Origin of the sequence: Eggerthella sp. 1_3_56FAA (assembly GCF_000185625.1) — a bacterium.
Classification (GTDB): Bacteria; Actinomycetota; Coriobacteriia; order Coriobacteriales; family Eggerthellaceae; genus Eggerthella; species Eggerthella lenta.
The window spans coordinates 81,876-139,546 of sequence record NZ_GL622579.1; the positions used below are offsets into that span (position 1 = coordinate 81,876).

Consider the following 57,671-nt stretch of genomic DNA (forward strand, 5'->3'; position numbering starts at 1 on the left):
GCGGCCGGCGGCACGCCCACGGTGCCCGCCGGGGAAGCCGACTGGGAGACCGAGTACCTTGCGGCCGACCTGGCCGTGCGCGTGGTCGGCGGCGTCGACGAGGCCATCGGCCACGTGAACCGCTACGGCACCAAGCATTCCGAGGCGATCGTCGCCGAGGACGAGGCCGCTGTCGAGGCGTTCCTCGCGCGCGTCGACGCGGCCGCCGTGTACGCGAACGCGTCGACGGCGTTCACCGACGGAGCCGAGTTCGGTCTGGGCGCCGAGATCGGCATCTCGACGCAGAAGCTGCATGCGCGCGGCCCGTTCGCGCTCGATGCGCTCACCTCGTACAAGTACGTGCTGCGCGGATCCGGGCAGGTGCGCGCGTAGTGGGACGCATCTGCGATCATTTCGACGACCTGGGACGGGACGGCGGACGCGCGCGCCTCGGCATCATGGGCGGCACGTTCGACCCCATCCATATCGGGCACCTCGCGTGCGCCGAGCAAGCGCGCGAGGCCTACGACCTCGACGGCGTGGTGTTCGTGCCCGCCGGCAACCCCGTGTTCAAGAAGGACCGCCCCGTCACGCCGGCTGCCGAGCGTCTGGAGATGTGCCGCATCGCCACGCGCAGCAACCCGGCGTTCGACGTGAGCGCCATCGAGATCGAGCGCGGCGGCGACACCTACACCGTGGACACGCTACGCCAGCTGCGCGCGCATTACCCCGATAACGTGGAGCTGCGCTTCATTACGGGCGCCGATGCCGTGTACCATATCGTGCAGTGGCGCGAGAGCGCGGCCATCGCCGACCTCGCCCGCCTCATCGCGGTCACGCGCCCCGGCTACGCGCTGTCGGAGGAGCGGCGGGCGTTCATCGCCGAGCACGGCAACTTCGCCATCGACTACCTCGAGGTGACGGCGCTGGCCATCTCGTCCAGCGACCTGCGCCGACGCGTAGCGGCGGGGAAGTCGATCCGTTATTTGACGATGCAGGGCGTGCTCGACTATATTCAAGAGCGAGGCCTGTACCGAGCCGATCCCCATCACGAAGGAGGCGTGCGATGAGCGAGGACGTGCTTTCGGATGCGTTCTTCGATGCGCGCGAGCGCGATCTGAAGAAACGGTTGAAGCCCAAGCGGTTCGAGCATGCGCGAGGCGTGTCGAAGACGGCCGCGTCGTTGGCCGAGACGTACGGCGTCGACGTGCGCAAGGCGCGCTTGGCCGGCCTGCTGCACGATTGGGACAAGGAGTACGGCGACGACGAGATCCGCGAGCGCGCTCGCGCGCTGGGCGTGGACGTGGACCCGTACGTGCTGGACACGATGCCGCGTCTGCTGCACGGCCCCACGGCCGCGGCCGAGCTCGTGCGCGCGTACCCCGACCTGTCCGCCGACGTGGTCCAGGCCATCGCTCGGCACACGGCCGCGGCGGTGGGCATGAGCGATCTGGACATGATCATATACATCGCCGACGCCATCGAGCCCAGCCGCGACTTCGACGGCCTCGACGAGCTGCGCGCCGCCATCGGCGCGGTGCCGCTCGAAGAGCTCTTCATGATGACGTTCAACCATATCCTGCTGACGCTCGTGGAGCGCCGGCGACGCCTGCACCCGGCAACCGTCGAGGTGTGGAACCATTACGTGGCCCGATCGCGCGACGCGAAGGCCGAGAAAGGAACAGCGTGAGCACAACGACGACCGAGAAGACTTCGAGGGAATGCGCCCTCATCGCGGCCTGCGCGGCCGACGAGAAGAAGGCCACCGACATCATGGTGCAGGAGGTGCGCGACCTCATCGGCGTGACGGACTACTTCGTCATCGCCACGGCCTCCAACAACCGTCAGGTGGAGGCCATCATCGACGAGATCGAGGATGCGGTGCGCACGAAGGCGCAGATGAAGCCCCTGCATCGCGAGGGCACGCAGGACGGCACGTGGTCGCTTCTGGACTACGGCAGCTTCGTCGTGCACGTGTTCCAGCCCGAGACGCGCGAGTACTATCGCCTCGAGGCGCTGTGGAACGACGCGCCCGTCATCGACCTCGCCGCCGAAGCGGGCCTTACCGACATCGAGTACTCCGACCGCATCGCCAAGATGCTGGGCAAGGAGTAGCTTTCGCGCATCGCCGCTTTGATGCGTCCTGCGCCGCCGCCTTCCGCGGCGGCGTTTTTTTGTTTCGTCAACCTTCCGCTTGCTCGGCGCGCAAGGCTTTCGGCAGCGGGACGGCGGCGCCGAGGGCCGCGGCGGCCAGCATGACGACGATGCCCTTCACGGGGAAGCAGAGGAACAGCAGCAGCACGGTCATGAGCGGCTGGCGCATGACGCCTCCCACGAGCGCGGCCGTGCTTGCGCACAGGCAGAACACGGGGTCGGCGCCGGTGAGCATGGCCATGCCGTAGCCGATGGAGATGCCGGCGAAGATGACGGGGAAGAAGTGGCCGCCGCGCCAGCCGAAGCGGATGCACAAAGGCGTGACGAGCACCTTGCCGAAGCCCGTGGCCAAAAGCGCGAACGCCGTCATGGTGCCCCAGACCTCTCCCAGCTGCTCGGCCTGCGTCTCGCCGGCGAACATCGTGAACGGCAAGGCGATGCCCATGAGCGCCAGCACGAGCCCGGCGATGAGCGCCTTTGCCACGGGACGCTCTCCCATGCGTTCGGACAGGCGCTCGAACAGGCCGTCGAACGCACAGAACAGCCAACCGCCTGCCGCGCCCACCAGCGCGAGCGGCACGAGCCACAGAAGCTCGGTCGCTCCCACGTGGATGTCGGTGAAACGAGGCAGCGACAGCCCGCCGCCGAACAGCGCGCCCAGTCCGAGGAAAGCCGCCAGCGCACCAGCGATGGCGCACAGGTACACGACGATCTTCGACGACTTCGGCAGCGTGATGGCTGCCTGCGCGCCCTTCGCCTCGTCGCCGTCGTCGTACAGCGGCGCGGCGAACCCGAAGAGGGGCGCGGTGAAGATGGCCGACAGCGCCGCCATGGTGCCGACCGACGTGAGCTGCTGGAAGTCCGAGCCGAAGCGCTTCATGCGATCGCCCACCCACGTGCAGATGCCCGCGACCGCCCCGGTGAGGCCCGCCTCGGGGCCTACCGACCCGCCGAAGAACAGGGGCAGCAGCGCGGAAACGGACATGACGCCCAGCTTGTCGTAGTCGTAGCGGCCGTCGCGCTTCACCTTCGCCATCACCTGGTTCAAGTCTTCGGGATACGATCCGAACTTCTTGGCGAACAGCCCGATGACCAGGCCGCCCACCAGGCAGGCGGCCAAGGGGAAGTACGGGCCGAAATGCGCGGGCAGCCGGTCCCAGATGAACGTGATGCCCAGGTTCATGGCGAACAAGAGCAGCCACACGAACGCGCCGGCGATGGCGCCGGTCACGATCACCGAAGCGACGAACAGCGTTCGGTTGGCAAGCTGAGCCCCTTTCATGTCGCCCTCTTCCTAACAGGAGACGAGGTCGCGGGCGGCGGGCAACCCGTAGGCGCCCTCGGCCTGCTCGACCGCACGCACGACGGCTCCCTGCATGGCCTCGGTGGCAAGGATGGCGAACGTATCGTAGTCGGCTTCCACCTCGCCGGATGCGAACGTGAACACGGTGTCGCCGTCGCCGGAAGTGTGCACGGGCTTGATGGCGCGCGCGTAGGCGTCGTGGACGGTCGAAGAAGCCTTCGTCGCCTGCGCCTTCGTCAGACGCGCGTTCGTCAGCACGACGCCGATGGTGGTGTTGGCGCACGGACCTGCGGCGGGGTCGGCTTCCTGCTCCGCATGCGCGGCCGCCTGCTGCGCGAGGACGCCGAACGCCTCGAGGGGATCCATGACGCGCCCTTCTCCGTCGCGGCAGCCGGCGATCCAGGCACCGTCCGCGCTGCGCACGTTGCCGAGCGCGTTCACCGCCACGACGGCGCACGCCGTGAGCTCGCCCAGGCGCAATCCGCAGATTCCGAGCCCGGCTTTCATGGCGCGCTCGCCGCCGAGGAGCTTGCCCACCGATGCGCCGCATCCGGCGCCCACGTTGCCTTCGGCCAGCGGTTCCGCCGCCTCGCGCTCGAACGCCGCCCTCGCAGCAGCGCGCCCCATGGCGGCATCGGGATGGGCGTTCTGCCCGACCAGCAGATCGAACAGGCAGGCTCCCACGACGATGGGCACGCGGGCGCTCTCCACGGGAAAGCCGATGCCGCGTGCGGCCAGCTCGTCCATGACGCCGGTCGCGGCGGCCAGCCCGAAGGCGCTGCCGCCCGACAGGACCACGCCGTGCACGGCCTGGATCATGTTCTCGGGCTTGAGCAGATCGGTCTCTCGCGTGGCAGGACCGCCGCCGCGCACGTCGACGCCGCAGGTGGCCCCGTCAGGAGCTATGAAGACGGTGCAGCCGGTGCCCGCGCGGGCGTCCTCGGCGTGCGCGCAGAGGAATGCGGGCAAATCGGCGAGCGTTGCGGGTTGCAGCATGGCGTTCTCCCTAGCGACGGGGCGGATCGATTCGCTTATTGTACACCGCGGATCGCAGCGGAGTCGAACCGATGTCGGCTTGCGCGAAGCTGGTTTCGGTAGTAAGGTCGATTCCTCTCTCGCTACGCACTCCCCTCGAAGAAGGGAGTGGATCATATGCCGGAATTCCTCAAGAAGGCGTCGTGCCGAGGCCGTCGTCCGCTGCATCTCGTCCCGCGGCGCCAGATACCTCGCCCCAACCTCATCGCTAAGCTTTTGCGCGAGCGGCACGTCGCGCGGTTCATCGTCGCGCCCGACGGCTTCGGCAAGACGGGTCTTGCGATGGAATACGCCGATACGGTGTTCTCGTTCGAGCATGTGGTCTGGCTCGACGGCCGCAGCCCGTGCTTCTTGCGCGATCTCGATCGCGGCGTCATAGCGCGCACGCTTTTGGAGGGCGACCCGCAGCCGTTCCTCGTCGTCATAGACGATGTGCCGCTGCTCGATCCTGAGCGCGCCGAGCTGTTATCCGACGAGCTCGATCTGCTGCTCGACCGCGATTGCGAGGTGATGGTGGCCTGCATGCCATCGCGCGACGCCTTCGCGCGTCATCGCGACCGCATCAAGCTCACGGCCGTCGATCTGCTGCTCACCGATGAGGAAGTGGACCTGCTCCGCACACCGGGGGAGCGCTCGAGCGATCCCGCATCGACGATTGCGCCCGCGTGCCGCGTCGCCACGTTCGTATGGGGGTCGGACGAGGAGCGCGCGGGGTTCTTGTCCGCCGTGCTTGGCGAGGAGCTTCCGGCCGACCTGCTGCTGCCGCTGTTCGTGATGGCGTCGCTGGGGAAGGGGACGTTCGAGGACGTGGCGGCGTTCGGCCCGTTCGGCCCCGATCAGGACGCGCTGCTCGCCGAGCAGTACCCCTATCTCGGCATCGACTCCCGCAGCGGCCGGTTCGAGGCCGCGCCGTTCGAGGTCGAAGCCCTCGCCGGCGCGTTTGCGCGTAAGCTGGGCGCGTTGGCCGATCGGTCGTTGTTCTCCGATGCGAGCACGCTCGTCGTGCGCTTGGGCGATGCGCTCGCGATGCGCGGCGAGCACGAACGGGCCTGCGATTTCGTACGTTTGCTGGCGTCGCGCGCCCCGCGAGCGTCCTGGCTCGCGAAACACGGGGCGGCGTTGCTCGAAGCCGCTTGCCTCGTGCCGGCCTGCGAGGTGCACCGCTCCTTATCGGGCGAGACGGCGGGGAAGGGCGCTCTGCTCAGCGCCCACGAGGCGGTTCGCCGCGCGCTTCTGGGGGATCGACAAGCGGCCTGCGTTGCCGCGCGCAAGGCGGTGCGCGACAGGAACGCGCCGTCCTCCGTGCGGATGACGGGCGCGTTGGTGCTCGCGCAATGCGCGGAAGCGGACGAGCGGCGGCGCGCCGACAAGCTCGTCGTGTCGCTGCTCGCGGCCGCGGGCATCGCGGATGCGGCCGAAGCGCCCCGTGAGGCCGTCTGCGCGAAGGCGCCGGAAGATCGGGGATGGCTCGCTGCGGGATGCGTGCATGCGCAGCTGCGGAAAGCGGGCTGCCCCGAGGCTGCTCGGGTATGGCTCGATTGGCACGACGACGGCGCGCGCGGGAGCTTCCTCAAGCAGTCGGCCGCCGAAGTGCTGCGTCAAGCTGCGGCGTCGGGAGCCGGCGAGGCCCGATCGATCGAGCTCGACCGTTTGGGCGCCTTCGTGCGCAAGGAGGTGTCCCAGGCGAGCCGCGGCACGCTCGGGCTCGGCGACGCTTTGGCCGGCATCGCCTACGAGCGGGCCTGCGAGCGCGGGGCGATCGCCGTTCCCGCGCTCGACGCGCAGGCGGCCCTCGCCGTCAGGCGCATAGAGATGCGCCTGTTCTCCCAGCGCAACGCGTGCGAGCGGCTGGAGCTGGAGCGATTGGAACGCGAGCGCGTATTCGTCGCCACCCATCCCGACGCATACCGTGAAGAGGGTCGCGCGACTCGCCTGCCGAAGCTGCCGTCCTCCGTGCCCGCGCTCACCGTCAACCTGTTCGGGGGCCTCGACGTGCTGATGGGGGATGAGCGGGTGGATCCGTCGCTGTTCAGCCGCCAGAAGGTCAAGACGCTGCTCGCCCTGCTCGTGCTGCACAACGGCCGCGAGTTCTCGCGCGACAAGCTGGTGGGTCTTCTGTGGCCCGACAGCGAGATCATGCACGGGCGCAAGAACTTCTACGGCATTTGGGCGATGCTGCGCCGCGCGCTGACGCTGCCGTCGGGCGAGTGCCCCTATCTCATTCGCCAGCAGCAGGGGTTGAGACTTGACGCGAGCCTGCTGACGAGCGATGTGGCGCAGCTCGAGGACGTGTGCCGCACGCTGCTGTTCGAGCGGCCCGGATACGGCGGCTGGGCGCAGGTGTACTCGCAGGTCAACGATCGCTTCTCGGACGATCTTCTGCCCAGCGAGAACGGCAACGACGCCCTCGCGTCGCTGCGCGTGGACTACCGCAACCGCCTCGTGGACGCGCTGGTGGCCGCCTCGACGCGCCTCGTCGCTGCAGGCGAGGCCCAGGAGGGACTCTGGTTCGCCCGTGCGGCGCTCCAGCGCGACCGCTCGCGCGAAGACGCCTACATCTGCCTCATGCAGGCCCAGCTGGCCGCGGGGCAGCGTACGGCCGCTCTCGAGACCTACTTTGCCTGCCGCCGCTTCCTCACCGACGAGCTGGGTATCGACCCCTCCCTCGAAACGATGCGCCTCTATCGCAGCATCATCGAAACCGAAACCGATTTCGAGTGACGGACGGGGAACGGAATAACGAGCATAGATTGCGAAAAAGGTATATTATGGATATAATTACTATATCTTTAGGTTCAATACTGACGTTCGAATGCGATCCGAAGAAGAGCGTGGCGAACCTTCAGAAGCACGGTATCGACTTCGATGAGGCGCAGCAGCTTTGGGAGGGCATCTACATCAAGGCTCCTGCGCGGAAAAGAGGAGAGCGACGATATGCGGTGGTCGGCGTCCTGCGCGGAGTCCATTGGACGGCGATCGCGACCGATAGGGGCGACCGCATTCGAATCATCTCGGTAAGGCGAGCGACGGAACAAGAGAGGATTCGCTATGAGCAACGAAAAGATAACCTCTGAGAATCTCGAAGAGCTGTTCGACGAAGGCTGCGACGTGACCGGGTTCTTCGATTTCGATTCCGCGGTGGTGGTCGAGGGGAGAACCGAGACGAAGCGCGTCAACGTCGACATGCCCATCTGGATGGTGGAGGCGCTCGACAAGGAAGCGAAGCGCGTGGGCATCGGGCGGCAGGCCGTGATCAAGATGTGGCTCGCCGAACGTCTCGACGAGGAGGCGCGCCGCAGCGCTTGAGCCGGCGGGCTGCGGCATGCGCGGCGGATCGGCGGCGCTTGCGTTCCCGATCCGCCGCTGCGCCTCGCGCCGCGCCTTGCGTGCCCTGTGAATTTCCTTTGAGGTCAGGCGCGATATGCTAGAGTAGCAAGTGCTGTATTCAAGTGAACAGGCGCGCATCGCCGCGCTGCAAGCCACGAAAAGGATGGCGCATACATGGCAGGATTTCTTTCCAAGCTCCTGACGCTTGGCGAGGGCAAGCAGCTCAAGCACTACGAAGCCACCGCGGCCAAGATCAACGGCCTCGAATCCGAGATGCAGGCGCGCTCTGACCAGGAGCTTCGCGCGCTCACCGCCGCGTTCCGCGAACGCGCCCAGAACGGAGAGGATCTCAAGAGCCTTCTGCCCGAAGCGTTCGCCGCCGTGCGCGAGGCCTCGGTGCGCACGCTGGGGCTGCGTCACTTCGACGTGCAGCTCATCGGCGGCATGGCTTTGAACGACGGCCAGATCGCCGAGATGAAGACCGGCGAGGGCAAGACGCTCGTCTCCACGCTGGCCGGCTACCTGAACGCCCTGCCCGGCAACAACGTGCACGTGGTCACCGTCAACGACTACCTGGCCCGTCGCGACAGCGAGTGGATGGGGCAGGTGTACCGCTTCCTCGGCATGGAGGTGGGCCTCATCCAGAACGGCATGCGCCCCGACAAGAAGATACCCGCCTACAAGGCGGATGTCACTTACGGCACGAACAGCGAGTTCGGCTTCGACTACCTGCGCGACAACATGGTGACGCGCGCAGAGGCCCGCGTGCAGCGCGGCCACCACTTCGCCATCGTCGACGAGGTGGACTCCATCCTCATCGACGAAGCCCGCACGCCGCTCATCATCTCGGGAGCGGGCACGCAGGCGGCCGAGACGTACAATAAGTTCGCGCGCGTCATGGTCGGCCTCGTGCCCGAGGCCGACTTCGACATGGACGAGGCGAAGAAGACCATCAACGCCACCGAGAGCGGCCTGGAGAAGATCGAGGCCATGCTCGGCATCGACGACATCTACGCCGACCCGTCCGGCCAGCTGCCGAACCACTTGCAGCAGGCGCTCAAGGCCCAGTTCCTGTTCCACCGCGACGTGGACTACGTCGTGGTGAACGGCGAGGTGAAGATCGTCGACGAGTTCACCGGCCGCATCATGGAAGGCCGCCGCTACTCCGAGGGCCTGCACCAGGCGCTCGAGGCGAAAGAGCGCGTGCTCGTGCGCGAGGAGAACCAGACGCTGGCCACCATCACGCTGCAGAACTACTTCCGCCTGTACGAGAAGCTCTCCGGCATGACCGGCACGGCCATGACCGAGGACGCCGAGTTCCGCGAGATCTACAAGCTGCCGGTCGTGGCCATCCCGCCGAACCGCCCAGTCGCCCGAAAGGACGAGGACGACCTCATCTACCGCACGGTGGAGGCGAAGTTCAACGCCGTGGCCGACGACGTGGCCGAGCGCAACAAGGCGGGCCAGCCCTGCCTCATCGGCACCGTGTCCATCGAGAGCTCCGAGAAGTTGTCGCGCCTGCTGGACAAGCGCGGCATCAAGCACGAGACCTTGAACGCGAAGAACCACGAGCGCGAGGCACACATCATCGCGCAGGCGGGCCGCGTGGGCGCCGTGACCATCGCCACGAACATGGCCGGCCGAGGCACCGACATCCTGTTGGGCGGCAACCCCGACGTGCTGGCCGACGACGTGCTGCGCGAGCGCGGGCTCGATCCGGACGCCGAACCTTTGACCGAGGACGGCGAGCCGAACCCGGCCCTTCCCACCGACGAGCAGCGCGCGGACGCGCTGGCCGAGGCGAAGCGCGTGTGCGCCGAGGAGCACGACCAGGTCATCGCGGCCGGCGGCCTCACCGTCATCGGCACCGAGCGCCACGAGTCGCGCCGTATCGACAATCAGCTGCGCGGCCGTGCCGGCCGTCAGGGCGACCCCGGCGTGACGCAGTTCTACCTGTCGCTCGAAGACGACCTCATGCGCCTGTTCGGCGGCAACCGCATGGACTCCATCGCCCGCATGATGGAGAAGACCGACATGCCCGAGGACATGCCCATCCAGGCCGGCATGGTGTCGAAGGCCATCGAAGGCGCCCAGCGCCAGGTGGAGAGCATGCACTTCGCCGCCCGTAAGAACGTCCTCGAGTACGACGACGTCATGAACCTGCAGCGCGTGGCCATCTACAGTGAGCGCAACGCCATCCTCGACGGCAAAGACATGGACGAGCGCATCCCCGAGATCATCGGCGACGCGGTGGAAGCCGTCGTCGCGGAGAACTGCCCGGCCAAGGTGCCCAGCGACGACTGGGATGCCAAGGCCGTGGAGCTGTGGGCCGCCAACATGACGGGTCGCGACGACTTCAGCGTGGCCGAGGTCGACCACGACGACGACCCCGCCGTGCTGTCCGAAGCGTTGGAAGCGTACTTGGAGGACGTGTTCGCGAGCAAGTCCGAGCAGCTGGGCGAGCCGGTGATGAAGATGCTGGAGGGCCAGGTCATGCTGCGCATGATCGACACGCGCTGGATGGCGCACCTCCAGGAGATGGACTATCTCAAGGCCGGTATCGGCCTGCGCGCGTTCGGCCAGCGCGACCCGCTGGTGGAGTACAAGAACGAGGCGTACAACGCGTTCCAGAACCTGACTGCGGGCATGTACGAGGATTATCTGCGCACGCTGTTGCGGCTCCAGGTGGCTGTGAAGCAGGAGCAGCCGGCGTTGGCGGAGGACAAGAGCCCGCTCGACGGAAAGGTGAGCTACTCGTCTCCCGAGCAGGCTCTCGAGCAGACGGGCGTGGGCGCCGCGCGCAAGCAGGCGGCCGCGGCTCCGCCCAAGTCCGCGGCGGCGAAGCCCCAGACGTACACGAAGGACAAGGACGATCCCTTCGCCAACGTCGGGCGCAACGAGCCGTGCCCCTGCGGCTCGGGCCTCAAGTACAAGAAGTGTCACGGACGAGATCAATAAGGAATCATGGCTGATAGAGACGAAAAAGACTTGGAGAAGGTAGCCCAGCGCGTCGAGGCGGCGCACGGCTACCTGCACATCGACGAGCGCGCGGCGGAGCTGGCGAAGCTCGACGAGGAGATCGCGCAGCCCGGCTTCTGGGACGACGCCTCGCATGCCCAGAGCGTGTCGAAGCAGGCCAGCGTGCTGCGCGACACCATCGCAGAGTACGACGAGGCCGCAGCGTTGTTGGACGATGCGCGCGCCGCGTTCGACTTGGCATCGGAGGACGAGCTGTTCGCCGAGGAGGCCTCCGCGGCTCTCGACAAGCTCGACGAGCTGCTGGACGCGCTCGAGATCAGCTCGTGGTTCTCGGAGCGCTTCGACGGCGGCGACGCCATCCTGACGGTGAACCCCGGCTCCGGCGGCCTCGAGGCCCAGGACTGGACCGACATGCTCTACCGCATGTACGTGCGCTACGCCGAGAAGAAGGACTGGAAGGTCACCGTGCTCGACGTGGTCCCGGGCGAGGGCATCGGGCTGGACAAGGCCACCATCCAGATCGAAGGACGCAACGCCTTCGGCATGCTGAAAAGCGAGAGCGGCGTGCACCGCCTCGTGCGCATCAGCCCCACCGACGACAAGAAGCGCCGTCACACCACGTTCGCGGGCGTGGAGGTGCTGCCGGTGCTGCCCGACGACATCGAGGTGGATCTCAACCCCGCCGACGTGCGCGTGGACGTGTACCGCTCCAGCGGCCCCGGCGGCCAGTGCGTCAACACCACCGACTCGGCCGTGCGCCTTACGCACATCCCCACGAACATCGTGGTGACGTGCCAGAACGAGAAGTCCCAGCTGCAGAACAAGGAAGCGGCGTTCCGCGTGCTCAAGGCGAAGCTCTACGAGCGCGAGGAGCAGAAGCGCCAAGAGGAGCTGGCCGAGCTGCGCGGCGACCGCATGGACAACACCTTCGGCAGCCAGATCCGCAACTACGTGCTGTACCCCTACCAGATGGTGAAGGACGTGCGCAGCGGCATCGAGACCGGCAACGTCGACGCCGTGCTGGATGGGGAGTTGGATGAGTTCGTAATAGGCTACCACCGTTGGCGAGTATCTCAATGACGGTTGCTGGATGACGGCCGGCTGTGGCGGCGCATCTTGCCTTTCAGAACCCGCGCGGCTTCGCACACGGCCCATCAGGCCGCTTAGCTCAGCCGCGCGGAACCTTCAAGGCAACCTGCACCACCACAGCCAACCTGTTGTTTACATTGTTGAGTTCTAGAAAGGAACAGGCATGACCGAACTTGAACGGCGGGCGAACGAGATGCGCTCCGACATCGTGCGCATGATCGCGGAGGCGGGCAGCGGGCATCCCGGCGGGTCGCTGTCGTGCGCCGACATCCTTGCGGCGCTGTACTTCGGCGGAGTGCTCGATCATGATCCCGAGCGACCCGATTGGGAAGAGCGCGACCGCTTCATCCTGGCGAAGGGCCATGCGGCTCCGGCTTTGTACGCCGTGCTCGCCCAGGCGGGCTACTTCCCCCGCGAGGAGCTGCTCACGCTGCGCAAGCTGGGCACGCGACTGCAGGGCCATCCCGACTCGAACCTCGTGCCGGGCGTCGAGGTGTCCACGGGCTCGCTCGGCCAGGGCCTGTCCGTCGCGGCGGGCGCCGCGGCCGGTCTCAAGCTGGACGGCAAGCCGCAGAGCGTGTTCGCCTTGCTCGGCGACGGCGAATGCCAGGAAGGGCAGGTATGGGAGGCTGCCATGTTCGCGGCGCATCGCAACCTCGACAACCTGGTGGCCGTCGTGGACCGCAACTGCCTGCAGATCGACGGCGACACGGCCGATGTGTGCGATCCGGGCGATCTCGCAGCGAAGTTCCAGGCCTTCGGCTGGGATGCGCGCGAAGTGGACGGCCACGACATGGCCGCGCTCGTGGAGGCGCTCGCTGCGGCGAAGGCCGATCGCGCGGGCAAGCCCCATGCGCTGATCGCGCGCACGGTGAAGGGCAAGGGCGTGTCGTTCATGGAGAACCAGGCGGGTTGGCACGGCAAGGCGCCGAACGCCGAGCAGATGGAGACCGCGCTGGCCGAGCTGGCGGCGCCGAGCGGAGAGGAGTCCAGCCGTGGTTAAGCTGGCGAACGAAGAGCAGTCCCAGGTCAAACGTGCCACGCGCGCCGCATACGGCGCCACGTTGGCCGAGCTGGCGAACGAGGGTTTGCCTGTGGTGGCCGTGGACGCCGATCTGACGGGCTCCACCACCACGAAGAAGCTGGCCGACGCGGGCTTCGCCGACCGTCTGTTCAACTGCGGCATCGCCGAGCAGAACATGGTGGATGTGGCCGCCGGCCTCGCGGCCACCGGCCATATCGCCTACACCGGCTCGTTCGCCGTGTTCGGAACGGGTCGCGCCTACGACCAGATCCGCAACACCGTGTGCTACAGCAACCTCGACGTGAAGATCGCCCCCACGCACGCCGGCATCTCCGTCGGCCCCGACGGCGGCAGCCATCAGATGCTCGAGGACGTTTCGCTCATGCGCGGGCTTCCGAACATGCGCGTGCTCGTGCCGGCGGACTACGCCGCGGCTCGCGCGGCCATCCGACTGGCTGCTGAAACGCCAGGCCCTGTGTACGTGCGCATGGGCCGCGCATCGGTGCCGGCCGTCTATGCCGACGGGGTGGAGCTGGAGCTCGGGCGCGCCTACGTGCTGCGCGAAGGCTCGGACGCCACCATCGTCGCCTGCGGCGTCGAGGTGGAGCAGGCGCTGAAGGCTGCCCAGATGCTGGCCGCCGAGGGCGTCGAGGTCGAGGTCATCGACGCGTTCAGCGTGAAGCCCCTCGACGAGGACACCGTTCTCGCGTCGGTGGGGAAGACGGGGCGCGCCGTGGTCGCCGAGGAGCACAGCGTGTACGGCGGCCTCGGGTCGGCCGTGGCCGAGACGCTCGCGCGCTCGAATCCGGCTCCGGTCGAGTTCGTGGGCATGCGCGACCAGTTCGGCAAATCGGGCGAATTCGAGGAGCTGCTCGACTACTTCGACCTGGGTTCCAGGGCGATTGTCGAAGCTGTGAAGAAGGTCATGGCCCGATAGTGCTTCTGCTAGAATCAACCCGTCTCAGTACCCTACTATTCGAACGGAGCACTCTGTGACGAACGACATAAGCCAAGGGGTTCCCGCGCGTCCCGCACGACGCGGCGGCGCCCACGCGGCGCCCGCGCGGCAGACCACGTCGCAGCTTTCTGCGTCGCTGCCGGTGCTGGAAGTCGATGACATTCCCCAGCAAACAGGCACGCCGGTCATCACGTTCGACCATGTGACGAAGGTGTACCCGGCTCAGCCGAACAAGCCGGCGCTTAACGATATATCCCTGCAGATCTACGCGGGCGAGTTCATCTTCCTCGTGGGCCATTCCGGCTCCGGCAAGTCCACGTTCATCCGCATGCTCATCCGAGAGGTGAAGCCCTCGCAGGGCCACATCTACGTCGCGGACGAGGACCTGACCACCATGCGCAACTGGCGCGTGCCCTACCTGCGCCGCAACATCGGCTGCGTGTTCCAGGACTTCAAGCTGCTGCCGAACAAGACCGTGTTCGAGAACGTCGCGTTCGCGCTCGAGGTAATCGGCAAGAGCCGCCACGTCATCAAGACGCAGGTACCCGAGGTGCTGCGCCTCGTCGGTCTGCAGGACAAGCTCAACAAGCGCCCCGACCAGCTGTCCGGCGGCGAACAGCAGCGCGTGTCCATCGCGCGCGCCATCGTGAACCGCCCGCCGCTTCTGGTGTGCGACGAGCCTACCGGCAACCTCGACCCGCAGACGTCGCGCGGCATCATGGATCTGCTCGAGCGCATCAACCGCACGGGCACCACGGTGCTCGTGGCGACGCACGACCGCGAGATGGTGGACAACATGCGCCGACGCGTCATCGCGCTCGACCGCGGACACCTCACCCGCGACCAGGATCGGGGGGTGTACGGTTTCGATGTCTAGTTTCTTCTACTTTATCAAGGAGTCCCTCAAGGGCTTCACGCGCAACCTGTCGACGGCGCTGGGATCCATCGTGACCATCTTCCTGTCGCTGCTGATCATCGGCGTGTTCCTCGTCGGCGGCTTCGTCGTCGAGAAGCTCGTCTCGTCGGTGGAGAGCGAGGTGTCCATCACGGCCTACGTGTCCGACGATGCCTCCGATGCCGATATCCAGTCGGTCGAGAACTTCATCGAGGGGCTCGACGGCGTGGCATCGGTGGGCTTCACGAACAAGGAGCAGGCGCTCGAGAAGTTCCGCTCCTCCACGACGTCCGACATCATCGACACGCTGGACGGGCAGAACCCGCTGCCGCGCTCGATCGACGTCGAGCTGTCCGACCCGCAGCTGGTCGAGCAGGTGGCCGATGCGATCCGCGGCAACTCCACCTACCAGCAGATCATCGGGTACGACACGCCCGAGCAGTCGCTCAAGTACGGCCAGCAGACGGTCGACCGCCTGTTCACGCTCACGAACTACGTGCGCTACATCGGCATCGCGCTGGTGGCTCTGCTCATCTTCATCGCCATGGTGTTCATCAACAACACCATCCGCCTGGCCATTCTGGCGCGCCGCAAGGAAATCGCCATCATGCGCCTCGTGGGCGCGTCGAACGGCTTCATCCGCGGGCCCTTCCTCATGGAAGGCGCGCTGCACGCCATCATCGGCTCGCTTTTGGCGGTGGGCTGCCTTGAGCTTCTGCGCACGCTCGCGCTGCCGAAGCTGCAGAGCGCGCTCATGTTCCTCAACTTCGACCTGAGCCTGAACACCTTCCTGTTCATCTACGCCGTGCTGGTGGGCGCGGGCCTGCTCATCGGCCTGCTGGGTTCGGCGTTCGCCATGCGCCGCTACCTCAAGGTGTAACCGGTTGAACGGCCATGGCCAAGCATACTGACACTTCGCATGTTGCGGCGTCCGCCCGTCGAGCGCGGGCGCGCAACATGCGCCTTATCAAGGCCTGCATCGTCGTCATCGTCGTGAGCGTCGCTTTCGTCGCGGGCTTTACTGCGCGAGGCGACGCTTCTCTTCTCGAGTCGCTCGGCTTCACGTCGCTTGTGGTGGACGTCGACCGCAATCCGGGATCCACCACGTCGGGCGACACCTATGACTCCCTCGGGGCGCGCGTGGAGGAGGTCGAGGGCATCATCGACAACGACAGCTTGGACTCCTACGATTTGAACATGGCCACGACCAACGTGCTGAACGCGCTTTCGGACACGACGGAAGACGCGTATCTGCGCTATTACGATCCTGCGCGCTACGCCGCGCTCATGCAGGACAGCGCCGAGCAGTCGGCGGGCATCGGCGTGCTGTTCTCCGAATACAAAGGGCGCGCTTACGCGGCCGACGTGTTCGAGGGTTCGGCCGCCCAGATGGCCGACGTGCGCAGCGGCGATTTCGTGGTGGCCATCGACGGCGACCGCGGACACGAGTGGACCACGAACGAGGTGACCTCCGCGCTCAAGCGCGAGGAGGGCGAGAACGTCGTCATCACGTGGCGGCGCGCCAGCTCGCTCGACGACGAGGGCGGCGAGGAGTTCACTACGACGCTCGTGTGCTCGAACTACGCGGTGAAGAACGTGGAGACCGAGCTTTCCGACACGGTGGGCTACATCAAGCTCAAGCAGATCACGCAGAACGCGGCAGACCTCGTGAAGAACGCGGTCGCCGACCTCGAGTCGCAAGGCGCCACATCGTTCGTGCTCGATATCCGCGACAACCCCGGCGGTTTCCTCACGCAGTCGGTGGATATCGCCAGCCTGTTCGTGAAGAGCGGCACCATTGTGAAGATCCAGACGAAGGCCGAGGAGACGTCCAAGACCACCTCGCGCCCCTACGTGACGGAGAAGCCGCTGGTCTTGCTCGTGAACGGCAAGACCTCCGCTTCCGCCGAGGTGCTGGCCGCGTCGCTCAAGGACAACCAGCGCGCCACGCTCGTGGGATCCACGACGTTGGGCAAGGGCTCGGTGCAGGTGACGCGCGATTTGAGTTTCGGCGGAGCGCTGCGCTACACCGCCGCGTTCTACAAGAGCCCGCTCGGACACGACATCGAAGGCGTGGGCGTCACCCCCGACGTGATGGTGGGTTTGGCGGAGGGCGAGGATAACCAGAAGGCTCTCGCGCTCGAAACCGCCCAGTCCCTCGTGAAGGGCTAGCCGTGGGGCGGACGCGTTCCCATACGCGCCGGCATCCCCGTAGCAACCCGCGGGGCGTGCTGAGCGTGCGCGGAGGCGGCTTCGGCTTCGTGCAGACGGCGGAGGGCGAGTTCTTCGTTCCGGAATCCAAGATGGCGGGTGCGTTCGACGGCGATCTCGTGGAAGTGGCGCCGCTGCCCGTGCAGAGCGGCCGCAAGAAGCAGCCACATGAACGCAAAGCAGATCTTCGCGCAGGAGAGAAGCCGGCGGCGCGCGTGCTGCGGGTCGTCGACCGTGCGCACGACACGCTCGTGGGGCGCTACGAGGTGGCCGAACCTTTCGGCGTGGTCGTGCCCGAAGATGCGAACATCCCCTATGACATATTCACCATGCGTGCCGACCGGCCCGACATCGAAGACGGATCGCTCGTGCGCGTGCGCATCACGACGTTTCCTTCGCGCAACACGGCGGCCACCGGCGTTATCGAGGAGGTGCTCGGGCTCGCCGACGACGAGCACGCGGCCGTAGACGTGGTGATCGCCCGTCACAAGCTGGAGACGGTGTTCTCCGAAGGGGCGCTTTCGGAGGCGCGAAGCGCGGTGCTCGACGAGGACGGCGCGTTGGCGTCGGGGTACCGCGACTTGAGGGAGCGTTTCACGTTCACCATCGATCCGGCCGATGCGAGGGACTTCGACGATGCGGTCAGCCTGGAGCCCGTTTCGACCTGCGGGGTTGGAACCGGCATCCGCGTGGTGGACGAGCGCGGGCTCGGGGTGGCGCGTTGGCGGTTGGGCGTGCATATCGCCGACGTGGCGCACTACGTGCCGTGGAATTCCTCGCTCGACCTCGATGCGCGCAGGCGGGCGACCAGCGTGTACCTCGTCGACCGTGTGATTCCCATGCTGCCCGACGAGTTGTCGGGCGATCTGTGCTCGCTCAAGCCCGACGAAGTGCGTCGTACGATGACGGCCGACCTCTACCTCGACGATCGGGCGCGGCTCGTGGCCTACGATCTGTATCCGGCGCTCATCCGCTCGCATGCGCGCCTGTCGTACGAGGAAGCGCAGGCGCTGCTGGACCGTTGTCATCCTGAGCGGAGCGCCGAAGGCGCGGAGTCGAAGGATCTCGTGCGGCGCGACGGCGCTTGCGCGCCGGGCGACGGGCTTTCCGACCGCCTCGCCGCGCTGTCGCGCCTGGCGAAGCAGCGGTTCGCCTCCCGCGAGAGGGCGGGCGGCCTCGACTTCGACTCGGTCGAGGCGCGCGTGGTTCTCGATGAGGAGGGGAGTCCGACGGGTATCGACTTGCGCGTCAAGACCGACGCGACCTCGCTCATCGAAGAGGCCATGATCCTTGCGAACGAGACCGTCGCCAAGCACCTGCGCGATGCGAAGTTCCCCAGCCTGTACCGCGTCCACGAGCAGCCTTCGGCCGACAGCTTGGCGGCGCTCGTGCCCGTGTTCCAGGACTTCGCGTGGTTCCGCGACATCGATCAAGCCGACTTCATCGCGGGCGATGCGCACGTCGTCCAGCGCGTGCTGGAGGCGAGCGCGGAGCGTCCCGAGGGCGAGCTCGTGTCGACGCTCCTGCTGCGGTCGATGAAGCGGGCGGTGTACCGTCCCGACTGCGCTGCGCACTACGGCCTGGCCAGCGGGGCCTACACGCATTTCACGTCTCCCATCAGGCGCTATCCCGACCTTGTGGTGCATCGTATGCTCAAGGCCCTCATCGGCGGACGCCCGGAGAAGTTCGACCAGGAAAAATCGGCGCTGCCATGGATCGCCGAGCACTCCTCCGACATGGAGCGCATAGCCGAGAAGGCTGCGCGCGAGTCGCAGGAGGTCAAGCTCATCGAGTATCTCGAGCGGTTCGTGGGGCAGACGTTCTCGGCGACGGTGTCGGGGGTGGCGACGTACGGCGCGTACGTGCGCCTCGACAACACGGCCGAAGGTTTGATCCCGTGCAAGAACCTTGGTTCGGAGTACTTCGCGCTCGATCCTGTGCAGCATCGTCTGACCGGGCAGGACACGGGCGCGTCGTATCGCCTGGCGCAGCGGCTCGCCGTCGTGCTCGTCTCTGCCGATCCGCGTGCTCGGCGCTTGGACTTTCGTCCTGCCCGCGACGAGCGATAGGGCGCCGGCATGGGACGGGTGCGCGAGGTCTTCGCGGCCATGGGTCGCGAGATGCGCAAGAACAAAGGGTCGTTTGCGGTATACGTGGTGCTGCGCCTTATCGTGTTGGCATGCGCGGTCGGCTCGCTCGCCTTCGACAACTACGAGGCGTTCTTCCTGTGCCTGCTCACGCTCGTGCTGTTTCTCGTCCCCACGTTCATAGAGGTGAACTTCAGCATCTCCATCCCCGAGACGCTCGAGGTGGTCATCGCGCTGTTCATCTTCGCGGCCGAGATACTGGGGGAGCTGCTCCACTTCTACACCATCTTCCCGTTCTGGGATGCGCTGCTGCATACGTTCAACGGGTTTCTGGCTGCCGCTATAGGCCTTGCCCTCGTGTCCATCCTTAACCGCTCGGATCGCATCGCGTTCTCTCTGTCGCCGTTCTTCTGCGTGGTGGTGGCGTTCTGCTTTTCCATGACCATCGGCGTGCTGTGGGAGTTCTTCGAGTTCGGCATGGACGAGATGTTCGGACTCGACATGCAGAAGGACACGGTGGTGACCGGCATCTCCAGCACGCTGCTCGATCCGTCGGGCTCGCAGCATCCGCAACGTATAGACCGTATCGAATCCGTCGAGGTCAACGGGCAGGAGCTAGGTGTCGGCGGATATTTGGACATCGGGCTGCGCGATACCATGGGAGACCTGTTCGTGAACTTCGTCGGAGCGCTTGCGTTCTCGGTCATCGGGTACCGCTACCTCAAAAGCAAGAGCGAGGGTCGGTTCGTGCGACGTTTCGTGCCCACCCCCGCACCGCCCGACGATGTCGAAACTTTGACTATCTAACTACATACGGTATGATGCGGCCGATGTGAAACGACGGACGAGGAGGCGGGGATCGTGGACGGTTCGAACGAGACGGCGAGCGCTTCTCAAAGACGGCGCGAGGAAATCGACGACCTACTGTCCGGCACGTTCAACTCCATCCTGCGCATCGAGGAGCAGTCGCTGGACAACCGCCTGACGCACGGGCTCACCATAACCGAGGTCCACACCATCGTGGCTATCGGCCTGCACGAGCGCAATCCGATGAACGTGATAGCCGCGCGCCTGAACGTGACCTTGGCTACGCTGACCACGGCGGTGAACAAACTGGCGAACAAGGGCTTCGTGGAACGTACGCGCGCCGAGGACGATCGGCGCAAGGTGCTGGTCTCGCTCACCAAGAAAGGCAGGCAGGTGCTGCGCGCGCACAACCTGTTCCACCATCAGATGATCGACGAGGCGTTGGCCGATCTTACCGAGGAGGAGGAGCGCGTGTTCGCCGGGGCGCTCAAGAAGGTGAAGGGCTTCTTCGACGCGCAGGCGTAAGGAGTTTGCGACCTGCGGGGCGGGCGTGAGCGGTCACGCAGCACTCCTCGCACACGCAGCGATTGCTCGTCGCACTGCATGACCGCTCACGCCCTGTTCGCGGTTGGGCTATTCGGCTGGATGCGTCGAAGGGGCCTGTCTTGGGTGCGCCTGGAACGGGGCGGTGGGAATAAGAGGAAGGGCGCAGAAATCGTGGAGGGCGCATGGCGGCTCTTGCAATCGGAGTCCCGTCACCATACCATTACTTCCGGAGAAATACTTTGACTATCAAACTAAATTGCATGAAGCGAAAGGAACGCACCATGGCTACCATCGACACCGTGAAGGAAGTCCTCGTCGAGAACCTCGATCTCGAGGCCGAGAAGATCACCGAGGAGGCCACGCTGGAGTCGCTCGGCATCGACTCGCTGGACATGGTCGAGCTCATCTGCGACCTCGAGGAGAAGTGCGACGTCGAGTTCGGCGAGCCCGAGGGAATCGAGACGGTGGGTCAGCTGGTCGCGCACATCGATTCGCTGTAACGCGCGTTGATCGGGCCCCGTACGGGGCCCGCTTGTATGACGGGGCCCGAACGGGGCCGTGGGTTCGAGGAAGAGAGAGCATGAGCATGAAGACGCGGGTAACAGAACTGCTGGGCATCGAGGCGCCCGTCGTGCAGGGCGCGATGGCGCGCATCGCGGATGCGAGCCTGGCCGGCGCGGTGAGCGAGGCCGGCGGCCTCGGCATCATCGCATGCGGCGGCGCGCCGCTCGACTGGGTCGAGGAGCAGGTGCGTATCGCCCGCTCGATGACCGACAAGCCCATCGGCGCGAACGTCATGCTCATGGATCCGAACGCCGCCCAGACGGCCGAGCTTCTGGCGAAGCTGCGTGTTGACGTCATCACGACGGGCGCGGGTTCTCCCGCGAACTACATGCAGCTGTGGAAGGACGCCGGCATCAAGGTGGTACCCGTGGTGGCCTCCAGCGCGCTGGCCGCGCGCATGGAGCGCCTCGGTGCCGATGCCGTGGTGGCCGAGGGCACCGAGGCCGGCGGCCATATCGGCGAGCTGACCACGATGGCGCTCATCCCCGCAGTATGCGACGCCGTGTCCATCCCCGTGATCGCCGCAGGCGGCATCGCCGACGGGCGCGGCATGGCCGCCGCCTTCGCGCTGGGCGCCGAGGGCGTGCAGGCAGGCACCCGCTTCCTCACGGTGGACGAGTGCACCATCTCCGACGCGTACAAAGAGCGCGTGATCGCCGCCAAGGACGCCGACACCATCGTCACGGGCCGCGGCAGCGGGCATCCCGTGCGCTGCCTCAAGAACAAGTTCGCCCGTACCGTGCGCAAGCTCGAAGGCGACGTCGCCGCCAACGGCGACGAGCTGGAGGCTATGTACGTGGGCTCCCTGCGCCGCGCCGTGGAGGGCGACGTGGACAACGGCGCCATGATGGCAGGCCAGTCGGCCGCGCTCGTGCACGAGCGCGCCACGGCGGCCGAGGCTATCGCTCGGATGATCGAAGAGGCCGAGGCTCTGGGCGGTCTCGACTTGGAAGCACTGGCTGCGCTGAGCGCCCGGCGCGGGCGCGCGATCTAGGGGGCTTTGATGGATGAGGAAAAAGGGCTTCGGAAGCCTGTGGGTGTGGAGCGAGGAGGGGCGGCGGCGTCCACCAAGCGAGTTCCGCAGCGAAGCGAGGACTGTTTGAGCGATTGGACGTTGCCGCCCCTCCTCGCGGGCGCGCCCGTCTTCATGTTCTCGGGGCAAGGGGCGCAGAAGCCCGGCATGGGCGCGGACCTGCTCGATATTCCCGAGGTGAAGGGAACGTTTTCCTGCGCGTCCGACGTGCTGGGGTACGACGTGGCCGATCTCGTGCTCAATGCCGATCCCGACGAGCTCAACGACACGCGCAACGCCCAGCCGGCGCTGTGCGTGCTGTCGGTGGGCATCGCCCGCGCGCTCATGGCGCGCGGCGTGCAGCCTGCGGCGGTGCTGGGCTTCTCGCTGGGGCAGGTGAGCGCGCTGGCCGTGTCGGGCATGCTGAGCGACGAGGCGACGTTCGCGCTGGTGAAAGCGCGCTCCGAGCTTATGGCCGAGGCCGCTGCGGCGCACCCCGGCGTCATGAGCGCGCTGCTGAAGGCCGACGAGGACGGCGTGGCTGCGCTCTGCGAGCAGTGCGCCGAGGGCGAGGTGCTGGTGCCCGCGAACTTCAACTGCCCGGGGCAGATCGTCATCGCCGGTGCGCCCGCGGCCGTCGAGCGCGCCGAGGCGGCATGGGCCGAGGCGGGGAAGCGCTCGTCGCGTTTGGCCACCTCGGGCGCGTTCCATAGCCCGCTCATGGCCGATGCGGCGGCGGGGCTCGCAGCTTACTTGGATAACGTCGAGTTCTCGGAGGCGCGCATCCCGCTCGTCTGCAACGTCACTGCCGCGCCGCTGTCCGCCGCCGACGCGCGCGAGAACCTCGTGCGCCACCTCACGAGCCCCGTGCGCTTCGATGCGAGCGTGGCTGCGTTGACCGCCGCAGGGGCGGACATGTTCGTCGAAGTCGGCTTCGGCGGCGTTCTGGCGAACCTCGTGAAACGCATCGACAAGACCGCGACGCGCGCCTGCGTGCAGGACCGCGCGAGCTTCGACGGCTGTCTGGCCGTCGCTTCCGCAACCGATTCCGAATAGGAGCTTCTACTCCCATGACCAACGAAACCGAAACTCCGCGTCGAAGCGCGGTCGTCACCGGCTCGAACCGCGGCATCGGCCGCGCGGTGGCCGAGGAGCTGGCGCGCGCGGGCTTCGACGTGTGCGTGAACTGCTCGAGCGAGCGCGGGCTGGACGAGGCGCGGGCGTTCGCCGCAGCCCTGGAGGCCGACTGCGGCGTGCGCGCCATCGCGGTGGCCGCCAACGTGGCGGACGCCGCCGAGGCCGCTGCGCTCGTCGACGCCGCCCAGGAAGCGTTCGGCCGCGTGGACGTGCTGGTGAACAACGCCGGCATCACGCGCGACGGGCTGCTGGCGCGCATGAAGGACGAGGACTTCGACGCGGTGATCGACGTGAACCTCAAGGGCACGTTCAACTGCTGCAAGGCCGCGGCGCAGCGCATGATGAAGCAGCGCTACGGACGCATCGTCAACATGTCGAGCGTCGTGGGCGTGGCGGGCAACGCGGGCCAGGCGAACTATGCGGCCTCGAAGGCCGGCGTCATCGGGCTCACGAAGTCCATCGCCCGCGAGCTGGCGGCCCGCAACGTCACGGCCAACGCCGTGGCCCCGGGCTTCATCGCCACCGACATGACTGACGCGCTGTCCGAGAAGCAGCGCGAGGCCATCGTGGGGCGCATCGCGTCCAAGCGCCTCGGGGAGCCCGAGGACGTGGCGAAGCTCGTGCGCTTCTTGGCCAGCGAGGACGCGGGCTACATCACCGGACAGGTTGTCTGCATCGACGGAGGTATGTCGCTATGAGCGAGAACATTGCGAACGCGGCGAGCACGCGCCGCCCCGACGGCACGCACCGCGTGGTCATCACCGGCATGGGCGCGGTGTCGCCGGCCGGCGTGGGCGTGCAGGCGCTGTGGGACGCGGTCATGGGCCGCGCCTGCTGCATCGGCCCGGTCACGCGCTTCGACACGGCCGACTACGACGTGCACATCGCCGCCGAGGTGCGCGATTTCGACGCTGCCGAGCACGGCATCACGAAGAAGGAGGCGCGCCGGTTCGAGCGCTTCGTGCAGTACGCCATCGTCGCTTCCGACGAGGCGCTGGCGCAGTCGGGCCTGAACCTCGAGGCCGAGGACACCGCGCGCATCGCGTGCGTGTTCGGCACCGGCATCGGCGGCATCGACGAGCTGCAAAGCGGCTTCTTCACCTTGGCCGAGAAGGGTCCGAAGCGCGTGAGCCCGCTGTTCATCCCCACGATGATCGGCAACATCGCGGCGGGCAACCTCTCCATCCGCTACGGGCTGCGCGGCGAATGCCTGAACGTGGTCACCGCCTGCGCCACCGGCGCGCACTCCATCGGCGCGGCCGTGCGCGACATCCGCCACGGCTACATCGACGCGGCGCTGGCCGGCGGCTCGGAAGAGTCCGTGTCGCCCATCTGCCTGGCCGGGTTCTCGAACCTCGGCGCGCTGTCGAAGGCCGAGGATCCGACGCAGGCCTCCCTGCCGTTCGACGTGCGCCGCGCGGGATTCGTGGCGGGCGAGGGCGCGGGCGCGGTGGTGTTGGAGTCGCTGGAGCATGCGCTCGAGCGCGGCGCCACGGTGCTGGCCGAGATCACGGGCTTCGGCTCCACGGGCGACGCCTACCATATGACGGCTCCCGAGCCCAGCGGCGAGGGCGTGGCGCGCGCGATGCGCCAGGCGCTGGAGGAGGGCGGCTTCACGCCGGACGACCTGGGGCATCTGAACGCCCACGGCACCGGCACGCCGGCGAACGACGCCACCGAGTCCAAGGCGCTGCTGGCGCTGTGCGGCGAAGAGGCGGGAAGCCGGATCCCGGTGACGTCGGTGAAGGGCACGACGGGCCACACGCTGGGCGCCGCGGGCGCTATCGAGGCCATCGTCACGGCTTTGTCCGTGATGAACGACTGCGTGCCGCCCACGGCCGGCTTCGCCGAGGCCGATCCGGAATGCCCGGTCAGCGTCGTCATCGAGGCGAAGACGGGCTATCCTCAGAAGGTGGCGCTGTCGAACTCGCTCGGATTCGGCGGCCATAACGCGAGCTTGGCCGTTTCGCCGTATCGCGCATAGGTTGGGAGGAGCCGAACCATGGACATCGAATACCCTTGCGGCAAGGACGTCGTCGAGGCGGTGCTGCCGCATCGCGACCCGTTCTGCTGGGTGAGCCGCATCGTCGCGTGTGAGCCGGGCGTGGAGGTGACGGCCGAGCTCGACGTCGACCCGGAGCTGGCGCTGTTCGCGGGGCATTTCCCGGGGCATCCCGTTTTGCCGGGCGTCATCATCATGGAGGCGCTCGCGCAGGCGGCATCGTTCTGCATCCTCGTCGAGCGCGGAGCCGAGGGCTCCATCGGGTTCCTCACCGGCATCGACGGCGCGAAGTTCCGCCGCCAGGTGGAGCCGGGCGAGACGCTCACGCTGAAAGGGCGCATCGTGAAGTCCTCGTCGCGTCTGTGCGTCGCAGAGGTGGAGGCGAGCGTCGACGGCGCGGTGTGCGCGTCGGCGACGCAGAAGTACGTGCTGGCGAAAGCGGAAGCTTAAAAGAGCGAGAGGCCGTTCGATGAAGAGTGCCAAGCAGAACTACATCACCATCGGATCCGACGGAACGGTGCTGCCCCAGGGCAAGCCGCGCAAGGCGGCCGAGCCTATCGGCGAATCGGCCGACGTGGCCTACCGCCTTGCGCGCATGGCCGAGGAGGCCGCCGCTTCGCTTCCCATAGCGCCGAACGCGCACGATGCTGCCGACGCGGCCGACTACACCGCCGTGCCGCGGGCGTTGGCCACCGCCGCCCCGCGCACGCCGAAAGGCGCCGGGGGGATCGATGCGGGCTCCAAGCCCGTCGCGCTCGTCATGGCGCGCCCGAAAACCGCGAAGCGCCTGATGCAGGCCGTGGGCGATGCGGGTTTCGCCGCCTGCGCAGTGTACACGCAGGATCATCGGGGCGATAGCCACATCAAGCTCGCCCAAAGCGCGGTGAGCCTGGGCGAGAAGTACTCCGACGCGCTGTTCTGCAACGGCCATGCCGTGCTGACGGCCATCGACTCCTGCGGGGCTTCGGTGGTTCTGCTGTGCGACGAGGCGCTGCCGCTGGCCGAGGTGGACAGCTTTCTCGCTCGCACGGCGGCTCGCGGCGTGCGGGTGTTCCGCCCGCTCAGCAATGACGCGCCGCTTCTGGGCTGGGTGCTGTGCACTACCGACAAACCCGCTATCGACGGCGATTCGTGGCGCGCGTGCCCGCACTGCGGCCTCAAGTTCGACGGCCCCAGCCTGGCCGCCGGCCATTACGTGTGCCCCGCTTGCGGCGGTTACCTGCGCATGTCGTCGAGCGAGCGCATCGACGACTTGCTGGATGCGGACAGCTTCGTGGAATGGAACCGCACGGTTCCCGAAACCGACCCGCTCGAGTTCCCCGGCTACCTGGGCAAGCTCGAGGCTCAGCGCGAGAAGACGGGTCTGGAGGAGGGCGTGCGCACCGGCGTCGGACGTATCGCGGGCTTGCGCGTGGCCATCGGCATCATGGAGTCGCAGTTCTTCATGGGCTCGATGGGCTCGGTCGTGGGCGAGAAGGTGGCGCGGCTCGTGGAGCGCGCGACCGACGAGCGTCTGCCCGTGGTGGTGTTCACCGCGTCGGGCGGCGCGCGCATGCAGGAGGGTCTCGTGTCACTCATGCAGATGGCGAAGGTGTCGTGCGCGCTGGAGCGCCATGCTGCGGCGAAGCTCCCCTACATCTCGGTGCTCACCGATCCCACGACGGGCGGCGTGACCGCGTCGTTCGCCATGCAGGGCGACGTGATCCTGGCCGAGCCGCGCGCGCTGATCGGCTTCGCGGGCCAGCGCGTCATCAAGGACACCATCAAGCAGGAGCTGCCCGAAGGCTTCCAGACGGCCGAGTTCGCGCTGGATCACGGGCTGATCGACGCCATCGTGGAGCGCGGCGAGCTGCGCAGCGTGCTGGCTCACTTGCTGGCGTTGCACCTTGCCACGGCATCGGCTGTGCGCGGCGAGCAGGAGCACGAGCCGGGCGATCGCGATATCCTCGTCAGCTACGAGGCGGTGCGCGAGAACCTGGCCAGCGGCACCGATACGTACAACACGGTGACGTACGGCGATTTGACCGTGGGCGGCGGCTTGCCTTTCGCCGGAGGGGTGGACTCGGCGCGCGCCAAGCTGCGCGGGCGCATGGCGGCCGTCACCGAGCGCTTCGACCGCCGCGGCTCCTCCATGCGCAAGCGTTTGGAGAAGGCGCTCAGCACGGGCGGTTTCGATGCGGAGGCCGGCGTGTCTTTGGAGGACGCGTCCGCTGCGGCGCGCGAGGCCACTGCGCCCACGTCGAACCGCGCATGGGAGAGCGTTCAGTTGGCGCGCAACGTGCATCGTCCCACGGCGCTCGCCTACATCGACTCGTTCGTGGACGGGTTCATCGAGCTGCACGGCGATCGCATGTTCGGCGACGACGGCGCCGTGGTGTGCGGCCTCGGCTGGATCGGGGGTCGCGCGGTGACGGTGATCGCGCAAGAGAAAGGACGCGACCTCAAAGAGCGCATCGCGCGCAACTTCGGCTGCCCGCAGCCGGAGGGCTACCGCAAATCTTTGCGCCTCATGCGTCAGGCCGAGAAGTTCGGCCGCCCCGTGGTGTGCCTCGTGGACACGCAAGGCGCGTTCTGCGGCATGGAGGCCGAGGAGCGCGGGCAGGGCAACGCCATCGCCGACAACCTGCTGGCGCTCGCGGGCCTGCGCGTGCCCGTGGTGAGCGTGCTGTTGGGCGAGGGCGGCTCGGGCGGCGCGCTGGCGCTGGCGCTGGCCGATCGCGTGGCCATGCAGGAGCACGCGGTGTACTCGGTGCTGTCGCCGGAGGGCTTCGCGTCCATCCTGTGGAAGGATCGCACGCGCGCCGCCGAGGCGGCCGCCGTCATGAAGATGAGCGCGGCCGAAGCCTGCGAGATGGGTATCGTGGACGCCGTGCTGTCCGAAGGAGCGGGCCCTGCGCATGAGAACCCCGAGCAGGCGGCCGAGGGCGTGCGCTCCTACGTGTGCGCCACGCTTGACGAGCTATGCGCAACGCCGACCGACGAGCTGCTGCGAGCCCGCTACGAACGCTTCGGCAAGTTCTAAGCCGCGCCTCATCCGTCCAGCAAATCGAGCAGCTCCTCCTGGCTCAGGCTCGCCAGCGACACGCCGCCGGCGCCGATCACCTGGTCGGCGAGGTCGGTCTTCGCATCCTGCAAATGCAGGATGCGCTCTTCGACGGTGTCCTTCGCGATGACCTTGTGGACGCTCACCACCTGCGTCTGGCCGATGCGGTGCGCGCGGTCGGTGGCCTGGTTCTGCGCAGCGGCGTTCCACCAGGGGTCGGCGTGCACCACCACCGACGCGCCGGTGAGGTTGAGCCCGGTGCCACCCGCTTTGAGCGACACGAGGAACACGGGCGTGTCGTCGTCGTTGAACGCGTTCACCAGATCGAGCCGGCGCTTCTTCGGCGTGGTTCCCGTGATGGTGAAGTAGGGCACGCCGTGCGCGTCCAGCACTTCGGCGATCAGCGAAAGGAAGCTTGTGAACTGGGAGAACACAAGCGTCTTCTCGCCGGCGTCCATGGCCGATTCCACGATCTCTGCGATGGCGTCCAGCTTTGCCGCGTGCCCGGCGTAGTTCTCGTACAGAAGGCGCGGGTCGCAGCACAGCTGGCGCAGCTTCGTCAGCTCGGCGAGCACCTCCACTTTGCGCTCGTGGAACTGCTTGTTGTTGCGGTTGTTCTTCTGCAGGGTCAGCGCGTCGCGCAGCTGCTGCTCGTGGGCGGCGTACAGGCGCTGCTGCTCGGCCTCCATGGGGACGTACACCACCGATTCCAGCTTGTCGGGCAAGTCTTGCAGCACGTCGGCCTTCAAGCGGCGCAGCATGAACGGTGCCACGAGGGAGCGCAGACGGCGGGCGGCGTCCTCGTCGCCTCCGGTGATGTCCAGCTCGAAGTGCTCGCGGAAGCGCATGTAGGATCCCAGAAGCCCGGGCATGAGGAAGTCGAAGATGCTCCACAGCTCGCTCAGACGGTTCTCCATCGGCGTTCCGGTCAGCGCGAAGCGGTGGCGCGCCCGCACGCGCTTCGCGGCGCGCGCCGTCTTGGTGGCGTGGTTCTTCACGTACTGCGCCTCGTCGAGCGCGCAGCAGTAGAATTCGCGCCGGGCGAAGTCCTCCGCGTCGATGCGCAGCAGGTCGTAGGAGGTGATCAGCACGTCGCAGCAGCGCCCGTCGCGGGCAAGCTCGCTTTCGCGTGCGTCTCTCTCGCACGCCTCGGCGCGGATGCGCATGCGCTCGCGCTTGGCGCCCACCGCGGCGCGCACGTCTAGGGTCGGGGCGAAGCGCTCGAACTCGGCCATCCAGTTGTACACGAGGGAGGCGGGGCACACGATGAGGCTGGGCCCAACGGCGCGCGCCTCGCTCTGGCGTGCCAGCAGAAACGCGATGAGCTGCACCGACTTGCCCAGGCCCATCTCGTCGGCCAGGATGCCGCCGAGATCGCGGTCGGCCAACGCGCTCATCCAGCGCAGCCCTTCCGCCTGGTAGGGGCGCAGCGTGGCGGCCAGCTGGTCGGGCACCGGGCACGGCTCGCCGGCCGATGCCCGGAAGCTTTCCAGGTAGCGCATGAACGAGCGGTTGCGCTCTGCGCCCTTGAACTGCTCGTCGAGGTAGAACGCGTGGTAGGCGGGAAGCTCCACCGCGCCTGCGGCCAGCTGTTTGGGCGTGAAGCCGAAGTCCTCCGCAAGGTGGTCGAGCTGAGCGAGGTCGTACTCCGTCAGATCGAGGTACGCACCGCTCTTCAGACGGTGGAAGCGCTTGCGCCGCCGGTAGCTCGCCAGCAGCGCCGCCACCTCGGCCGGGGGCAGGTCGTCGGTGGACACGGCCAGGTTGATGAGGTTGCCCGCCAGCGAGATGCCCACCGAGATGCGTGGCTTCTTGTCTACGAGCAGCCGGTCGAACGCGGGCGTGGTGAACGCCTGGCCCAGCGCCTGGAACTGGACAAGGCCGCCGAACACGAGGTCGGCCACCGCCGTCTCGTCGCTCAGCATGATGGATGGGGGAGCTTCTAATGTGTCGAAATACTGCTTGACCAGCCGCCTCGCGCGACCCTCCAGCTTCTCGTCGCGCAGGGGGCCCGCCTCGTCGCGAGCGGGGGAGTCGAGCAGCGGATAGCGGCGTTCGCCGTACACGGCTTGCGCGTCGCAGGTGACGTCGCGGTCGGTCTTGTCGAAGTAGAACTCCAGCTTGCACGGCACGGGGCGGAACAGCCCGATCTCGGTCGGCGTTTCCACATGGAGGCGCTTCTCGATGGCGGGCAGCACGGTGGCGCAGAACAGGGGCATGTCGGCGAGGCTGACGAACAGGCGGGCATCGTCGTTCTCGTACACGGTGCGCAGGAAGCCCGCCGTGCGCGCGAAGTCGGCCGAGCAGCGGAAGAACGTCTCGCCCTGCCACAGGTACATGCGGTCGCCCTGCGCCACGAAAGGCAGCTCGTCGGCTTCGATGGCGTAGCCGCCGTCGTCGGTGCGCCGCACCGAGACCTCGACATCGGGGTCGGCGCTGACGACATGCGCGCGGGTGAGGGAGCGCGTTCCGTAGTCGGTGCCTTCGACGGTGAAGGGGCGGCCGTCCAGCAGATCCAACAGCTCGATGAGCTCGTAGTCCGACAGGTCGAGGTCGCGTCCGATCTCGTCGCGTCCGCGGTAGCGCCAAAACGCGCTGCCGGTGGCCTGCTCGCGCAGCGCCACGGCGCGGTCGAGGAACCGGGCGATGGGGCGCGCCGACTCGGCGAGCATCGCCGGGACGTGCGTGAACGCGAGCTTCTTGCCGTAGGAGAACCGCTCGCCGCGCCGCATGCGGCCGACGAAGTCCGAGATGCTCTTCATGACGTAGGAGCCCTGGGGGCCGACGACCTTGAAGTGCGCCGACCACGACCGATAGCCGTACACGACGGTTGCTTCCAGATCGATGCCGCCCTGTTCCTCAGCTTCTGCAGCGGCTTTGCTGCGCTCCATGAGCTCGAGCAGGCATGAAGACGTGGTCGGCGCGCGATGGGCTCGGTAGCCCATGAACTTCTCAGGCGCGTCCAGATACGTCAACGCCAGAGCCACGCAGTGCTTGCACATGCCGTCATACTCGCGGTAGGCGGGGCAGGTGCAGGCGTAGTCGACCAGGTCGCCTTCGTCCTCGTCGAAGGTGACGGAGGTGCGGTAACGGTCGTTCCAGCCGCTGCTGCTGGCAACGAACGCGGACAGCGTGGTCTCGGGAGGGTTGTAGCGGACCTGCTTTGTGAGGATGTTGCGGTCGGAGGCTGCGATGGACCGTGCCCGTTGCAACGTGCGCGCATGGCAGTGCCTGCTGATGTCGTCTTCGGATAGCATGCGGTGCGGCGGCCCTCCCTCGAAAGCATTGCAGAACATCCGTACAATGGTACCAGAAATCCAGAACCGTGCGCGCCGCGTTGGGCGAACGCGGGTGTTCCCTGCGTCCGTTCGGAATGCTATGCTGTCCGCAATCGCTCCTCGCAGGGAAGAGCGCGGGTGTAATTCGCGGTGAACGAACGGATGGTGCCATGCTCGCGCATGCAGTCGACGCGTCGGAATCCTCGCAGCCTCGGCAAGGGGTGCGAGGCCTCGTCATCGCCACGTTCGCCTTCGTCACCGTGTTCGCCGCTTCGGCTGTGCCTATCCCTTTGTACTCCGAGTACAAAGGGGCGATCGGGCTCACCGACGCCGACATCTCCGCCACCATGCTCATGTACCTGTTCGGCGTCGTGCTGACGCTGTTCTTGTCGGGATCGCTGTCCGATGCGGCGGGACGGCGCCCCTTGGCGGCGGCGTCGCTGCTGCTTGCCATGCTCGGTTGTTTCCTGTTCTTGAGAGCGGCCGATCCGACGATCGTGCTGGTTGCGCGAGCCGTGCAGGGCGTGTCGTGCGGCTTGGCCATGAGCGCCGTTTCGGCGCTGGTCGTCGATTCCGCCGTGGGGCGCTACGAGGGGTTCGGGCTGGCGGTGGCCGGTTGCGGCGCGCTGCTGGGCGTGATGGCGGGCTCGCTGGCCGTGGGGTTCTTGTCCTTGGTCACCCAACAGCACGCGCTGATCTATTGGATCATGATCGCGTTGCTGGCGCTGGGCGCGATCCTCATTCCCGCGGCTCCCGAAACGGTCGTCAGCCGCGTGCCGCTGCGAACCGCCTGCAAGCCGGTGATCGGCGTGGATGCGAAGCTGCGTGGTGTGCTGCCCATCGCCGCGTGCGCCTACGTCGCGTCGTGGGGCGTGGGCACGTTCTTCCAATCGTTCAGCTCGCCGGTGGCGGCGGAATGCTTCGGTTCGAGCGACCCGTTCATGGCATCGGCTATCCTCGCGCTGTCGATGGCGCCCAGCGCGTTGGGGGCGCCGCTTGAGGCGCGCATGCCGTCGGGCGTGTCGTTGCGTGTTTCGATGGCGGCGCTCCTCGTGTTCACGTGCGCGATGTGCGTAGCGATGGCGGCCGGGGCTTTGGGCGCTTTCCTCGTGCTGGTGGCGTTGTTCGGCCTGTCCACGGGCATGTGCCTGTCGGGCAGCCTGCGCCTCTTGTTCGCGCGGGCCGACATGCGCAGCACGGCGACGGTGGTGTCGACCATCAATCTCATCGGCTACACGGGATCGGCGGTTCTTAGCGGGATGATGGGCGCGCTCGTGGGCGCGACGACGCTCGTGGGCGTGCTTGCGGCGCTGGCCATGTTCGCGGCCGTCGCCACGGTTCTAGTGTTCGCGCGCACGCGCTAACGCAGCGGAGTCGCGGGCTTTGCTATACTGGGTTTTTCGACGAAACGAGGACGAGCGATGCCGATAGCCGTGAGCGCATGCCTGCTGGGGGAGCCGTGCCGCTACGATGGGAAGTCGCGTCCCTGCGAGGACGTGCTGAAGCTGCACGACGCTTGCGAGATGGTTCCCGTGTGCCCCGAGGTGCTGGGCGGGCTGCCTGTGCCGCATGCCCCCTGCGAGATCGCCGCCGCCGAGCGCGCGCTGCGCGTGACGGACGCGGACGGGGTCGACGTCACGGACGCGTTTTTGGCCGGAGCCGCCAAGACGGTGGAGCTGGCGAAGGAGCAGGGGTGCAAGCTGGCCGTGCTCAAGGCGAAGAGCCCTTCGTGCGGATGCGGCCTCGTGTACGACGGCGCGTTCGCCGGCGAGCTCGTGCCCGGTTACGGCGTGGCGGCGCGCGCCTTGCGCGAGGCGGGCGTGCGGGTGCTCGACGAGGTGTGGTTCGCGGCTTGTGTTCGGGCCGGCGAGGCGCGGCATCCCGGTTGTCCGCCGGCGATTCTGGCGGAGACGTCGGGGGAGTGCCCTGCGCTCGAGACCGAGCGCCTCGTGCTGCGCCCGCTCGTTTCCGACGATATCGACGACGTGTACGCCTACTGCAGCGATCCCGCCGTCGGGCCCGATGCCGGATGGGCCCCGCACCGCACGCGCGAGGACTCGCGCATGTTCGTGGAGGTGATCGCGAGCGAGCCTCATGTGTTCGGCATCTTCGAGAAGACGGGCGCGGGGACGGGAGCCACGGGGCCGTGCATCGGGTCGATCGGCCTCATCCGCGATCCGCAGCGGCGCAACGTCGACTGCCTCATGCTGGGCTATGCGCTCGCGCGCACGGCATGGGGGCGGGGCTGCATGACCGAGGCGGCGGACGAGATGCTGCGCTACGGCTTCGAGGAGCTGGGGCTTGGCCTGATCACGTGCACGCACTACACGTTCAACGATCGTTCGCGCCGCGTGATCGAGAAGGCGGGCTTCGTCCACGAGGGCACCATCCACGGCGCCGAAGCAACCCCCGACGGCCTCATGCAGGACTTCGAATCGTACTATCTTCCCCGCGAGCTTTGGGATGAGGCGAAGGGACGGGGCTAACGTCTCATTTCGAGGTCGACCGCGGCCAGCTTGTCGACGAGCTTGCGGTAGATCCGGTCGCGCATCCACGGTTCCGTCGATGCGGCCAGCGCCTCGTCGAGGTCCATCCAGCGCACGCCGCTGTTCTCGTCGGGCTTGACGCGCAGCGGGTCGTCGGGCGACGCGACGGCCAGATACGTCACGTTGAGGTGTACATGCGAGCTGACGTAGCGCCCGCGTTTCTCGTGCCCGTCCACGGTGAGCACCTCGAGCGAGAAGATGTTCCCCGGCCCGCACGGCACGATGCGCGCGTCGGCGACGCCGGTCTCCTCCTCCAATTCGCGCAGCGCCACCTGTTCCAGGTCGCGCTCTCCGTCGGCGTGCCCGCCTATCCAGCTCCACGACCCGTACGTGTTGTGGAACACCATGAGCGTCTTGGTCGCGGTCGGGTCGACCGTCCAGATCGAGCACGTCATATGCGCGAGCGAGTCGCGTTGGAAGACCCGCGGGTCGGCTTCCAGCTGTCGGAGGATAACCTCGCGATCGGATGCCTCCTGCTGGTTGAAGGGTTGGTAGGAGCGTATGTCGGTGGTGAGGGACATGGGGGTATTGTACAACCCGGTTGTTCTTCGGGCATGCTTCATGCACCTGTTTTTTGGATTAGACATTCTTTCAATGATAAACGAAAACGCTTTTCTGCAAGTCCCGCTTGGGGGACATGCGAAAACAGTTTCCAGAGTATCATCGAGAGCTATAAAAATGATTAGAGAGCTTATGCATGTCAAGATGAGTTATATTTTATAGCTGAACGGCGCGCGATTGCGCCAACTGACGGGAGGTATTCATGTACGTATCCCATGTTGCCGAAGATGGGCGTATCGAAGAAGTGGCCGACCATCTTCGCGAGGTGGCCGAGATGGCGGCTGAATTCGCGCGGCCGTTCGGAGCCGAGTCTTGGGCTTATGCGGCAGGCATGGCCCACGATATCGGCAAGTACTCCGCAGAATTCCAGAACCGCATCCTCCGTGACGGCCGCAAGGTGGACCACTCCACGGCGGGGGCTTATGAGCTATATGAGCGGGCCGGGTTGCCACTGCTCGGCTTCTGCATCGCGGGACACCACGGAGGCCTGCCCGATAGCGGATCATTGGCCGAACCGGATGGACCGTCGCTGATAGGACGCTTTCGCAAAGCGGAGCATCGCCAGCTTCCCGACTATCGCGCTTATGCTCGCGAGGTCGAGCTGCCCGAGACGGAATCGGTCACTTTCGACAACATGGCTCATTTCGATCCCTTCTCGATCGCCTTTTTGACGCGCATGGTGTTCTCGTGTCTGGTCGATGCGGACTTCCTCTGCACGGAGCGCTTCATGAAGGGGTCGGCGCGCGAGCATCTGAACGCCGATTCGCTCGAAACATTGAACGAGCGCCTCGAGTGCGTGATCCAATCGTTCTACCCTCCTCGAACCGAACTCAGCAAGACGCGTTGCTCTATTCTGGACGCGTGTGCCGAATCGGCATCGGATGCTCCAGGCGTTTTCTCGCTCACGGTTCCCACCGGCGGCGGCAAGACGTACGCCTCGCTGCGCTTCGCTTTGCGGCATGCGCTCTCTGACGGGCATAATATGCGACGCGTCATCTATGCGGTACCCTACACGTCGATCATCGAGCAGAACGCCGAGGTGTTTCGCAAGGTGGTCGGCGCGAACAACGTTCTCGAACATCATGGCAACTTCGATTTCGATAATGCGGGCGAAGATGGAGGGCTGTTGCGACTTGCGACGGAGAATTGGGATGCGCCCGTCGTGGTCACAACGAATGTGCAGCTTTTCGAATCGCTGTACGCCAGCAAAACGTCGCGTTGCCGCAAATTGCACAATATCACGAACAGCGTGATCGTGCTCGACGAGGCTCAGATGCTCCCTGCGAAGCAGCTGCTGCCTTGCGTGCGGGCGCTGGCCGAGTTGGTTCACCGCTATGGATGCACGGTAGTGCTCTGCACGGCCACCCAGCCGTCGCTAGACAAGATGTTCGGTTTGTACGGATGTCCGGTGCGCGAGATCGCTCCCGAGCCGCAAGCTCTGTACGAGCGTTTGCGGCGCACTGAGTATCGCTTCATCGGCAAGATCGAAGATGCGGTGCTCGCTGACAGGTTGTCTTCTCGTGAACAAGTGCTTTGCGTCGTCAATAGTCGAAGTCAGGCGAAATCCCTCTATGATTTGGTGCAAGCGTCGTCGGATGACGGAGACGGCGTGTTCCATCTGTCCACGCTCATGCATTCGGTTCATCGAGAGAAGGCGCTCGCCGAGATACGCCTGCGGCTGGTTCGAGGAGAAACCTGCAGGGTGATCGCAACGAGCTTGATCGAGGCCGGTGTCGATGTCGATTTTCCTATCGTGTACCGCGCGCTTGCCGGAGTGGACAGCATGGTTCAATGTGCTGGTCGATGCAACCGCGAGGGAAGGCATCCTGTTTACGAGAGCGTCGTCTACCTGTTCGAGCCGGGTACGGGGTACGGCGTTCCGAATGATATTAGTCAAAAATGCGCGATCGCGCGTTCGGTAATGCTGGAGATGGGGGTCGACATCCGAGCTGCCGAGGCGGTGGAAGAGGGTGTCGCATGCGATATCGGTTCGCTTGGGGCGATCGCGTCGTATTTTGAACAGTTGCACGATATACGCCGCGACCGGCTGGATGCGGAAGGCGTGCTCGAGGACCTCACGGAAATTGGTCGGGCGGAGTTCCATGAAGGCAAGTCGGTTCCCCTTATCCCCTTCAAGCATGCCGCCGATCGCTTCCGTATGATCGAAGACGGATCGTGCTCCATCATCGTTCCTGATCCCGCGATAGCGCAGCAGCTTCACGAGCTTCGCGTGGGAGTCGCTTCCCGGGGTTCGATGCGCCGGGTGGCGCGCTATTCGGTGAGTCTCTACGACAATGACGTCAAAGCGTTGCAGAGCACGGGTGCCATCAGATTGCTGGATGGGGATACATACGAGTTGGTGGATACCGGCCTCTACAGCGAAGAAACGGGACTCGATGCCTCGCAGGCTGGAGGAAAGGGCTTGTTCTTGTAGCGGCCGAAAAGCCGAGCTTTTTCAAAGTTGTACCAGAACAGTCCCACGCGTGCAGTTCGAAGCTGGTATGCTGCATGTATAAGCACCTTGATAATTTTATGAAATCAAGGATCTCGATCATCTGAAGAATCGAGCGGTAGAAAAGAGTAAAACGTACAGGAAGGAGGTGTCCTATGGCTTATGGCATTTGCGTCGAAGTATGGGGCGATCGAGCGCTCTTCACGCGTCCGGAACTTTCGGTGGAGCGCGTGTCGTACGACGCGATGACTCCCAGCGCTGCGAGAGGGCTGCTCGAGAGCATTTACTGGCATCCGGGCATGCGCTACACCATCGACCGTATCCATGTGCTCAATCCCATCCGATTCACGAACGTGCGCCGAAACGAGGTGAAATCGAAAGCGCTCGCCAGTACCATGCGCACGGCGGCGACAGGGGGAGGAAAGCTTCCCTATATCAATACGAAGGACGATATCCAGCAGAGGGCGTCACTCATCCTCATCGATGTTCGCTATGTTATAGAGGCTCATTTCGACCTCACCGACAAGGCCACGCCGGACGACAACGCTGGTAAATTCAAGGACATTATCAGGCGAAGGCTCGAACGTGGGCAGTGCTACTCGATGCCCTACTTCGGAACACGCGAGTTCCCGGCGCATTTCAAAGCATGCGAAGAGGTTCCGTCATCTTGCGGGTTCTATGCAGACGAAAGCGAACGTGACCTCGGCTTCATGTTGTACGACATGGACTACCGCGATCCGAAGAACATTGCCCCTATGTTCTTCCGCGCGGTCATGCGCAACGGGGTGATCGACGTGGCGGGAAGCGAGGTGTTTCGATGATCCTTCAAGCGCTGGTCGGCTTTTACGAGCAGCTCGCTAAAGAGCATCCTGAGAAGATCGCTCGGGTGGGGTGGTGCTCGCGTCAGGTGGCGTTCATGCTGGTGCTGTCGTCCGAGGGCGAACTGGTCAATGTTATTCCATCCGATGAGAAGCGCGGTTGGACGATGATGGTTCCCGAGCAGGTGAAGCGCACGGTGGGTGTGGCAGCGAACCTGTTATGCGACAACGCGACCTATCTGCTTGGCATCGATGCGAAGGGCAAGCCCGAACGCGCTCGGCAGTGCTTCGAAGCTGCGAGGGAGCGGCATCTCGCGTTCTTGCAGGGGGTTGGTTCTCCGTCTGCAGCGGCGATCCGCCGTTTCTTCGAAACGTGGAACCCTGAAGATGCGCTTTCCCGCGTGGCCGTTACGGATGCAGGGGAGGCTTTGCTCGCTGGAGGGAATCTCGTGTTCAGAGTGGACGGCAAGAACGCGCTGGACGATCCCGCCATCCGGTCGGCTTGGGAAAAGGCCTGCGAAAAGCCCTCGGAGGGCGCGGCTGTTATGACCTGTCTAGTATCGGGCAAACAAGCTCCTATTGCCCGGCTGCATCCCGCCATCAAGGGCGTTGTGGGCGCGCAGGCCATGGGTGCTTCGCTCGTCGGGTTCAACGCGCGAGCATTTGAATCCTACGGGCACGACGAAGAGCAGGGCCTTAACGCGCCGGTGAGCGAGTACGCGACGTTCGCTTATTCTACGGCGCTCAACTACCTGCTTTCAGATCGCAAGCACCATATGAGGATCGGCGATACGACAGTAGTGTACTGGGCTGACAAGCACGATCAGGCCTGCGTCGACATCATGTCCGATTTCTTGAATCCTCAAACAGGAGGTGGCGACGATAAAGACAACGAAAGCGGCAAAGGTGATCCCGATCGCGTCATAGACGCGGTTATGCAGAGACTTGCGCAAGGGCTTCCTATTGGGGAGGTCGATCCTGATGCCAACTTCTATGTGCTCGGACTTGCTCCGAACGCTGCTCGCTTGTCGGTTCGTTTCTTTCAGCGGGATACGTTCGGCGCCATGCTCGACAATTTGTACCAGCACTACGAGAGACTCGATATCGCGCGCGCTCCGTATGAGAAGAAGTACCTCGTGCCATACCGCTTACTGGTTGAAACCGAGAATCCGAATGCGAAGCAGCCGGCTGCCACATCGCTGCTTGGCGGTGCGCTCCTTCGCTCCATTTTGGGGAACCAGCGCTACCCGGAGGCTCTTTTCGAGCAGACGATCCTGCGCGTGCGAGCAACACAGGATAACGAGGAGCGGCGCACGCGCAAGGTGACGCGCGGTCGAGCAGCCATCATCAAGGCATACCTGATAAAAAACTGCAACCGAAGCGAGGAGGAGGTCACCGTGGGACTGAACGAAGAGCGTTCCGACGCTCCCTACGTGCTGGGAAGGTTGTTCTCGGTGCTCGAGAGCATTCAAGAAGCCGCAAGCCCCGGTTTGAATTCGACGATTAAGAACAAATACTACGATTCGGCGAGTGCCACTCCGAGCGTGATCTTCCCGATCGTGATCGGCTTGTGCGACAAGCACCTCACCAAGCTTTCGCGAGACAGCAAGGGGCTTGCCGTGCACTACGAGAAGATGCGCGGGGAGCTTCTCGGCAAGTTGGACGCGTTTCCCAAACGGCTCTCGCTTGAGGAACAGGGCGATTTCATCTTGGGATACTACCATCAAAACCAAAAGCGCTTTGAAAAGCGCGATGCTGAATCCGACCAGATCCAGGAGGCATAGCCATGAGCAATCCTATCAAGAACCGTTACGATTTCGTTGTCTACTTCGATGTCGAGAACGGCAACCCCAACGGTGACCCGGATGCTGGCAATATGCCGCGCATCGACCCGGAAACCGGATACGGCATCGTCACGGACGTATGCCTGAAGCGCAAAGTGCGCAACTACGTCGAAACGGTGAAGGAGGACGATCCCGGTTTCGACATCTACGTGAAGGATGGCTCCATTCTCAACGTGAACGATGCTCGCGCGTTCGAAGCGCTTGGCATCGATGCGAAAGACATAAAGAAGCTCAAGAAGGATGATCCTGAGCTTGACGAGAAGATTCGCGACTTCATGTGCGCGACGTTCTACGACGTGCGCACGTTCGGCGCGGTGATGACGACGTTTGTGAAAAACTCGCTCAACTGCGGCCAGGTGCGAGGTCCGGTGCAGCTGACGTTCGCTCGAAGCGTCGACCCTATCATTCCTCAGGAGATCACCATCACGCGCGTAGCCAAGACCACCGAAGAACGCGCCGAAGCGAGCAACACCGAGATGGGCCGCAAGTACGTGGTTCCCTATGCGCTCTATCGCGGGGAGGGCTACGTTTCTGCGAACTTGGCGCGCAAATCGACGGGATTCTCGGAGGACGACCTCGCCCTTCTGTGGGATGCTATCGTCAACATGTTCGAGCACGATCATTCGGCTGCGCGCGGCAAGATGGCGGTTCGCGCGCTCGTGGTGTTCAAACATGACAGCGAGCTTGGCAATGCGCCGTCGTACAAGCTGTTCGACGCTGTTTCAACCCAGAAGAAAGCCGGCGTGGAGGCTCCGCGTTCCATCGACGACTACGAGGAGATCACCGTTGACGAGGGCGCCGTGCCCGAGGGGGTCACGGTTCTGAGGATGGTGTAGCGGTGTACGACGAGGACGAGTTCCTCGCGCTGTCCGGTATCCAGCACTTCGCGTTCTGCCGACGACAGTGGGCGCTCATCCATATCGAGCAAGCGTGGGCCGACAACGTGTTGACAGCCCAAGGCGAGCTCATGCACAAACGCGCCCATGATGAAGAGCTGCGCGAACGGCGAGGCGATACCCTCGTCGTTCGCGGCTTGTCGGTGCATTCGCGTGCGCTCGGCTTGTCAGGGAAGTGCGATGTCGTCGAATTCCATAAGGATACGCATGGCCATCCTCTCGCAGGAGAGGATGGCCTTTGGCGCGCCGTGCCGGTGGAGTACAAGCGTGGGTCGAGCAAGGCGAACGATGCCGACCGACTGCAATTGTGCGCACAGGCGTTGTGCTTGGAGGAGATGCTTGGGGCGGATGTGCCCATTGGGTTCCTCTACTACGGCGAAACGCGTTCGCGCGAAAAGGTGGAGTTCGACGAGTCGTTGCGCGCCTTGGTTGGCTCGATGGCGGAGGAGATGCATGCCTTGTATCGACGTCGTCATACGCCACGGGTGAAGCCTTTCTCGGCCTGTCGGTCGTGCTCGTTGAACGACCTCTGCCTGCCGCGCGCCATCAATCGGGCGACGGTCGGGGAGTATGTGGCCAAAAGGCTTTCCGAGGAGGAGCTATGAGGCATTTGCTCAACACGCTTTACGTGTTCACGGAAGACGCGTATCTCATGCTCGATGGGGAGAACGTGGTTGTACGTCGCGATGGCGCAGAGCTTGGACGAGTGCCGCTCCATACGCTCGAGGGCATCCTCTGCTTCTCGTACCGAGGTGCAAGTCCTGCCCTTATGGGTGCTTGCGTCGAACGGGGCGTTGGCTTGTCGTTCTTCGATCGGAAGGGTCGTTTCCTTGCAGGCGCATACGGCGAGCAGCGCGGAAACGTGCTGCTGCGAAAAACGCAGTATGCATGGTCTGAAGACACCGAAAAGAGCCTTGCTATCGCTCGGAATTTCATTGTGGGAAAGCTCTACAACGGTCGTTGGGTGCTCGAACGGGCGGTGCGCGACCATGGGTTGCGTATTGATACGGGATCGGTGAAGGCAACCAGCATGAGGCTTGACGGCTCACTTCGTAGTGCGGCCGAGTGTGAAACGATGGATTCCTTGCGAGGGATTGAGGGCGACGCGGCTGCAGAGTATTTCGGCGTGTTCGATGAGCTGGTGTTGCGAGATAGGGAGACGTTTCGTTTTACAGGTAGAGCGCGGCGTCCTCCGACTGATGCGATGAACGCTATGCTGTCTCTGTTCTACACGGTTCTGGCTTTCGATTGCGCGTCTGCGCTTGAGGGTGTTGGGCTTGATCCGTTCGTGGGTTTCATGCATGCGGATAGGCCTGGTCGACGCTCGCTTGCTTTGGACTTAATGGAGGAGCTGCGGCCGGTGTTCGTCGATCGGTTCGTGCTTTCCGCCGTGAACAACCGGGTGGTGAGTTCGAAGGATTTTGAAAAGCGGGAATCGGGTGAGGTTCGGTTGGGCGATGAAGGGAGACGGGCTTTGTTCGGCGCTTGGCAAGAGCGAAAGAAGGAGACGATCACCCATCCCTTTTTGAAGGAGAAGATCCCCCGGGGGCTTGTGCCGCATGTGCAGGCGCTGTTGCTCGCTCGTTGCTTGCGCGGCGATCTAGACGGCTACCCGCCGTTTCTATGGAAGTGAGATGGTTGGCATGCTGACAGTGATTACCTACGACGTGAATACCGAGGATCCGGCAGGCCGACGTCGCTTGCGAAAAGTGGCGCGACATTGCGTCAATTACGGTCAGCGTGTCCAGAACTCAGTGTTCGAATGCGTTGCCGATGCTGCGACGATGGTTCGTATCAAGAGCGAGCTCGTCGAGCTGATCGATCCGGAGAAAGATAGTTTGCGATTCTACAGTCTTGGAAGCAAATATGAGACGAAGATTGAGCATGTAGGTGCGAAGCCAACGTACGAAGCTGAAGGGTTCTTGGCATTGTAGGACCATGGTGCGAGCACGAAGCTCGCATATGACATACGTGAGGTTCGCACCAAATAGTGTGACATAAAGATGCCTGACGCGCTTGTTGCGTGTACCTTGTTTGTCTATTGGCGCTATATGTTGATCGAGGCAGTAAATTTTGCGCATAATATTGCGGTCACTCCCCGCATGGGGAGTGCGGGTTGAAATCATCTCCTTGCTTGAATGAGCGCCGAGAACCCCGTCACTCCCCGCATGGGGAGTGCGGGTTGAAATACCTTCGTCTTGTACGCCGTCGTCCACAAATGGGTCACTCCCCGCATGGGGAGTGCGGGTTGAAATACCGTGATAACGTCGGTGTCCGCGAAGGGGCGCGTCACTCCCCGCATGGGGAGTGCGGGTTGAAATAGCTCCAAAAGGTCTATCAGCTTAGACGAATGAGTCACTCCCCGCATGGGGAGTGCGGGTTGAAATAGCTCCCATCGCAGCTTGTAGCCCATCCTCCCGTGTCACTCCCCGCATGGGGAGTGCGGGTTGAAATATCACGCAGTCCGCAGACGGCGGCGAGACATGGGGTCACTCCCCGCATGGGGAGTGCGGGTTGAAATGTGAAGGGATACATCGACGCGCTCGACGTGAACGTCACTCCCCGCATGGGGAGTGCGGGTTGAAATACCTTCTGCTCCGCGTCAAGCCCCATGTTCTCAGTCACTCCCCGCATGGGGAGTGCGGGTTGAAATCTGAACTTCGCGGCCATGAGGGGAGCGCCCACGGTCACTCCCCGCATGGGGAGTGCGGGTTGAAATTGTTAAGGAGGTGAGCCGATGACCAAGGCTAAGTCACTCCCCGCATGGGGAGTGCGGGTTGAAATCTGAACGACTACGGGCTGCAAGACCTCGTGGGGCGTCACTCCCCGCATGGGGAGTGCGGGTTGAAATCCCTTTATTACAGGTACATAAACACCGACCGCGGTCACTCCCCGCATGGGGAGTGCGGGTTGAAATTACTCCGAAACGGAGTACATCCATGACACGGAGGTCACTCCCCGCATGGGGAGTGCGGGTTGAAATCGACACCTGCGCCTGAGTGTTTCCGATGGTAAGGTCACTCCCCGCATGGGGAGTGCGGGTTGAAATACGATCAGCCCGCCGTCTATCCGATGGCGCAGCGTCACTCCCCGCATGGGGAGTGCGGGTTGAAATCAGATGTCGCCGTTCATGGGCGCTTCAAGATCGGTCACTCCCCGCATGGGGAGTGCGGGTTGAAATCTCATAGTATGCGGGGCGCTGATGCGCGCCCCGGTCACTCCCCGCATGGGGAGTGCGGGTTGAAATCTCATTGGTGATCTCAATTCCAACCGGCACGAAGTCACTCCCCGCATGGGGAGTGCGGGTTGAAATTCCAGTATACAGAGCGTTGCGCAAGTTGTCCTGGGTCACTCCCCGCATGGGGAGTGCGGGTTGAAATCCGTGCTGCGCCCGCCCAATTCCATGAAAAGGCGTCACTCCCCGCATGGGGAGTGCGGGTTGAAATCAAAACCGAGAGGATGCTCATATCCGACGGCCGCGTCACTCCCCGCATGGGGAGTGCGGGTTGAAATAGGCCCTTAAAGCCCGCAATTACGACCTGTTGAGTCACTCCCCGCATGGGGAGTGCGGGTTGAAATACCTTGTAAAAGCCGTCGATGCGCGCGTACTCGGGTCACTCCCCGCATGGGGAGTGCGGGTTGAAATCACATAGTCACGCCATAATCATCGCGCGAGAGCGTCACTCCCCGCATGGGGAGTGCGGGTTGAAATTACTTAGTGTGTTATATGCGCCGCAAATACTATGTCACTCCCCGCATGGGGAGTGCGGGTTGAAATGGATACGCTCTCATGCATGCATACCCTGTGGCCGGTCACTCCCCGCATGGGGAGTGCGGGTTGAAATTTGTTGTCGCCGTTCCTCGCGGCAGCCACCTCGGCGTCACTCCCCGCATGGGGAGTGCGGGTTGAAATCGATGCCGACCACGACGATAGCGCCCATGATGGGTCACTCCCCGCATGGGGAGTGCGGGTTGAAATGGGCTGACGACCCAAAGAAAAGTCAGCGCCGCGTCACTCCCCGCATGGGGAGTGCGGGTTGAAATTACTATGTTTACAGTACCGAGGAGCTGAGGCCGTGTCACTCCCCGCATGGGGAGTGCGGGTTGAAATTTGCCGACGTGCTGGACGGCTACAACCGCACCCACGAGTCACTCCCCGCATGGGGAGTGCGGGTTGAAATAGCCTCTTTTCGCTCGTCGCGTTCGTCGAGCTGGTCACTCCCCGCATGGGGAGTGCGGGTTGAAATTAAACGAACTTGAACAGACGCATTTTGATAACCGTCACTCCCCGCATGGGGAGTGCGGGTTGAAATGAGTTCGTTACCGACACGATCGGCCTCATCGGGTCACTCCCCGCATGGGGAGTGCGGGTTGAAATGAGCTCGCCTGTGTACCCGTCGTTGGTGACGATGGTCACTCCCCGCATGGGGAGTGCGGGTTGAAATACGTTGCCCGGATCGAGCTTGAGCGCGCGCTCGAGTCACTCCCCGCATGGGGAGTGCGGGTTGAAATTCGACGACGGCCCTCACGTCGTCGATGGTGCGGCCGTCACTCCCCGCATGGGGAGTGCGGGTTGAAATTATCACATGGAGCGGACGAGGTTCTCCGCGCGAGGTCACTCCCCGCATGGGGAGTGCGGGTTGAAATATCTTGGGCGTGCCGGGAGCGGGCAAGAGCTTCAGTCACTCCCCGCATGGGGAGTGCGGGTTGAAATATGGCGAGTACTTGGACGTAGTTGACGGTCGCCGGTCACTCCCCGCATGGGGAGTGCGGGTTGAAATACGTATACGGGCTTCGCGCCGGTGCCGTTGACGTCCGTCACTCCCCGCATGGGGAGTGCGGGTTGAAATGACAACGCGATGGCCAAGGTATCGACCATCGCGGTCACTCCCCGCATGGGGAGTGCGGGTTGAAATGATCCGCTACGACAACGTAGGGGATCAGGCCGAGTCACTCCCCGCATGGGGAGTGCGGGTTGAAATAATGAATCGATCAAGCGCGCCAACGGCGAACTCACCGTCACTCCCCGCATGGGGAGTGCGGGTTGAAATGAAACCGTGCGCGACGGCGGAAGCAAGCTGGACGGTCACTCCCCGCATGGGGAGTGCGGGTTGAAATGGAGAAACATATAAAAAGGACGGTGTAATCTCGGTCACTCCCCGCATGGGGAGTGCGGGTTGAAATCAGTTGATGTCTTTTCGCAGGTCGATGGCGCACGCGTCACTCCCCGCATGGGGAGTGCGGGTTGAAATAAGCCGACGAATACGCCGGCGAACGCCATTCAGCGTCACTCCCCGCATGGGGAGTGCGGGTTGAAATAGGCCCTGTCGGCCCGGTCGGCCCTGTCGGCCCCGTCACTCCCCGCATGGGGAGTGCGGGTTGAAATATGTCGGCCTTGGTGAACTCGGACAGGTCGAAGCGTCACTCCCCGCATGGGGAGTGCGGGTTGAAATATGCTACTAGACGATTTTTTGTTCCGAAATTGGTCACTCCCCGCATGGGGAGTGCGGGTTGAAATGGGCTGACGACCCAAAGAAAAGTCAGCGCCGCGTCACTCCCCGCATGGGGAGTGCGGGTTGAAATTACTATGTTTACAGTACCGAGGAGCTGAGGCCGTGTCACTCCCCGCATGGGGAGTGCGGGTTGAAATAGCCTCTTTTCGCTCGTCGCGTTCGTCGAGCTGGTCACTCCCCGCATGGGGAGTGCGGGTTGAAATTAAACGAACTTGAACAGACGCATTTTGATAACCGTCACTCCCCGCATGGGGAGTGCGGGTTGAAATTGGCAGCCTCTCGCAGGGTCTCGGCTGGCTCAAGTCACTCCCCGCATGGGGAGTGCGGGTTGAAATGAAAAGCTGCACCGGCGTGCCGACCGTGATGCCGTTAGTCACTCCCCGCATGGGGAGTGCGGGTTGAAATGGCACTGACGTGAACGAAAGCGTCAAGGCTGCAAACGTCACTCCCCGCATGGGGAGTGCGGGTTGAAATCCCACCGCGATCACCCAGAACGTCGAGTACCTGGTCACTCCCCGCACGGGGAGTGCGGGTTGAAATATGTCGGGGAAAAGGCGCGAACCCATGTAGGCGGTCACTCCCCGCATGGGGAGTGCGGGTTGAAATCAGGTAGGCGTTGACGGCCTTGTCGTTGGCCTCGGCCAGTTACTCCCCGCATGGGGAGTGCGGGTTGAAATCTACGATGCCATGGCGTCCTATGCATTCACGGGGTCACTTCCCGCATGGGGAGTGCGGGTTGAAATGAGGAATATACGCGATTCGTTGAAACGGATGTAGATCACTTCCCGCATGGGGAGTGCGGGGTGAAATGGCACCGCGGTGTACTCCGTGCTCGAGAACGCGCGGGTCACTCCCCGCATGGGAGTGCGGGTTGAAACTGTTCGGGTTGGCTGGCAAGCTGAACGCTGACACGTCATCGTTCAGCTTGCGGGCGCGCGGGTTGAAGTCGCGCGCAGCTGTCGTGGTACGGCCGAGGCGTGGTCGGTCGTACCACTCGCGGGCGCGCGGGTAGAAGCAGGGTATCCGGGTTGAAATCGAGCAGCGTTTCGGCAGGTTCTGTCGCTCCCTAACGAAGGGGCGACCGATCCTTGCCGTCGCTTCCTATCGAGAACGCGGATTGATTCGCTGATTCCGAGTTTTGCTCGTCGGACGTCTGCGCCGAGTTGCGAAAGGCGCAGACGTCCTTCGGATCGCTACTCCACCACCAAATCAACGAACTCAAACGTCGTGCAGTCAACCAGGCCGCGGTTCGTCAGGCGCAGTTCGGGCAGGCATGCTAGCGGGATCAGGGCCATCGTCATGAACGGCGACGGCATGGTGCAGCCGATCTCGGCCCATGCGCCCTCCAAAGCATGTACCTTCTCGCTCATCGTTACGGCGTCGAGCGAGTCCATCAAACCGGCGATAGGAAGCTCCACCAACCCCAGGATCTCCCCGTCGGCGACCACCGCCATGCCGCCGCCGCAGGCGGCCAGCGTGTTCGCGGCCAGGGCCATGTCCTCGTCGTTCGTGCCCACCACCAGCAAATTGTGCGCGTCGTGCGCCACGGTGGACGCCATCGCGCCGCGCTTGATGCCGAAGCCCTTCACGAAGCCGCAGCCGCACGTGCCCGTCTCGTGATGGCGTTCGAACACGAACGTCTTCAGCACGTCCTGCTGAAGGTCGGACTCAAGCCGCCCGTCCACGACCGGCAGGTCCACATGCGCCTCGAACGTGCCGACCTTGGCGGGGATGATCTCGATCGCGCGCACCCGCACGGTTCCGTCGGCAACGCCTTCGGGTGCGGGCACCTCGAACGATGCGGGCGTCAGCTCGCGACCCAGGTGCATCGAGTGCGTAACCCAGTCGGGGAATTGGAACGGCGGCAGGTCGAACAGGGCGCGGCCGTCTTCCGCCACCACGTCGCCGTCGATCAGCACGCGGGTGACCCTCAGGTCCTCCAGATCGTCCAAGAACACGATGTCGGCGCACTTGCCCGGCGCGATGGAGCCCAGGTCGTGGTCCATCTGGAAGCACTGAGCGCAGTTGATGGTGACCATCTGGATGGCGGTCACCGCGTCGATCCCCAGCCCGACGGCCACCCGCACGATGTGGTCGAGGTGCCCGTCGGCCACCAGCGTGTGCGGGTGCGTGTCGTCGCTGACCAGCGTCGCGAAGCGCGTGTCGATGTCGTTCGCCAGCACGGCTTCGGCCAGCACCGGCAGGTCCTTCCATGCCGAGCCGTAGCGCAGCTGGGCGTACATGCCGAGGCGCATCTTCGCCAACACGTCCTCGGGGCGCGTTGACTCGTGGCAGCAGCGCACGCCCGAGGCGATGTAGGCGTTCAGGCCCCGGTCGGTCTCGGGCATGGAGTAATGGCCGGTCACGATCTTGCCTGCCTCCAGCGTGGCACCCACTTCGCCATGCGCGTGGTCCGTGCTTCCTAGGATGCCCGGGAAGTTCATCATCTCGCCGAGCCCCACGACGCTCGGCCATGCCATCGTCTCGGCCACGTCGTCCGGGCCGATGGACGAACCGGTGTCCTCGAAGCCGGGCACGGCGGGCACGCACGACGGGGTGGTGATCATCGTCTTGAGCGGCGTGCGCCGCGCGTCCTCCTCCATCACCTTCACGCCGTCGAGGCCTAGCACGTTGCAGATCTCGTGCGGGTCCATGTAGATGCCCGTGGTGCCGTGCGGCACGACGGCGCGCGCGTATTCGCCCACGCCCATCATGGACGATTCCACGTGGATGTGCCCGTCGAGGAACCCTGGCGCGATGTACTGCCCCTTCGCATCGATGACCTGCGTGTCCTCGCCGATGCAGTGGTCTGCCCGGCCGAGGTAGGCGATGCGGCCCTCGGCGATGGCCACGTCCACGTCCTCCTGGATCTCGGCCGTGCACACGTTCACGAGCTTCGCGCCCTTGATCACCGTCTCGGCGGGCGCGAGCCCCTGGGCGACGGCGGACAGGGTTTTCGAGCATTCCCACAGCGGCTTCTTGCAGAACTTGTTGATCATGCCTCGCTCCTTCGATGAACGGCGCCGTCTCTTCGGCGCAGGGTCGATACGGTCATTATCTGCCTTGCTCAAGCTGCCGTCCACGATCCCTTTCTAGACTTCAAGCGGAATGCGCAAACGTTCTGTTGCGTCCGCGCTGACGTCCTCGGGTGTATACTGCGAGTCGCTTTGCGCGCCGTGCACCCGTACCGAAAGGACCGATCATGCTGGTTACCACCCTCGACCATGCCGCTGGCAACGATTACCTCGCCGCGCGTTTTCAGAAGGCGTATGCTTTTTTGAACAGGGATGACCTCGGGTCGCTCCCGCTCGGCCGCGTCGACATCGACGGGGACGCCGTGTTCGCCAACGTGCAGGAATACGACACGGTTCCCGCCGAGGAGAAGCAGCTGGAGGCGCACCGCCGCTACTACGACGTGCAGTTCGTCGTGTCGGGCGAGGAGGTCATGCAGTATGCGCCGCTCGAAGGCCTCGCGAAAGTACAGCCCTTTGACGAAGACGCCGATTTCGGGCTGTACTGCACACCCGAGCGTCCCAGCTCCATCGTGCTGCGTGCGGGCGACGTGGCCGTGCTCGCACCCGAAGACGCCCACAAGCCGGGATGCGCGCTCGACGCCCCATGCTGCGTGCGCAAGATCGTCGTCAAGGTGCTCGTGTAGCGCGCATGGATCCCCGGGCAGAAAACGATCCGTCGTTCTACCTGTACGTGCTCGAATGCGCCGACGGCACATGGTACACGGGCTACACCGTGGACGTCGCCGAACGCGTGCGCGCGCATAACGCCGGCGCGGGCGCGAAGTACACGCGCAGCCGCCTTCCCGTGCGCCTGCTCGCGCAGGCGGCTTACGCGACGAAGCACGAGGCCATGAGCGCCGAGTACCGCTTCAAGCGCCTCACGCGCCGTCAGAAAGAACGGCTCGTGCGCCGTGCCGCGCGCGAGCCGTTCGAGCAGGTTCTGAGCGACCTCATGCCCGCGGCGGGTGTGCGCGAAGACACGGAAGGTGTTGATGTCGGAGGGGAGGCGCGATGAGCCTGCGAAGCGCCGGCGACGACGTCGTTTCCCGGATCGCGCGCTTGTTGGAGCTCGAAGGCGACCGGTGGCGGCCTCATCGGGCGCTCGAGCTGCTGTCGTTCGTGCTGGGCGACCGCGCCCAGGTGGGCGATGCGTCCCGCTACATATTCGCGTACGCGCGCCATCGGGGCTACGACCTGCCGCCGTACCCGTTGGCGGGGTGCGGGGAGATCCGCGCGTTCTTCGCCGACGAGGGCGTGCGCAACGTGCCCGACTGGTACGGGAAGAAGCTCGGGCTCGACGAGCGCGCCTACGAGGCGCTGCCGTCGCAGACCGTCGTCGTGTTGCGCGACCGTGCCGACCGGCGCAAGGCGTTCTTCCTCGACGGCATCCGCTATCGCAACGCCGCCGCCTTCGAGAACCTCGTCGATAGCGGCTTCTCCCGCACGCTTTCCGAAGACGATCTGGAAGCGCTGTTGAGCCGCGTGCTCGCGTTTTTGACCGGCGACGATGCGTCCGTCGAGGCGGAAACGACGGCCGTCGGCCCGCTTCGCGGCTCCTCTTGCGCGTTCTAGCGGACCGGCTCGGCTTCGGCCATCGCTTCCAGCAGCTGGCGCATCTCGGCGCTGTTCTTGAGCGCGAAGCGGGCGCGGGTGGGGCCGCCGCCTATCTTGACGGTCCACGCGTCGTCGGGCGCGGCTTCGAACACGTCCTCGTCGGTGCGGTCGTCGCCGGCCGCCAGCAAGAAGCCGTAGGCGGGGTCGCGGAACCAGCGGTGGGCCGCGTGCCCCTTGTCGACGCCGCGCGGCTTCACCTCGATCACCTTATTGCCGTCCATGAGCGCGATGCCGCGGTCGGCCAGGCCGTCTCCCAGTGCGCATCTGATCTCGATGACGCGCCGTTCGGCCAGCTCTTGGCTGCACATGCGGTAATGCCACACCAGCGAGTAGTCCTTCTCTTCCAGCAGCGATCCGGGCGTGCGGTCGACGAAGTCGGCCAGCACGGGGCGGATGGCGTCCTTCCAGCTGTTGTCGAGCGGTTCCTGCAGCGTCCATGCCCGCCCGCTCGCCGTGCCTCCGTCCGCTTGCGCGGCGAACCAAACGCCGTGCTCGGCCACGAGGTCGACGGGCAGCCGGCCCAGCCATGCCTCGAGCGTGGCGTGGTCGCGCCCCGACACCACCACCACGTCGTTGTCCGCGCTGCCGCCCAGGCGCGCCAGCACGTCCAGCAGCCGTTCGTCGGGCGCGACGCGCGCGGGGTCGTCCGAGAAGGGCATGAGCGTGCCGTCGTAGTCCAGCAGCAGCGCGCGCCGATCCGCGCGGCGGTACGCCTCCAGCAGCCGGCCGGCCGACGTGGGGCCCAGCAGATGCGCGCTCATGCCCGCCTGGCGGCGCTTCACGTCGGCCACGGCATCGAGGAACTCGCGCGCCCACTTCTTCGACGTGTAGCGTGCCAGGCGCTGTTGCATGGGTGCGTTGCGCTTGCGCTGCTCGTCGGGTGGCATGGTGAGCGCCTCCTGCATGGCACGGGCGATGCCCGCGCGGTCGAACGGGTTCACGCACAGAGCCTCGTGCAGCTCGTAGGACGCGCCGGCCATCTCCGACAGCACCAGCACGCCTCCGTCGCCGTCGTGGCAGGCCAGGTACTCCTTGCATACGAGGTTCATGCCGTCGCGCAGCGGGGTGACCAGCATCACGTCGCTCGCGGCGTACAGGCTGACCAGCTGCTCGAACGGCAACGAGCGGTAGTAGTAGTCCACAGGCGTCCAGTCCATCGTTGAGTGTTTGCCGTTCACCTGGCCCACCAGCTCGTCGATGCGCTTCTTGAGCGCGCGGTACGACGCCACGTTCTCGCGCGACGGCACGGTGACCAGCATGAGCACCACGCGACCCTTCCACTCGGGGTGCTTGTCGAGGAACGCGTCGAAGGCGTCCAGCCGCTCGGGAATGCCCTTCGAGTAGTCCAGCCGTTCCACCGACAGCATCACCTTGCAACCTTCGTGTCCCTTCTCGGCCGCGAGCGTTTCCACTGCTGCTTGCACTTCCGGTGTGCGTGCGGCGTCGCGGAAGCGCGCGTAGTCGATGCCGAGCGGGAAGGCGTCCACCTGCACCACGCGTCCGTCAACCGTGAGCGTGCCGCTCGTGTTCTCGATGCCCGCCACGCGCCGGCAGCTGGACAGGAAATGGCGCACGTAGTCGTAGGCATGGAAGCCGATGAGGTCGGCTCCCAGCACGCCGCGGACGATCTCGTCGCGCCACGGCAGCGTGCGGAACGTCTCGTAGTCGGGGAAGGGGATGTGCAGGAAGAACCCGATGGACGCATCCGGCAGTGCCTCTCGCAGCATCGACGGCAGCAGCATGAGGTGGTAGTCCTGGATCCACAGCGTGTCGCCCGGGCGCGCTTCTGCCAGTGCTGCCTCGCAGAACCGTTCGTTCACGCGCCGGTATGCCTCCCATTCTTCCTCGTCGAAGCGGGTGAACTGGGGGAACCCGTGGAACAGCGGCCAGATGGCCGAGTTGGAGAAGCCCTCGTAGTAGGCTTCGGCGTCGCGGTCGTCCAAGAACACCGCGCGGCAATCGCGCTCGTCGAACGCCGCGGCCAGCCGGGCGCGCTCGTCGTCGTCCATGCCCGCATCCGCGTCGGCCCAGCCGATCCAGAGGTTGCCGTCCTGCTCGTGCAAGGGGCCCAGGCCCGTGGCCAGGCCGCCCACGCTGCGCTCGAGCTCGAAGCCGCCTTCGCCGTCGTCTTCGAAACGGTAGGGCAGCCGGTTCGACACGATGATCAGCCGCCCGGCCTCGGGCGCGACGACGCTGCGCGCGTCATGCTGCGCGCGCCGAGCTGCCGCGCTCTCTTCCCGGGGGCGGTCGATGCGCGCGAGGGGTAAGGGGAGCGGCGTGTCGCGCAGAAGGGTCGCCGCGGTGCTGTGAGTGTTTGGCATGGAAGTCCACCTTTGCTGTCTTTTCTGCCATTGTAGGGAAGGCGCCGCCGCTTCCCCGAAGCGGTTGCGCCCTTGTTTCGCTGCCGTCAGGCGGCCGTGAACGCGCCTTTTTCTCGCGCGTTGCGCAGCGGCGGCCGTCGCCTTGGGGTATCATGCGAACAGTGCGAAAACCACGACCGTCGAAGGAAGGATATGCAGACCTACATCGCCCATTACATCTCTCCCGCGGCTGCTGACGTGCGAGGCACGGGGCTCTTCGAGTTCGAAAGCGACTCGCGCGCCAACACGAAGGGGAACCTGCGCGACGCGCGCCTCAAGATGCTGGAGCTGTACGGCAAGGACGCCGTGTCGTGGACCATCGACAGCGTGGAGCGGAAGAAAGCGTCCGTCGCCTCGCAGGACGGCCAACTGGCGCTGGACTTCCGCCCGCCGAAGCCCGAGCGCAAGCGCGCGAAGAAGAAAGAGTACTGGTAGGCCCGCAACGCCCGCCGTCGGCGCCGGACGCTTCATGGTACTCCGGTGACGGCCTCGCTTCATCACCGCGATGAGGTGGCTGCTCGGACGATGCAAGGGCTATACTGGTTCCCATACCGAACGAACGCGCCGCGCCTGCGCGCGGCCTCGCCCAGAACAGGGAGCATTTATGAAGAACAAGCAGGTGAAATTCCTCAAGCAACTGCTCGAGACCCCGTCGGCCACCGGCACCGAGATCGCCGTGGCCGAACTGGTGCGCGAGCGCCTGGCCGGCACGGCCGACGAGATCCAGACCGACGTCATGGGCTCGGTCCATGCCCGCCTGTCGGGCACGGGCGTGGCCCCGTCGCTCATGCTGTCGGCCCACATGGACGAGATCGGCCTCATGGTCACGTACATCTCCGACGAGGGCTTCCTGTCCGTGTCGTCCGTCGGCGGCGTGGACGCGGCCATCCTCCCGGGCATGCGCGTGGACGTGCACGCGTCGAACTCCTTCGAGCCGCTGCGCGGCGTGGTGGGCCGCAAGCCCATCCACCTCATCGAGCCCGACGAGCGCAAGAACGTCACGCCCATCGACAAGCTGGTCATCGACCTCGGCATGCCGGCGAAGCGTGTGAAGAAGCTCGTCATGGTGGGCGACGTCATCACCTTCGGCGTGGGCTTCGAGCGCTTCGGCAAGAACATGGCTGTCTCGCGCGCCTTCGACGACAAGGCGGGCGTGTGGGTCGCCGTGCGCGTGCTGGAGACGCTCGCTAAGGAGGGCCGCGCGCCCGGCGACTTCATCGTGGCCGCCACCGTTCAGGAGGAGATCGGCACGCGTGGCGCCATTACGTCCGCGTACGGCCTAGACCCCGATGTGGCCATCGCGTTCGACGTGACGCACGCCACCGACTATCCCGGCATCGACAAGACGAAGTACGGAAAGATCGTCTGCGGCGAGGGTCCCGTTATCGCGCGCGGCCCCAACATCAACCCGGCTGTGTTCGAGCGCCTCGTGGCGGCGGCCGAGGCCGAGGGTCTGCCGTACCAGATCGAGGCCGAGCCCGGCGTCACCGGCACCGACGCCCGTTCCATCCAGATCTCCCGCGGAGGCGTCCCCACCGGCCTCGTGTCGGTGCCCCTGCGCTACATGCATACGCCCACCGAGGTGGTCAGCCTCGACGACCTCGACGCAACGGTGAAGCTGCTCGCCCGTTTCGCGCGCGACCTGGACGAGGACGCCTGCTTCGTGCCGGGCATGGGCGACGCGGTGACCGAGGGCGACGGCGCTGGCGCCGAGTCCGCTGCGCAGATGCAGTTCGACGAGACGGGCGTGGAGTAGGTACGGCCGTGAAACGCGAAGAGAAGACCATCGCCAAGAACAAGAAGGCGTTCCACGAGTACGAGATCCTCGAGACGCTGGAGGCGGGCATCGAGCTGACGGGCACCGAGGTGCGCTCGCTGCGCGACAACCACTGCCAGCTCACCGACTGCTTCGCACTCATCCGAGACGGCGAGGTGTGGCTGCACAACGTGCACATCCCGCCGTACCTCAACGGCAACATCGCCAATCCCGATCCCGACCGCAAGCGCAAGCTGCTGCTGCACAAGAAGCAGATCCGCCAGCTGCAGGAGCAGGTCAAGGAGAAGGGCATGGCGCTCGTGCCCGTGAAGATGTACTTCAAGGACAACTCGCTCGTGAAGGTGGAGCTGGCCGTGGCGCGCGGCAAGAAGCTCTACGACAAGCGCGCTACCATGGCGGCGCGCGATTCCCGCCGCGAGGTGGAGCGCGCGCTGAAGGAACGCAGCCGCTACTAAGCTGCAACGACGAACCACGCCGCGCTTTGCGCCGACGTGCGAACCACGCGAAGGAGGCCATCATGGGCTTGGACGAGGAACTGGAAACCATCGAGGACGGCGCCGAGACGGAAGCCGAGCAGATCGACCAGGAGACCGAACTCGAGGACGTCGAAGAGTTCCAAAACGACGAGGAGTTCGATCCTTCCGACGACGAGACCGACCTCGAGGAAGCCTACGAGGGCTTCTTCGCCGAGGAAGGCCCCGACGGAGAGGGCGAGACGTCGCTCGACGGCGAGGACGGGGGCCTGGCGGCCGTCGCGTCGCAGGCGGCGGGCATCGACCTGTCCGAGGAGGGCTTCCATATCGTCGACGGCGACGAGGCCGACGAGGAGGCGCAGCTCTACGAGAACGGCTCGCTCGACAGCTACGATGCCGATGCGCTGAACGAGGACGGCGACGCGACCGCCGGCTCCGTGCCTGAGGTCGACGAGGCGAACGCCCTCGAAGAGCTGGAGGACGGCCAAGACGACGACGTGCAGGACGTGGTCATCATCGAGCCGAGCGCCGAGGACGACGGCTACGAACTGGTGGAGCTCGAGCTCGACGATGACGACATCGTGCGCTACATCGAGGACGAGGACGGCGACGTCATCGGCTTCGTGCTCATGGAGGACGGCGAAGAGGCGGAGTACTACTACGTCGAAGAGGACGAGGAAGAAGCCGAAGAAGAGGACAACCCCTACGATCTGGGCATCACGAAGGAAGGTGTGGCCGAGGCCACGAACGATATGAACGCCATCTACAAGGACGGCATCGCCGTGGCGGCCGAGCTCAAGGGCGCCTTCGACGACATCAAGAGCGCGCTCGACTTCACGTCTTTTTTGAAGAAGTAGCCTGACGCAGCCTAGGAAACGCAAAGGAGCCCCGCCGGCTGCGCGCCGACGGGGCTCCTGTCGTCAGTGGTGGAGGCGCGGAGAATCGAACTCCGGTCCATACTACCTTCTCCATGAGGCTCTACAAGCTTAGTCCGTGGTCGGGATTCGGATGCGGCCGGCCCGCGGACAAGCGAGACGCACCCTAGCCGGTTCGATCTTTGCCTGAGCCATACCGGCTACGTGCTCAAGCGCATTCCCCTAGGTTGATGCCGGACCGAGGGGCGGGGAAGTCCCAAGGCCGACAGCCAGGCGCTATTAAGCAGCCATGGCGAGCGCCGGAGCGCTCTGAGTGTTGTTCTTGCCAATTAAATTGACGGTACCCCTGTTTAACGTGGCGAGGAGACCACGACCTGCTCCTCATTTCAAACGTACCATGTCGAAACCAGTCGCCCCCAGAAGAAGTGCGGGGTCGAAGGCCCACCTTGTCAATGTTCCCGCGGCTTTGCCGCGAACATCTATTCTATCCGCAGGCCGGCGTTTGTCAAGGATGATCGTGAGGCCGTGAACGAAGCGATGGCTGCGGCATCGCGGTGGAGCTTGCGGACGCCTCGTGCACGCCCCATGTCGAAATTGTGACAATCGCAGCCCGGTCGGAAAGCGAACCGTTTTGTTACAGGAGAATTACCCCCGACTTGCTACAATGGACGGAAGACCGAGACGTTTGAGAGTGATTATGAGCGAAAACAAGTCTGACAAGCCGTCGCGCGGTCGTCACGCCGCCGGCGCTCATCGCAACGATGGCGCGAGCAGCGGGCCTCTTCCGCAAACGCGACCGAAACCCGTCGTCCCTCCCGTGCAGCCTACGGCCGCCATGCCGCCGACCGCTTCGCCGTCGCGACCCGCCTCGGGGCAGGAGCCTCCGATGCGCTATGCAACCGACCAGGTGTTCAAGCCGCTCGATCCCATGCGCCCGGTCGATACGGCTCAGGCGTTCGCCGTCGAGCGCAAGCGCAAGCCCTTGAAGATCCTCGGCATAACGTTCGGCGCGATCATTGCACTGCTTCTGATCGCGTATGCGGGCGTAGCGTTGTACTTCACCGACCGCTTCATGCCGAATTCGAACATCGGCGACATCAACGTGTCGCTCATGAGCGCGGGAGATGCCGAGAAAGTGCTGGTCGATTCCATCAAGGACTATGCCTTGTCCATCGACGGCCAGGGATTCTCGCTCAAGCTCACGGCCAGCGATGCGGGCCTGTCCATCGACGAGGGCAAGGTAGTACGCGACATGCTTTCCGACATGAACCCGTGGGCATGGCCGTTCGAACTGCAGAAAGACCACGACGAGACGGCCAAGCTCGTGGCCACGTACAACGGCACCGGTCTGGAAGACGTAATCCGTTCTGCGGTCGCAGCGTTCAACGAAGGAGCTGCGCAGCCTGTGAACGCGACGATCGGCTTCGACGATGCGCAGGCCTCCTTCGTCATCAAGCCCGAAGCCGTGGGCACGGCGCTCGATGCCGACGCGGTGATC

46 protein-coding genes, 1 other RNA gene, 1 pseudogene and 1 CRISPR repeat array (1 of these 49 only partly in view) are annotated in these 57,671 nt (G+C 65.0%); of the genes and pseudogenes, 41 read left to right on the forward strand and 7 right to left on the reverse strand.

Features of this window, described 5'->3' with window-relative positions; translation table 11 throughout:
- From proA to rsfS, 4 genes and pseudogenes are all read left to right on the forward strand, one after another.
- Positions 1-372: pseudogene (gene proA / locus HMPREF1023_RS00325) on the forward strand (gamma-glutamyl-phosphate reductase); the annotation flags it as partial.
- Positions 372-1,049 (forward strand): nicotinate-nucleotide adenylyltransferase, encoded by a 678-nt coding sequence (nadD, locus tag HMPREF1023_RS00330; RefSeq protein WP_009304127.1) that lies wholly within the window; start codon positions 372-374, stop codon positions 1,047-1,049. The pseudogene proA and the gene nadD, both read left to right, overlap by 1 nt.
- On the forward strand, positions 1,046-1,669 hold the full coding sequence (gene yqeK / locus HMPREF1023_RS00335) for a bis(5'-nucleosyl)-tetraphosphatase (symmetrical) YqeK (RefSeq protein WP_009304128.1): 624 nt from the start codon (positions 1,046-1,048) through the stop codon (positions 1,667-1,669). The genes nadD and yqeK overlap by 4 nt, the downstream gene beginning before the upstream one ends.
- Positions 1,666-2,094, forward strand: coding sequence for a ribosome silencing factor (rsfS, locus tag HMPREF1023_RS00340; RefSeq protein ID WP_009304129.1), 429 nt, complete (start codon positions 1,666-1,668; stop codon positions 2,092-2,094). The genes yqeK and rsfS overlap by 4 nt, the downstream gene beginning before the upstream one ends.
- A gap of 67 nt (positions 2,095-2,161) precedes the next feature.
- Here rsfS and HMPREF1023_RS00345 read toward each other — a convergent pair whose 3' ends face one another.
- A complete protein-coding gene (locus HMPREF1023_RS00345) occupies positions 2,162-3,415 on the reverse strand; it encodes a chloride channel protein (protein ID WP_009304130.1) in 1,254 nt (417 codons plus the stop codon).
- Positions 3,416-3,427: 12 nt separating this feature from the next.
- Positions 3,428-4,432, reverse strand: coding sequence for a P1 family peptidase (locus HMPREF1023_RS00350; RefSeq protein WP_009304131.1), 1,005 nt, complete (start codon positions 4,430-4,432; stop codon positions 3,428-3,430).
- 156 nt (positions 4,433-4,588) lie between these two features.
- On the opposite strand from HMPREF1023_RS00350, the gene HMPREF1023_RS00355 reads away from it, so the two are divergent.
- The 20 genes from HMPREF1023_RS00355 (at position 4,589) to HMPREF1023_RS00450 (ending at position 28,131) form a co-directional block, all read left to right on the forward strand.
- The gene (locus HMPREF1023_RS00355) at positions 4,589-7,192 is read left to right on the forward strand and encodes a BTAD domain-containing putative transcriptional regulator (RefSeq protein ID WP_009304132.1); all 2,604 of its coding nucleotides are present in this window, start codon (positions 4,589-4,591) and stop codon (positions 7,190-7,192) included.
- Positions 7,193-7,239: 47 nt separating this feature from the next.
- Positions 7,240-7,545, forward strand: a complete 306-nt coding sequence (locus HMPREF1023_RS00360) for a BrnT family toxin (RefSeq protein ID WP_009304133.1) — start codon at positions 7,240-7,242, stop codon at positions 7,543-7,545.
- Entirely contained in the window at positions 7,520-7,777 is a 258-nt protein-coding gene (gene brnA, locus HMPREF1023_RS00365) for a type II toxin-antitoxin system BrnA family antitoxin (RefSeq protein WP_009304134.1), read from the forward strand. The genes HMPREF1023_RS00360 and brnA overlap by 26 nt, the downstream gene beginning before the upstream one ends.
- A gap of 195 nt (positions 7,778-7,972) precedes the next feature.
- The gene (secA, locus tag HMPREF1023_RS00370) at positions 7,973-10,756 is read left to right on the forward strand and encodes a preprotein translocase subunit SecA (protein ID WP_009304135.1); all 2,784 of its coding nucleotides are present in this window, start codon (positions 7,973-7,975) and stop codon (positions 10,754-10,756) included.
- A gap of 6 nt (positions 10,757-10,762) precedes the next feature.
- On the forward strand, positions 10,763-11,857 hold the full coding sequence (gene prfB, locus HMPREF1023_RS00375; RefSeq protein ID WP_009304136.1) for a peptide chain release factor 2: 1,095 nt from the start codon (positions 10,763-10,765) through the stop codon (positions 11,855-11,857).
- A 172-nt stretch (positions 11,858-12,029) separates the two neighbouring features.
- Positions 12,030-12,869, forward strand: coding sequence for a transketolase (locus HMPREF1023_RS00380; RefSeq protein ID WP_009304137.1), 840 nt, complete (start codon positions 12,030-12,032; stop codon positions 12,867-12,869).
- Positions 12,862-13,827: a transketolase family protein gene (locus HMPREF1023_RS00385; protein ID WP_009304138.1), complete on the forward strand. Its 966-nt coding sequence runs from the start codon at positions 12,862-12,864 to the stop codon at positions 13,825-13,827. Before HMPREF1023_RS00380 ends, HMPREF1023_RS00385 begins: the two co-directional genes overlap by 8 nt.
- A gap of 208 nt (positions 13,828-14,035) precedes the next feature.
- Complete coding sequence (gene ftsE / locus HMPREF1023_RS00390) at positions 14,036-14,725, forward strand: cell division ATP-binding protein FtsE (RefSeq protein ID WP_197054159.1); 690 nt, start codon at positions 14,036-14,038, stop codon at positions 14,723-14,725.
- Positions 14,718-15,623: a permease-like cell division protein FtsX gene (gene ftsX / locus HMPREF1023_RS00395; protein WP_009304140.1), complete on the forward strand. Its 906-nt coding sequence runs from the start codon at positions 14,718-14,720 to the stop codon at positions 15,621-15,623. Before ftsE ends, ftsX begins: the two co-directional genes overlap by 8 nt.
- Positions 15,624-15,637: 14 nt before the next feature.
- Positions 15,638-16,915, forward strand: coding sequence for a S41 family peptidase (locus tag HMPREF1023_RS00400; protein ID WP_009304141.1), 1,278 nt, complete (start codon positions 15,638-15,640; stop codon positions 16,913-16,915).
- Positions 16,916-16,917: 2 nt separating this feature from the next.
- Positions 16,918-19,023 (forward strand): ribonuclease R family protein, encoded by a 2,106-nt coding sequence (locus tag HMPREF1023_RS00405; RefSeq protein ID WP_009304142.1) that lies wholly within the window; start codon positions 16,918-16,920, stop codon positions 19,021-19,023.
- 9 nt (positions 19,024-19,032) lie between these two features.
- Positions 19,033-19,848 carry a hypothetical protein gene (locus HMPREF1023_RS00410; protein ID WP_009304143.1) on the forward strand — a complete coding sequence of 272 codons (816 nt, stop codon included), beginning with the start codon at positions 19,033-19,035 and terminating at the stop codon, positions 19,846-19,848.
- A gap of 54 nt (positions 19,849-19,902) precedes the next feature.
- Complete coding sequence (locus HMPREF1023_RS00415) at positions 19,903-20,373, forward strand: MarR family winged helix-turn-helix transcriptional regulator (RefSeq protein ID WP_009304144.1); 471 nt, start codon at positions 19,903-19,905, stop codon at positions 20,371-20,373.
- Positions 20,374-20,675: 302 nt separating this feature from the next.
- A complete protein-coding gene (locus HMPREF1023_RS00420) occupies positions 20,676-20,894 on the forward strand; it encodes an acyl carrier protein (protein ID WP_009304145.1) in 219 nt (72 codons plus the stop codon).
- A gap of 80 nt (positions 20,895-20,974) precedes the next feature.
- On the forward strand, positions 20,975-21,952 hold the full coding sequence (locus tag HMPREF1023_RS00425) for a nitronate monooxygenase (protein WP_009304146.1): 978 nt from the start codon (positions 20,975-20,977) through the stop codon (positions 21,950-21,952).
- A gap of 9 nt (positions 21,953-21,961) precedes the next feature.
- Positions 21,962-23,026, forward strand: coding sequence for an ACP S-malonyltransferase (locus tag HMPREF1023_RS00430; protein WP_009304147.1), 1,065 nt, complete (start codon positions 21,962-21,964; stop codon positions 23,024-23,026).
- 14 nt (positions 23,027-23,040) lie between these two features.
- The gene (fabG, locus tag HMPREF1023_RS00435) at positions 23,041-23,805 is read left to right on the forward strand and encodes a 3-oxoacyl-[acyl-carrier-protein] reductase (RefSeq protein ID WP_009304148.1); all 765 of its coding nucleotides are present in this window, start codon (positions 23,041-23,043) and stop codon (positions 23,803-23,805) included.
- Positions 23,802-25,091: a beta-ketoacyl-ACP synthase II gene (gene fabF / locus HMPREF1023_RS00440; RefSeq protein ID WP_009304149.1), complete on the forward strand. Its 1,290-nt coding sequence runs from the start codon at positions 23,802-23,804 to the stop codon at positions 25,089-25,091. Before fabG ends, fabF begins: the two co-directional genes overlap by 4 nt.
- A gap of 18 nt (positions 25,092-25,109) precedes the next feature.
- Positions 25,110-25,559, forward strand: a complete 450-nt coding sequence (gene fabZ, locus HMPREF1023_RS00445) for a 3-hydroxyacyl-ACP dehydratase FabZ (protein WP_009304150.1) — start codon at positions 25,110-25,112, stop codon at positions 25,557-25,559.
- 19 nt (positions 25,560-25,578) lie between these two features.
- Positions 25,579-28,131, forward strand: a complete 2,553-nt coding sequence (locus HMPREF1023_RS00450; RefSeq protein ID WP_009304151.1) for an acetyl-CoA carboxylase carboxyl transferase subunit — start codon at positions 25,579-25,581, stop codon at positions 28,129-28,131.
- An 8-nt stretch (positions 28,132-28,139) separates the two neighbouring features.
- On the opposite strand, the gene HMPREF1023_RS00455 is transcribed toward HMPREF1023_RS00450, so the two are convergent.
- Positions 28,140-31,409, reverse strand: a complete 3,270-nt coding sequence (locus HMPREF1023_RS00455) for a DEAD/DEAH box helicase (protein WP_009304152.1) — start codon at positions 31,407-31,409, stop codon at positions 28,140-28,142.
- 191 nt (positions 31,410-31,600) lie between these two features.
- On the opposite strand from HMPREF1023_RS00455, the gene HMPREF1023_RS00460 reads away from it, so the two are divergent.
- Both HMPREF1023_RS00460 and HMPREF1023_RS00465 read left to right on the forward strand, forming a co-directional pair.
- Positions 31,601-32,794: an MFS transporter gene (locus HMPREF1023_RS00460; RefSeq protein WP_009304153.1), complete on the forward strand. Its 1,194-nt coding sequence runs from the start codon at positions 31,601-31,603 to the stop codon at positions 32,792-32,794.
- A 57-nt stretch (positions 32,795-32,851) separates the two neighbouring features.
- The gene (locus tag HMPREF1023_RS00465; protein WP_009304154.1) at positions 32,852-33,916 is read left to right on the forward strand and encodes a GNAT family N-acetyltransferase; all 1,065 of its coding nucleotides are present in this window, start codon (positions 32,852-32,854) and stop codon (positions 33,914-33,916) included.
- On the opposite strand, the gene HMPREF1023_RS00470 is transcribed toward HMPREF1023_RS00465, so the two are convergent.
- Positions 33,913-34,497: an NUDIX hydrolase gene (locus tag HMPREF1023_RS00470; RefSeq protein ID WP_009304155.1), complete on the reverse strand. Its 585-nt coding sequence runs from the start codon at positions 34,495-34,497 to the stop codon at positions 33,913-33,915. The genes HMPREF1023_RS00465 and HMPREF1023_RS00470 overlap by 4 nt on opposite strands.
- 242 nt (positions 34,498-34,739) lie before the next feature.
- Between HMPREF1023_RS00470 and HMPREF1023_RS00475 the strand changes: the two genes are divergently transcribed.
- From HMPREF1023_RS00475 to cas2, 7 genes are all read left to right on the forward strand, one after another.
- Positions 34,740-36,971: a CRISPR-associated helicase/endonuclease Cas3 gene (locus tag HMPREF1023_RS00475; RefSeq protein ID WP_009304156.1), complete on the forward strand. Its 2,232-nt coding sequence runs from the start codon at positions 34,740-34,742 to the stop codon at positions 36,969-36,971.
- A gap of 173 nt (positions 36,972-37,144) precedes the next feature.
- Positions 37,145-37,810, forward strand: coding sequence for a type I-C CRISPR-associated protein Cas5c (cas5c, locus tag HMPREF1023_RS00480; RefSeq protein WP_009304157.1), 666 nt, complete (start codon positions 37,145-37,147; stop codon positions 37,808-37,810).
- A complete protein-coding gene (cas8c, locus tag HMPREF1023_RS00485; RefSeq protein ID WP_009304158.1) occupies positions 37,807-39,591 on the forward strand; it encodes a type I-C CRISPR-associated protein Cas8c/Csd1 in 1,785 nt (594 codons plus the stop codon). The genes cas5c and cas8c overlap by 4 nt, the downstream gene beginning before the upstream one ends.
- A gap of 2 nt (positions 39,592-39,593) precedes the next feature.
- Positions 39,594-40,487, forward strand: coding sequence for a type I-C CRISPR-associated protein Cas7/Csd2 (gene cas7c / locus HMPREF1023_RS00490; protein ID WP_009304159.1), 894 nt, complete (start codon positions 39,594-39,596; stop codon positions 40,485-40,487).
- A gap of 2 nt (positions 40,488-40,489) precedes the next feature.
- Positions 40,490-41,152: a CRISPR-associated protein Cas4 gene (gene cas4, locus HMPREF1023_RS00495; protein ID WP_009304160.1), complete on the forward strand. Its 663-nt coding sequence runs from the start codon at positions 40,490-40,492 to the stop codon at positions 41,150-41,152.
- Positions 41,149-42,180 carry a type I-C CRISPR-associated endonuclease Cas1c gene (gene cas1c / locus HMPREF1023_RS00500; protein WP_009304161.1) on the forward strand — a complete coding sequence of 344 codons (1,032 nt, stop codon included), beginning with the start codon at positions 41,149-41,151 and terminating at the stop codon, positions 42,178-42,180. The genes cas4 and cas1c overlap by 4 nt, the downstream gene beginning before the upstream one ends.
- A gap of 1 nt (position 42,181) precedes the next feature.
- The gene (gene cas2 / locus HMPREF1023_RS00505) at positions 42,182-42,481 is read left to right on the forward strand and encodes a CRISPR-associated endonuclease Cas2 (protein WP_009304162.1); all 300 of its coding nucleotides are present in this window, start codon (positions 42,182-42,184) and stop codon (positions 42,479-42,481) included.
- A gap of 156 nt (positions 42,482-42,637) precedes the next feature.
- Positions 42,638-46,938: a CRISPR direct-repeat array (repeat unit 33 nt; unit sequence GTCACTCCCCGCATGGGGAGTGCGGGTTGAAAT).
- 315 nt (positions 46,939-47,253) lie between these two features.
- Here the strand turns inward: cas2 and ade are convergent.
- Complete coding sequence (gene ade, locus HMPREF1023_RS00510; protein WP_009304164.1) at positions 47,254-49,059, reverse strand: adenine deaminase; 1,806 nt, start codon at positions 49,057-49,059, stop codon at positions 47,254-47,256.
- 203 nt (positions 49,060-49,262) lie between these two features.
- Between ade and HMPREF1023_RS00515 the strand changes: the two genes are divergently transcribed.
- Genes HMPREF1023_RS00515 through HMPREF1023_RS00525 form a run of 3 tightly spaced genes read left to right on the forward strand, consistent with a single transcriptional unit; the run spans position 49,263 to position 50,646 of the window.
- A complete protein-coding gene (locus HMPREF1023_RS00515; protein WP_009304165.1) occupies positions 49,263-49,718 on the forward strand; it encodes a YhcH/YjgK/YiaL family protein in 456 nt (151 codons plus the stop codon).
- A 5-nt stretch (positions 49,719-49,723) separates the two neighbouring features.
- The gene (locus tag HMPREF1023_RS00520; protein WP_009304166.1) at positions 49,724-50,089 is read left to right on the forward strand and encodes a GIY-YIG nuclease family protein; all 366 of its coding nucleotides are present in this window, start codon (positions 49,724-49,726) and stop codon (positions 50,087-50,089) included.
- On the forward strand, positions 50,086-50,646 hold the full coding sequence (locus tag HMPREF1023_RS00525; RefSeq protein ID WP_009304167.1) for a hypothetical protein: 561 nt from the start codon (positions 50,086-50,088) through the stop codon (positions 50,644-50,646). Before HMPREF1023_RS00520 ends, HMPREF1023_RS00525 begins: the two co-directional genes overlap by 4 nt.
- Here the strand turns inward: HMPREF1023_RS00525 and HMPREF1023_RS00530 are convergent.
- A complete protein-coding gene (locus HMPREF1023_RS00530; protein ID WP_009304168.1) occupies positions 50,643-53,009 on the reverse strand; it encodes a bifunctional alpha,alpha-trehalose-phosphate synthase (UDP-forming)/trehalose-phosphatase in 2,367 nt (788 codons plus the stop codon). The two genes, HMPREF1023_RS00525 and HMPREF1023_RS00530, sit on opposite strands and share 4 nt — an antisense overlap.
- A gap of 192 nt (positions 53,010-53,201) precedes the next feature.
- Here HMPREF1023_RS00530 and HMPREF1023_RS00535 point away from each other — a divergent pair, with 192 nt between their 5' ends.
- The 4 genes from HMPREF1023_RS00535 (at position 53,202) to HMPREF1023_RS00550 (ending at position 56,155) form a co-directional block, all read left to right on the forward strand.
- The gene (locus HMPREF1023_RS00535; RefSeq protein ID WP_009304169.1) at positions 53,202-53,483 is read left to right on the forward strand and encodes a hypothetical protein; all 282 of its coding nucleotides are present in this window, start codon (positions 53,202-53,204) and stop codon (positions 53,481-53,483) included.
- A 169-nt stretch (positions 53,484-53,652) separates the two neighbouring features.
- Complete coding sequence (locus HMPREF1023_RS00540; protein WP_009304170.1) at positions 53,653-54,804, forward strand: M42 family metallopeptidase; 1,152 nt, start codon at positions 53,653-53,655, stop codon at positions 54,802-54,804.
- Positions 54,805-54,812: 8 nt separating this feature from the next.
- Positions 54,813-55,280 (forward strand): SsrA-binding protein SmpB, encoded by a 468-nt coding sequence (smpB, locus tag HMPREF1023_RS00545; protein WP_009304171.1) that lies wholly within the window; start codon positions 54,813-54,815, stop codon positions 55,278-55,280.
- Between the two features lie 62 nt (positions 55,281-55,342).
- The gene (locus HMPREF1023_RS00550) at positions 55,343-56,155 is read left to right on the forward strand and encodes a hypothetical protein (RefSeq protein WP_009304172.1); all 813 of its coding nucleotides are present in this window, start codon (positions 55,343-55,345) and stop codon (positions 56,153-56,155) included.
- A gap of 67 nt (positions 56,156-56,222) precedes the next feature.
- On the opposite strand, the gene ssrA is transcribed toward HMPREF1023_RS00550, so the two are convergent.
- Positions 56,223-56,591, reverse strand: a transfer-messenger RNA (tmRNA) gene (gene ssrA / locus HMPREF1023_RS15060).
- A 468-nt stretch (positions 56,592-57,059) separates the two neighbouring features.
- Here ssrA and HMPREF1023_RS00555 point away from each other — a divergent pair.
- Positions 57,060-57,671, forward strand: the start of a protein-coding gene (locus tag HMPREF1023_RS00555; protein WP_009304173.1) for a L,D-transpeptidase family protein. The gene runs 885 nt beyond the window's last position; only the first 612 of its 1,497 coding nucleotides appear in the window; its start codon is at positions 57,060-57,062; its stop codon lies beyond the right edge, outside the window.

Bases quoted from the DNA above. Each gene is read 5' to 3' on its own strand.
- yqeK (WP_009304128.1), top strand. From the start codon at position 1,046: ATGAGCGAGGACGTGCTTTCGGATGCGTTCTTCGATGCGCGCGAGCGC.
- HMPREF1023_RS00345 (WP_009304130.1), bottom strand. From the start codon at position 3,415: ATGAAAGGGGCTCAGCTTGCCAACCGAACGCTGTTCGTCGCTTCGGTG.
- HMPREF1023_RS00350 (WP_009304131.1), bottom strand. From the start codon at position 4,432: ATGCTGCAACCCGCAACGCTCGCCGATTTGCCCGCATTCCTCTGCGCG.
- HMPREF1023_RS00355 (WP_009304132.1), top strand. From the start codon at position 4,589: ATGCCGGAATTCCTCAAGAAGGCGTCGTGCCGAGGCCGTCGTCCGCTG.
- HMPREF1023_RS00360 (WP_009304133.1), top strand. From the start codon at position 7,240: ATGGATATAATTACTATATCTTTAGGTTCAATACTGACGTTCGAATGC.
- brnA (WP_009304134.1), top strand. From the start codon at position 7,520: ATGAGCAACGAAAAGATAACCTCTGAGAATCTCGAAGAGCTGTTCGAC.
- secA (WP_009304135.1), top strand. From the start codon at position 7,973: ATGGCAGGATTTCTTTCCAAGCTCCTGACGCTTGGCGAGGGCAAGCAG.
- prfB (WP_009304136.1), top strand. From the start codon at position 10,763: ATGGCTGATAGAGACGAAAAAGACTTGGAGAAGGTAGCCCAGCGCGTC.
- HMPREF1023_RS00380 (WP_009304137.1), top strand. From the start codon at position 12,030: ATGACCGAACTTGAACGGCGGGCGAACGAGATGCGCTCCGACATCGTG.
- ftsX (WP_009304140.1), top strand. From the start codon at position 14,718: ATGTCTAGTTTCTTCTACTTTATCAAGGAGTCCCTCAAGGGCTTCACG.
- HMPREF1023_RS00400 (WP_009304141.1), top strand. From the start codon at position 15,638: ATGGCCAAGCATACTGACACTTCGCATGTTGCGGCGTCCGCCCGTCGA.
- HMPREF1023_RS00410 (WP_009304143.1), top strand. From the start codon at position 19,033: ATGGGACGGGTGCGCGAGGTCTTCGCGGCCATGGGTCGCGAGATGCGC.
- HMPREF1023_RS00420 (WP_009304145.1), top strand. From the start codon at position 20,676: ATGGCTACCATCGACACCGTGAAGGAAGTCCTCGTCGAGAACCTCGAT.
- HMPREF1023_RS00425 (WP_009304146.1), top strand. From the start codon at position 20,975: ATGAGCATGAAGACGCGGGTAACAGAACTGCTGGGCATCGAGGCGCCC.
- HMPREF1023_RS00430 (WP_009304147.1), top strand. From the start codon at position 21,962: ATGGATGAGGAAAAAGGGCTTCGGAAGCCTGTGGGTGTGGAGCGAGGA.
- fabG (WP_009304148.1), top strand. From the start codon at position 23,041: ATGACCAACGAAACCGAAACTCCGCGTCGAAGCGCGGTCGTCACCGGC.
- fabF (WP_009304149.1), top strand. From the start codon at position 23,802: ATGAGCGAGAACATTGCGAACGCGGCGAGCACGCGCCGCCCCGACGGC.
- fabZ (WP_009304150.1), top strand. From the start codon at position 25,110: ATGGACATCGAATACCCTTGCGGCAAGGACGTCGTCGAGGCGGTGCTG.
- HMPREF1023_RS00450 (WP_009304151.1), top strand. From the start codon at position 25,579: ATGAAGAGTGCCAAGCAGAACTACATCACCATCGGATCCGACGGAACG.
- HMPREF1023_RS00455 (WP_009304152.1), bottom strand. From the start codon at position 31,409: ATGCTATCCGAAGACGACATCAGCAGGCACTGCCATGCGCGCACGTTG.
- HMPREF1023_RS00460 (WP_009304153.1), top strand. From the start codon at position 31,601: ATGCTCGCGCATGCAGTCGACGCGTCGGAATCCTCGCAGCCTCGGCAA.
- HMPREF1023_RS00465 (WP_009304154.1), top strand. From the start codon at position 32,852: ATGCCGATAGCCGTGAGCGCATGCCTGCTGGGGGAGCCGTGCCGCTAC.
- HMPREF1023_RS00470 (WP_009304155.1), bottom strand. From the start codon at position 34,497: ATGTCCCTCACCACCGACATACGCTCCTACCAACCCTTCAACCAGCAG.
- HMPREF1023_RS00475 (WP_009304156.1), top strand. From the start codon at position 34,740: ATGTACGTATCCCATGTTGCCGAAGATGGGCGTATCGAAGAAGTGGCC.
- cas5c (WP_009304157.1), top strand. From the start codon at position 37,145: ATGGCTTATGGCATTTGCGTCGAAGTATGGGGCGATCGAGCGCTCTTC.
- cas8c (WP_009304158.1), top strand. From the start codon at position 37,807: ATGATCCTTCAAGCGCTGGTCGGCTTTTACGAGCAGCTCGCTAAAGAG.
- cas7c (WP_009304159.1), top strand. From the start codon at position 39,594: ATGAGCAATCCTATCAAGAACCGTTACGATTTCGTTGTCTACTTCGAT.
- cas1c (WP_009304161.1), top strand. From the start codon at position 41,149: ATGAGGCATTTGCTCAACACGCTTTACGTGTTCACGGAAGACGCGTAT.
- cas2 (WP_009304162.1), top strand. From the start codon at position 42,182: ATGGTTGGCATGCTGACAGTGATTACCTACGACGTGAATACCGAGGAT.
- ade (WP_009304164.1), bottom strand. From the start codon at position 49,059: ATGATCAACAAGTTCTGCAAGAAGCCGCTGTGGGAATGCTCGAAAACC.
- HMPREF1023_RS00515 (WP_009304165.1), top strand. From the start codon at position 49,263: ATGCTGGTTACCACCCTCGACCATGCCGCTGGCAACGATTACCTCGCC.
- HMPREF1023_RS00520 (WP_009304166.1), top strand. From the start codon at position 49,724: ATGGATCCCCGGGCAGAAAACGATCCGTCGTTCTACCTGTACGTGCTC.
- HMPREF1023_RS00525 (WP_009304167.1), top strand. From the start codon at position 50,086: ATGAGCCTGCGAAGCGCCGGCGACGACGTCGTTTCCCGGATCGCGCGC.
- HMPREF1023_RS00530 (WP_009304168.1), bottom strand. From the start codon at position 53,009: ATGCCAAACACTCACAGCACCGCGGCGACCCTTCTGCGCGACACGCCG.
- HMPREF1023_RS00535 (WP_009304169.1), top strand. From the start codon at position 53,202: ATGCAGACCTACATCGCCCATTACATCTCTCCCGCGGCTGCTGACGTG.
- HMPREF1023_RS00540 (WP_009304170.1), top strand. From the start codon at position 53,653: ATGAAGAACAAGCAGGTGAAATTCCTCAAGCAACTGCTCGAGACCCCG.
- HMPREF1023_RS00550 (WP_009304172.1), top strand. From the start codon at position 55,343: ATGGGCTTGGACGAGGAACTGGAAACCATCGAGGACGGCGCCGAGACG.